General features: G+C 69.3%; 46 protein-coding genes. 21 read left to right on the forward strand and 25 right to left on the reverse strand.

Annotation, left to right across the window (positions count from 1 at the left end; genetic code table 11):
* Positions 1-222: 222 nt before the first annotated feature.
* Positions 223-945 (reverse strand): energy transducer TonB family protein, encoded by a 723-nt coding sequence (locus ASD21_RS07140; RefSeq protein WP_056438902.1) that lies wholly within the window; start codon positions 943-945, stop codon positions 223-225.
* Between the two features lie 197 nt (positions 946-1,142).
* Between ASD21_RS07140 and ASD21_RS07145 the strand changes: the two genes are divergently transcribed.
* Entirely contained in the window at positions 1,143-2,012 is an 870-nt protein-coding gene (locus ASD21_RS07145; protein WP_056438778.1) for a transglycosylase SLT domain-containing protein, read from the forward strand.
* 177 nt (positions 2,013-2,189) lie between these two features.
* Here ASD21_RS07145 and ASD21_RS07150 read toward each other — a convergent pair whose 3' ends face one another.
* Entirely contained in the window at positions 2,190-3,377 is a 1,188-nt protein-coding gene (locus tag ASD21_RS07150; RefSeq protein WP_056438781.1) for a CaiB/BaiF CoA transferase family protein, read from the reverse strand.
* A 65-nt stretch (positions 3,378-3,442) separates the two neighbouring features.
* On the reverse strand, positions 3,443-5,251 hold the full coding sequence (locus ASD21_RS07155) for an ATP-binding protein (RefSeq protein ID WP_056438784.1): 1,809 nt from the start codon (positions 5,249-5,251) through the stop codon (positions 3,443-3,445).
* 160 nt (positions 5,252-5,411) lie between these two features.
* Between ASD21_RS07155 and spbR the strand changes: the two genes are divergently transcribed.
* The 3 genes from spbR (at position 5,412) to ASD21_RS07170 (ending at position 10,285) form a co-directional block, all read left to right on the forward strand.
* On the forward strand, positions 5,412-6,548 hold the full coding sequence (gene spbR, locus ASD21_RS07160; RefSeq protein ID WP_056438788.1) for a pole-localized protein SpbR: 1,137 nt from the start codon (positions 5,412-5,414) through the stop codon (positions 6,546-6,548).
* A gap of 207 nt (positions 6,549-6,755) precedes the next feature.
* Positions 6,756-7,520, forward strand: a complete 765-nt coding sequence (locus ASD21_RS07165) for an NUDIX hydrolase (RefSeq protein ID WP_056438791.1) — start codon at positions 6,756-6,758, stop codon at positions 7,518-7,520.
* A 389-nt stretch (positions 7,521-7,909) separates the two neighbouring features.
* Positions 7,910-10,285: an arylsulfatase gene (locus ASD21_RS07170; protein WP_056438905.1), complete on the forward strand. Its 2,376-nt coding sequence runs from the start codon at positions 7,910-7,912 to the stop codon at positions 10,283-10,285.
* Positions 10,286-10,416: 131 nt separating this feature from the next.
* Here the strand turns inward: ASD21_RS07170 and ASD21_RS07175 are convergent, their stop codons facing one another.
* Positions 10,417-11,322, reverse strand: a complete 906-nt coding sequence (locus tag ASD21_RS07175) for a LysR substrate-binding domain-containing protein (protein WP_056438792.1) — start codon at positions 11,320-11,322, stop codon at positions 10,417-10,419.
* Positions 11,323-11,541: 219 nt separating this feature from the next.
* Between ASD21_RS07175 and ASD21_RS07180 the strand changes: the two genes are divergently transcribed.
* Positions 11,542-12,021: a transcriptional repressor gene (locus tag ASD21_RS07180; protein WP_056438795.1), complete on the forward strand. Its 480-nt coding sequence runs from the start codon at positions 11,542-11,544 to the stop codon at positions 12,019-12,021.
* A gap of 238 nt (positions 12,022-12,259) precedes the next feature.
* Here ASD21_RS07180 and ASD21_RS07185 read toward each other — a convergent pair whose 3' ends face one another.
* The 4 genes from ASD21_RS07185 to ASD21_RS07200 are packed head-to-tail and all read right to left on the reverse strand — an operon-like array spanning position 12,260 to position 15,895.
* Positions 12,260-12,943, reverse strand: a complete 684-nt coding sequence (locus ASD21_RS07185; protein ID WP_327019755.1) for an ABC-type transport auxiliary lipoprotein family protein — start codon at positions 12,941-12,943, stop codon at positions 12,260-12,262.
* Positions 12,940-13,878, reverse strand: a complete 939-nt coding sequence (locus tag ASD21_RS07190) for an MlaD family protein (RefSeq protein ID WP_056438801.1) — start codon at positions 13,876-13,878, stop codon at positions 12,940-12,942. Before ASD21_RS07190 ends, ASD21_RS07185 begins: the two co-directional genes overlap by 4 nt.
* Positions 13,878-14,750 (reverse strand): ABC transporter ATP-binding protein, encoded by an 873-nt coding sequence (locus ASD21_RS07195; RefSeq protein WP_056438908.1) that lies wholly within the window; start codon positions 14,748-14,750, stop codon positions 13,878-13,880. The genes ASD21_RS07190 and ASD21_RS07195 overlap by 1 nt, the downstream gene beginning before the upstream one ends.
* A 29-nt stretch (positions 14,751-14,779) precedes the next feature.
* Positions 14,780-15,895 (reverse strand): ABC transporter permease, encoded by a 1,116-nt coding sequence (locus ASD21_RS07200; RefSeq protein WP_056438805.1) that lies wholly within the window; start codon positions 15,893-15,895, stop codon positions 14,780-14,782.
* A 224-nt stretch (positions 15,896-16,119) separates the two neighbouring features.
* On the opposite strand from ASD21_RS07200, the gene ASD21_RS07205 reads away from it, so the two are divergent.
* Positions 16,120-17,649, forward strand: coding sequence for a glucan biosynthesis protein G (locus tag ASD21_RS07205; RefSeq protein ID WP_056438808.1), 1,530 nt, complete (start codon positions 16,120-16,122; stop codon positions 17,647-17,649).
* A 313-nt stretch (positions 17,650-17,962) separates the two neighbouring features.
* Positions 17,963-20,143 carry a catalase/peroxidase HPI gene (gene katG / locus ASD21_RS07210; RefSeq protein ID WP_056438810.1) on the forward strand — a complete coding sequence of 727 codons (2,181 nt, stop codon included), beginning with the start codon at positions 17,963-17,965 and terminating at the stop codon, positions 20,141-20,143.
* Positions 20,144-20,224: 81 nt separating this feature from the next.
* On the opposite strand, the gene ASD21_RS07215 is transcribed toward katG, so the two are convergent.
* Together ASD21_RS07215 and ASD21_RS07220 are read right to left on the reverse strand one after the other, a co-directional pair.
* Positions 20,225-20,551, reverse strand: a complete 327-nt coding sequence (locus ASD21_RS07215; protein WP_056438815.1) for an ArsR/SmtB family transcription factor — start codon at positions 20,549-20,551, stop codon at positions 20,225-20,227.
* On the reverse strand, positions 20,551-21,219 hold the full coding sequence (locus ASD21_RS07220) for an SRPBCC family protein (RefSeq protein ID WP_056438818.1): 669 nt from the start codon (positions 21,217-21,219) through the stop codon (positions 20,551-20,553). The genes ASD21_RS07215 and ASD21_RS07220 overlap by 1 nt, the downstream gene beginning before the upstream one ends.
* Positions 21,220-21,386: 167 nt before the next feature.
* On the opposite strand from ASD21_RS07220, the gene ASD21_RS07225 reads away from it, so the two are divergent.
* Both ASD21_RS07225 and ASD21_RS07230 read left to right on the forward strand, forming a co-directional pair.
* Entirely contained in the window at positions 21,387-22,904 is a 1,518-nt protein-coding gene (locus ASD21_RS07225; protein WP_056438821.1) for a globin-coupled sensor protein, read from the forward strand.
* Positions 22,905-23,001: 97 nt separating this feature from the next.
* Positions 23,002-24,561: a tryptophan halogenase family protein gene (locus ASD21_RS07230; protein WP_056438823.1), complete on the forward strand. Its 1,560-nt coding sequence runs from the start codon at positions 23,002-23,004 to the stop codon at positions 24,559-24,561.
* Between the two features lie 182 nt (positions 24,562-24,743).
* Here ASD21_RS07230 and ASD21_RS07235 read toward each other — a convergent pair whose 3' ends face one another.
* Complete coding sequence (locus tag ASD21_RS07235) at positions 24,744-26,117, reverse strand: cation:proton antiporter (RefSeq protein WP_056438825.1); 1,374 nt, start codon at positions 26,115-26,117, stop codon at positions 24,744-24,746.
* 205 nt (positions 26,118-26,322) lie between these two features.
* Between ASD21_RS07235 and ASD21_RS07240 the strand changes: the two genes are divergently transcribed.
* The gene (locus tag ASD21_RS07240; RefSeq protein WP_056438827.1) at positions 26,323-26,577 is read left to right on the forward strand and encodes a type II toxin-antitoxin system Phd/YefM family antitoxin; all 255 of its coding nucleotides are present in this window, start codon (positions 26,323-26,325) and stop codon (positions 26,575-26,577) included.
* Entirely contained in the window at positions 26,577-27,074 is a 498-nt protein-coding gene (locus tag ASD21_RS07245) for a type II toxin-antitoxin system VapC family toxin (protein WP_056438830.1), read from the forward strand. Before ASD21_RS07240 ends, ASD21_RS07245 begins: the two co-directional genes overlap by 1 nt.
* A gap of 56 nt (positions 27,075-27,130) precedes the next feature.
* Here ASD21_RS07245 and ASD21_RS07250 read toward each other — a convergent pair whose 3' ends face one another.
* Genes ASD21_RS07250 through ASD21_RS07265 form a run of 4 tightly spaced genes read right to left on the reverse strand, consistent with a single transcriptional unit; the run spans position 27,131 to position 33,119 of the window.
* On the reverse strand, positions 27,131-30,331 hold the full coding sequence (locus ASD21_RS07250; RefSeq protein ID WP_056438834.1) for an efflux RND transporter permease subunit: 3,201 nt from the start codon (positions 30,329-30,331) through the stop codon (positions 27,131-27,133).
* A gap of 2 nt (positions 30,332-30,333) precedes the next feature.
* Positions 30,334-31,500, reverse strand: coding sequence for an efflux RND transporter periplasmic adaptor subunit (locus tag ASD21_RS07255; RefSeq protein WP_156398309.1), 1,167 nt, complete (start codon positions 31,498-31,500; stop codon positions 30,334-30,336).
* Positions 31,497-32,741 carry a TolC family protein gene (locus ASD21_RS07260; protein WP_056438837.1) on the reverse strand — a complete coding sequence of 415 codons (1,245 nt, stop codon included), beginning with the start codon at positions 32,739-32,741 and terminating at the stop codon, positions 31,497-31,499. Before ASD21_RS07260 ends, ASD21_RS07255 begins: the two co-directional genes overlap by 4 nt.
* 51 nt (positions 32,742-32,792) lie before the next feature.
* Positions 32,793-33,119, reverse strand: a complete 327-nt coding sequence (locus ASD21_RS07265; RefSeq protein ID WP_056438840.1) for a hypothetical protein — start codon at positions 33,117-33,119, stop codon at positions 32,793-32,795.
* Between the two features lie 229 nt (positions 33,120-33,348).
* Between ASD21_RS07265 and ASD21_RS07270 the strand changes: the two genes are divergently transcribed.
* On the forward strand, positions 33,349-34,338 hold the full coding sequence (locus ASD21_RS07270) for a GlxA family transcriptional regulator (protein ID WP_056438842.1): 990 nt from the start codon (positions 33,349-33,351) through the stop codon (positions 34,336-34,338).
* Positions 34,339-34,383: 45 nt separating this feature from the next.
* Here ASD21_RS07270 and ASD21_RS07275 read toward each other — a convergent pair whose 3' ends face one another.
* Both ASD21_RS07275 and ASD21_RS07280 read right to left on the reverse strand, forming a co-directional pair.
* The gene (locus ASD21_RS07275; protein WP_056438913.1) at positions 34,384-35,595 is read right to left on the reverse strand and encodes a cytochrome-c peroxidase; all 1,212 of its coding nucleotides are present in this window, start codon (positions 35,593-35,595) and stop codon (positions 34,384-34,386) included.
* A 14-nt stretch (positions 35,596-35,609) separates the two neighbouring features.
* Positions 35,610-36,008, reverse strand: a complete 399-nt coding sequence (locus ASD21_RS07280) for a FixH family protein (protein ID WP_162250216.1) — start codon at positions 36,006-36,008, stop codon at positions 35,610-35,612.
* Between the two features lie 486 nt (positions 36,009-36,494).
* Between ASD21_RS07280 and ASD21_RS07285 the strand changes: the two genes are divergently transcribed.
* Both ASD21_RS07285 and ASD21_RS07290 read left to right on the forward strand, forming a co-directional pair.
* Complete coding sequence (locus tag ASD21_RS07285; protein ID WP_056438852.1) at positions 36,495-36,902, forward strand: hypothetical protein; 408 nt, start codon at positions 36,495-36,497, stop codon at positions 36,900-36,902.
* Between the two features lie 32 nt (positions 36,903-36,934).
* Entirely contained in the window at positions 36,935-38,149 is a 1,215-nt protein-coding gene (locus ASD21_RS07290) for a DJ-1/PfpI family protein (RefSeq protein ID WP_162250217.1), read from the forward strand.
* 129 nt (positions 38,150-38,278) lie between these two features.
* On the opposite strand, the gene ASD21_RS07295 is transcribed toward ASD21_RS07290, so the two are convergent.
* Positions 38,279-39,622: an MFS transporter gene (locus ASD21_RS07295; RefSeq protein ID WP_056438858.1), complete on the reverse strand. Its 1,344-nt coding sequence runs from the start codon at positions 39,620-39,622 to the stop codon at positions 38,279-38,281.
* Positions 39,619-40,164, reverse strand: coding sequence for a hypothetical protein (locus ASD21_RS07300; RefSeq protein WP_056438862.1), 546 nt, complete (start codon positions 40,162-40,164; stop codon positions 39,619-39,621). The genes ASD21_RS07295 and ASD21_RS07300 overlap by 4 nt, the downstream gene beginning before the upstream one ends.
* A gap of 131 nt (positions 40,165-40,295) precedes the next feature.
* Between ASD21_RS07300 and ASD21_RS07305 the strand changes: the two genes are divergently transcribed.
* The gene (locus ASD21_RS07305) at positions 40,296-41,195 is read left to right on the forward strand and encodes a LysR family transcriptional regulator (RefSeq protein ID WP_056438865.1); all 900 of its coding nucleotides are present in this window, start codon (positions 40,296-40,298) and stop codon (positions 41,193-41,195) included.
* Between the two features lie 71 nt (positions 41,196-41,266).
* On the opposite strand, the gene ASD21_RS07310 is transcribed toward ASD21_RS07305, so the two are convergent.
* On the reverse strand, positions 41,267-42,322 hold the full coding sequence (locus tag ASD21_RS07310; protein ID WP_056438868.1) for a LacI family DNA-binding transcriptional regulator: 1,056 nt from the start codon (positions 42,320-42,322) through the stop codon (positions 41,267-41,269).
* Positions 42,323-42,540: 218 nt separating this feature from the next.
* Here ASD21_RS07310 and ASD21_RS07315 point away from each other — a divergent pair, with 218 nt between their 5' ends.
* The 3 genes from ASD21_RS07315 to ASD21_RS07325 all read left to right on the forward strand — a co-directional run bounded on the left by ASD21_RS07315 (position 42,541) and on the right by ASD21_RS07325 (position 45,724).
* Positions 42,541-43,812 (forward strand): MFS transporter, encoded by a 1,272-nt coding sequence (locus ASD21_RS07315; RefSeq protein ID WP_056438871.1) that lies wholly within the window; start codon positions 42,541-42,543, stop codon positions 43,810-43,812.
* Positions 43,813-43,833: 21 nt separating this feature from the next.
* Positions 43,834-44,652, forward strand: coding sequence for a TrmH family RNA methyltransferase (locus tag ASD21_RS07320; protein WP_056438874.1), 819 nt, complete (start codon positions 43,834-43,836; stop codon positions 44,650-44,652).
* 79 nt (positions 44,653-44,731) lie between these two features.
* The gene (locus tag ASD21_RS07325) at positions 44,732-45,724 is read left to right on the forward strand and encodes an alpha/beta hydrolase (RefSeq protein WP_056438877.1); all 993 of its coding nucleotides are present in this window, start codon (positions 44,732-44,734) and stop codon (positions 45,722-45,724) included.
* 149 nt (positions 45,725-45,873) lie between these two features.
* On the opposite strand, the gene ASD21_RS07330 is transcribed toward ASD21_RS07325, so the two are convergent.
* Complete coding sequence (locus ASD21_RS07330) at positions 45,874-46,596, reverse strand: helix-turn-helix transcriptional regulator (RefSeq protein WP_056438880.1); 723 nt, start codon at positions 46,594-46,596, stop codon at positions 45,874-45,876.
* Between the two features lie 122 nt (positions 46,597-46,718).
* Between ASD21_RS07330 and ASD21_RS07335 the strand changes: the two genes are divergently transcribed.
* Positions 46,719-47,456, forward strand: a complete 738-nt coding sequence (locus ASD21_RS07335) for a glutathione S-transferase family protein (RefSeq protein ID WP_056438883.1) — start codon at positions 46,719-46,721, stop codon at positions 47,454-47,456.
* 56 nt (positions 47,457-47,512) lie between these two features.
* Here ASD21_RS07335 and ASD21_RS07340 read toward each other — a convergent pair whose 3' ends face one another.
* On the reverse strand, positions 47,513-47,743 hold the full coding sequence (locus tag ASD21_RS07340) for a hypothetical protein (RefSeq protein ID WP_056438886.1): 231 nt from the start codon (positions 47,741-47,743) through the stop codon (positions 47,513-47,515).
* A 1-nt stretch (position 47,744) separates the two neighbouring features.
* Complete coding sequence (locus ASD21_RS07345; RefSeq protein ID WP_056438889.1) at positions 47,745-47,939, reverse strand: hypothetical protein; 195 nt, start codon at positions 47,937-47,939, stop codon at positions 47,745-47,747.
* A gap of 150 nt (positions 47,940-48,089) precedes the next feature.
* Between ASD21_RS07345 and ASD21_RS07350 the strand changes: the two genes are divergently transcribed.
* Together ASD21_RS07350 and ASD21_RS07355 are read left to right on the forward strand one after the other, a co-directional pair.
* The gene (locus tag ASD21_RS07350) at positions 48,090-48,485 is read left to right on the forward strand and encodes a hypothetical protein (RefSeq protein ID WP_056438892.1); all 396 of its coding nucleotides are present in this window, start codon (positions 48,090-48,092) and stop codon (positions 48,483-48,485) included.
* A gap of 114 nt (positions 48,486-48,599) precedes the next feature.
* Entirely contained in the window at positions 48,600-49,388 is a 789-nt protein-coding gene (locus ASD21_RS07355) for an IclR family transcriptional regulator (RefSeq protein ID WP_056438896.1), read from the forward strand.
* On the opposite strand, the gene rhaT is transcribed toward ASD21_RS07355, so the two are convergent.
* The gene (gene rhaT, locus ASD21_RS07360; protein ID WP_056438899.1) at positions 49,385-50,479 is read right to left on the reverse strand and encodes an L-rhamnose/proton symporter RhaT; all 1,095 of its coding nucleotides are present in this window, start codon (positions 50,477-50,479) and stop codon (positions 49,385-49,387) included. The two genes, ASD21_RS07355 and rhaT, sit on opposite strands and share 4 nt — an antisense overlap.
* Positions 50,480-50,556: 77 nt before the next feature.
* Positions 50,557-50,685 (reverse strand): hypothetical protein (locus tag ASD21_RS24635; protein ID WP_235523786.1); only part of this gene is annotated, 129 nt, incomplete at its 5' end.

The following is a 50,685-nucleotide window of genomic DNA, read 5'->3' on the forward strand; positions in this document are numbered from 1 at the left end:
CAAGGAAAGCCACGCGTGAAACCGGACAGGGCGTCACCCCTCTCCCTCCCACGCCTGCGGCGCGGGTCCCTCCCTCTCCCCTCCGGGAGAGGGTGAAGAACGCGCCGCCTCCAAACAAAAACCCCGGGCCGCCGCGCTGGAAGGCGCGCGGCGACCCGGGGCTCCCCCGTGACCGAAGAGACATCGCCAGCCGTCATGTACGCCCGGCCGGCGTACGCGTTCCTAGCCTTCGGCCGCGTTGAAGCGGATCGGGATGCGGACGCTGGCCCCGTCGACGGCCTGGCCGTTCTCCATCTGCGGGCTCATCCTGAAGAACCGCGACAGCTTGATCGCCGCCTTGCCGAAGCCTTCCTCGGACGGGGTCTCGTCCAGCACGCTGCAGGCCTGGATCGAGCCGTTGGCGGCCACCGTGCAGTTCAGGGTCGCCATGCCGCCGACCCCGCGCCGCATGGCGCTTTCCGGATAGAAGCGGCTGAACTCCGAGGCCCCCGGTTTCTTCAGCCAGTTGGGGCGGGTGACCACCTTGGGCTGGGGCTCCGGCTGCGAGACCGGGCCGCGCGGCAAGTCGGTGCTCAGGTCGACAGGGCCAGGTCCCGGCTCGACCTTCGGGCCGTCGTACGGCTTGACGGGCAGCGGGTCGACCGGCGGATCAACGATCGGGACGGGTCTGTGGATCGGCGGCGGATTGGCTGTCCTCGGGACGGCCTTGTCCACCTTGGGTTCCGGAGGCGGGGGCACGGGCCTGTTGTCGATGATGGTCGGCGGCGGCTCGGGAAAATCCTTCGTGATCGGCGGGATGAACTTCTGATAGGCCAAATAGGCGAACAGGCCCGCATGAGCGCCGGCGACGATGACCAGGGCCGCGAACAGGGCCTTGGACGGCTTGCCGCGTGGGGCGTCCAAGCCAGGAATGTAGGAACCGACCGCGCCTTCGTACGCAACCATGACAACCTCCTTCAGCACCGACCGCTTGATGAAACCGGGGTCGATGGAGGAAGCCTGTCACGTCGAATTACGTTTGTAAATATTACGAGCGTAGAATTTTTACACGCGTAACTGCGGCGAGCCGCCACAGGCAAATTCTGCCGAGCCTTCCAGCTTGGTTAAGGCCCGATTAACCATGCGCGTTCACATCTTCGGGCATGGCCAACGTCACCTCCATCCGCAGCGTCGTCGAGTCGGCGATCCAGCGCGCGTCCAGCGCGACGGGCGTGGACTTCACGTTCCTGATGGGCACGGCCAAGCGCGAGAGCGGCTACAATCCCGCCGCCCGGGCGCGGACCTCGTCGGCCTCGGGCCTGTTCCAGTTCGTGGACCAGACCTGGCTGTCGACCCTGAAGAAGCACGGCGCCAAGTACGGCTACGCCCGCTACGCCGACCTGATCCAGCAGGGCGCGGACGGCAAGTACCGGGTCAGCGGCGACGAGGCCCGCAAGGCGGTGCTGGGCCTGAAGCTGGACCCGCACGCCGCCTCGCTGATGGCCGGCGAACTGGCCAGCGACCACGCCTCGTATCTGCGCGGCCGGGTGGGCCGCACGCCCACGTCCGGCGAACTCTACGCCGCCCATTTCCTGGGCCCCCAGGGCTCGGCCCGGCTGATCGAGGCCGTCGGCAATTCGCCCGGCGCCAGCGCCGCGGCCATGTTCCCGGACGCCGCGGCCGCCAACCGGTCGATCTTCTACCGTGAAGGCCGCCCGGCGACTGTCAGCGAGGTCTACGCCAACCTGACCCGGACGGGGGGCGGCGGCGAGGTTCCCTCCATGCCGGCGACCGCGTCGTCGGACACCGACCAGGGCTTCGTCCAGTACGCCACCGGCCGCCGGCTGGAGCGCATCCAGCAGCAGCAGGCGCTGGTCAGCCTGATCCTGCGCGGCTCGCAGGACGCCGACGACGGCTTCAGTCTCGTCTCGAGCGGCGGCTCGTCGGCCTCGCGAATGACCAGTTCGATGTTCTCGTCGGAAATGCTGCGCGTGTTGTCCGACGCGAGTGATGGATCGAAGAGCAAGCGGTAGGGGCTTTCCCTCCACCACCATTTCCCAAATAGCACCGTCATTCCGGGCCTTGTGCCCGGAACCCCTGGTTCAGCCGACGGTGAAGCGAAATGGCGCGCCAGCGCGCCACACCCCCGCACTTGCGGCGGACAGAGGGGTTCCGGGCACAAGGCCCGGAATGACGGCTGAAAAGGGGAGCTAGGAAGGGGCGCTCATGACGCGTTCAATCTCGTCCTCCGACCACCCGATCTCCGCCAGCACCGCCGCCGTGTGCTCGCCCAGGCCCGGCGCCGGGCCGCGCGGGCCGTCCTCCGCGCCCGGGAACCGCGCCGGTCCGGCCGGGGCGGGGAAGGTCGCGCCCTTGCCGTCCGGCGTCTCCACGAAACAGCCGGCCGCCGCCGCCTGCGGATCGGTGACCAGGTCGCGCGGCGTCTGCCAGGGGGCCCAGGTCAGGTCGCCGGCGTCGAGGGCCTTCGCCGCTTCGGCGTAATCCATGGCCCCGAACGCCGCGTCCAGGATGTCGACCAGGGCCCCGCCGTTCTCGCGGCGCAGGCGGGCGCTGGTGAAGCGAGGATCCTCGGTCAGCTCGGGGCGGCCGGCCGCCGTCGCGATCCGCGCCCAGTCGCTGGAGCCCTGGCGGGCCAGCAGGCAGATCCAGCGGCCGTCGCGGGTCTGGAAGAAGTTGGCCAGGGGCTGGATCGCCTCGCGCCGGGGCCGGGTGGAGGCCAGCTTCCCGAACCGCAGCTGGATGGCCATGTCCGAGCCGATCGCATAGACGCCGGCCCGCAGCAGCGAGGTCTCGACCAGGCGGCCGACACCCGTGCGGTGGCGTTCGTGGACGGCCGCCAGGATGGCGGACACCGTAGCCAGCGAGGTCACGTGGTCGCCCATGCCGGTGCGCAGCGGGAAGGGCTCGGCGCCCTTGGGGCCGGTGATCGCGCCCACGCCCGCCCGCGACCAGAAGGCCGCCACGTCCATGCCCGGCCGGTCGGCGTCGGGACCCTCCAGGCCATAGCCGGTCAGGCTGCAATAGATCAGGCGCGGATTGACCGCCCTGAGGGCGTCGTAGTCGAGGCCCGCCCGCGCCAGACCGGCGGGGCGGACATTGGTCAGGAAGATGTCGGCGTCCTTGACCAGGGCCTTGGCGGCGTCGCGGCCGGCCGGGGTGCGGATGTCGAGCACGACCGAGCGCTTGCCGCGGTTGTCCAGCTCGAAGATCGGGTTGGCGGCCTGGTCCGAGCCCAGGGTGTCGAAGAAGCCCCGCATCGGGTCGCCGTCGGGCGACTCGATCTTGATCACGTCGGCGCCCCAGTCGGCCATGATCCCGGCCGCGCCCGGGGCGGCGATGTAGGTGGCCAACTCGATGACCCGCAGACCGCGCAGCATCCCGTCCTCCCGCTTCTTATCGTTGAGCGGAGTGTGGACGAGTCAAACGGCTGTTGGGAAGCGGTTTAGGCGACGGCCGCCTGGCTGGAGACGCTCTTGCGCTCGAGCGTCGCCGCGTCGGCCACGGCGCGGGCCACGGCCGCGACGCTGACGGGCTTGCGCAGCACCGTGTCGGCGCCGGCGTCCAGGCACTCGCGAGCCTCGTCGGCGTCGCCGCCGATCACCGCCACGATGGCCACGTCGCGATTGGCGCCGTCCAGGGCGCGCAAGGCGGCGGCGGTTTGCGGACCGTCCAGGATCGGCATGCGGCCGTCCAGCATCACCAGGTCGAAGTCGCAGACCCGGGCCAGGTCCAGGGCGCGGCGGCCGTTCTGGGCGTGGACCACCTGGTGGCCCAACTGCTCGAGGATGGCGCGCAGCATGGCGGCGTTGAGGGCGTCGTCCTCGGCGATCAGGATCCGCAGGTTGCGGGGCGGGGCGCCGGCGGCCTCGACCGGCTGCGGGGGCTCGCCGGTGTCGGGTTCGACCGCGCTCGGGGCGTTCTCGTCGAAGGGCAGGGTCAGGGTGAAGCAACTGCCGACGCCGACGGCGCTGGTGGCCTCCAGCGCGCCGCCCATCAGCTTGGCCAGCTGGCGCGACAGCGACAGGCCCAGGCCCGCGCCGTTGACGCCCGCCCCGGTGCGCTCGACGCGCTGGAACGCCTGGAAGGCCTGGTCCATCTCTTCGCGCGACAGGCCAGGACCGGTGTCGGCCACCTCGATGGCGATCAGGTTGTCGCGGCGCTCGACCCGCACCTCGACCCGGCCGCGGACGGTGTACTTGACGGCGTTGCCGACGATGTTGGCGATGATCTGGCGGGTCCGCAGGGGATCGCCGATCGCCGCGCCCAGCTGGCGGTGCTCCAGGTCCGGCTCGACGTGGACGACCAGCTCCAGGCCCTTGGCCACGGCGTGCGGGCGGTCCAGCAGCACCAGGTCGCGGATCAGGCGCACGGGCTCGAAGGCCACGCTCTCGACGGCCAGGCGGCCGGACTCGGCGGTCTCGGAATCCAGGGTGGCGTTGAGCACCGCGACCAGGTCCTGGGCGGCGTCGAGGGCGGCGTTCAACTGTTCTCGCGAGGGGGCCGCGCGGCCGCCTTTGCCGGCGGCGGCGGCCAGCACATGGGTCACGCCGGTCAGGCCGTTGCGGATCTCGTGGCTGAGGGTGGCGACGATGTCGGACTTCGAACGGGCCGAGCGCTCGGCGGCCTCCAGCACGATCAGCCGGTCCTCCAGCAGGGCCTCGTGGGCCAGGGCTAGGGCGTGCTGGCGGCGCAGCATGCGGTTGAGGACCAGCGACAGGGCCATGGCCAGGGCGATCGCCCCGAACGCCATGACGCCGGCCCGCTCGCTCTGCGGCCGCGAGAACAGCAGGTACAGCGGCGCGACCGCCGCCAGCGGAGCGGTCAGCAGCAGGGCCAGCAGGCAGGGGGCGGCGAAGAAGATGCAGACCACGGCCGCGCCGGCCGACAGCAGCAGCAGGGTCTCGCGCACGCCGCCCGCCCCGTCGGCGAAGGCGGCCATCTGGCAGACGGCCAGCGCCCACAGCAGGCCCGACAGCACGTGCACCCGCGCGCGGCGCGTCAGGTCCCGGGCCGCGTCGGTGCGCAGCCAGGCGACCACGGCGTAGAAGACGCCCCAGTTGATCGCGAACACCGCGAAGCTGATCGCCATCCAGCCGGCGTTGCGCGCGAACGAGCAGGCCCAGACATAGATCGGCAGGCTGACGGCGAAGACGGCCAGCGCGTAGGGCAGCAGCGCGGTCTGGGCGTCGAGCGCCAGGCGGGCGTCGGCGCCGCCGTCCGCGGGGATGTTTTGTCGGCGCTCGGCGAACAAGGACTGATTCCTCGGCTGGTGAGCCGGAACCCTAGGGGATCACGGTTTGCGCCGAGTTACGGCTTATCGTTAATCTCCACACCTTTGAGGGCAAACAATCGTTAAGCATAACGGGAGATGATCCGATTCCCCGCCGTTCCGTGGGCCTTGGGGGAGATCGATGGCCACCACCCGCGCCGCCCTGACCGAACACGACATCCGCATGCTGGTGAAGGGCGCGACGCCCGACGAGCGGGCCCTGGCCGCCCACAAGCTGTGCCGCACCATCGACCGCGCCGAACTGGACGACGAGCAGCGTGTGCTGGCGGGCGAGATCCTGCGGGTGATGGCCGCCGACGCCGCCGAACTGGTCCGCCGCGCCATGGCCGTGACCCTGCGCAATTCGCCGACCCTGCCGCCCGACGTCGCCAACCGCCTGGCCCGCGACGTCGAGAGCGTATCGCTGCCGGTGATCAGCTTCTCGCCGGTGTTCAGCGACGCCGACCTGGCCGAGATCATCCGCCTGGGCGGTCCGGTGCGCCAGCTGGCCGTGGCCAAGCGCCCCAGGCTGTCGCGCAAGGTCGCGGCGCTGCTGGTCGAGGAGGGCGGCGAGGACGTCGTCGTCGCGCTCTGCGCCAACGACAGCGCGCGGATGTCCGAGAGCGCCCTGCAGCGGGTCCTGGAACGCTTCGCCAAGTCCGAGAAGGTGCTGACCGCCGTCGCCTACCGCTCGGTCCTGCCGCTGTCGGTGACCGAGCGCCTGATCGACATGGTCGGCGACCAGCTGCGCGACCACATCCTGGCCACCCACCCGCTGTCGGCCGAGCGCACGCTTGAACTGATCCTCGACACCAAGGAGCGGGCGACGATCGACCTGGTCGACCAGGCCGGCCGCGCCACCGACGTCAAGGCCTTCGCCGCCCACCTCCACGGCGTGGACCGGCTGTCGCCGTCCCTGCTGCTGCGGGCCCTGGCCCATGGCCACATGACCTTCTTCGAGTGGGGCGTAGCCGAGCTGTCCGGCGTGCCGCATCACCGCACCTGGCTGATGATCCACGACGCCGGGATCCTGGGCCTGAAGGCGATCTGCGAGCGGGCGGGCCTGCCGCCGCGCCTGTTCCCGGCCTTCCGGGCCGGCGTCGACGCCTTCCACGCCCTGGAATACGACGGCCGCCCCGGCGACCGCGAACGGTTCCAGGAGCACATGATCCAGCGCTTCCTGACCGCCTCGCCAGCCGTGTCGCGCGAGGATTCCGACTATCTGCTGGACCGCGCCGATCGCCTGGCCGAACGGGCCCGGACCGCGGTGGCGGGGTAGATCTCCCCATCATTCCGCTCATCCCGGCGAATGCCGGGACCCAGATGGAATGGCTTTGAGGCTGACGCCAAAGGCTCCGAGCTTCTCCAATCATCCACACCGCTATGGGATCTGGGTCCCGGCGTTCGCCGGGATGAGCGGGTTGAGAGCTAAACGCGCGTTCGAAATCATCTGGGCAACGCGGCGCATCGGCGCCAACCTCGTCCGATGTCAGAGCCCGTCGAAGATCCGATCCGCCCCGCCGCCACCATCCTGATGCTGCGCGACGAGCCGGCCTTCGAGGTGCTGATGGTCAAGCGGCACCATCAGATCGACTTCGCGGCCGGCGCCCTGGTCTTCCCGGGCGGCAAGAGCCACGCCGGCGACCATGACCCGGCCTGGACCGACCACGCCACGGGCTGGGAAAGCGTCGAGACCGACGGCGCGCCGCTGCGCATCGCCGCCATCCGCGAAGCCTATGAGGAGGCCGGCGTGCTGCTGGCCCGCGACGCGGCGGGCGAGATCTATGCCGGCGAGGCGGCGATCGACGTGCGGGCGGCGGTCGCCGAGGACCGCATGCCCTTCCTCGACGTGGTCCGCGAGCTGGGCCTGAAGCTGGACCTGGCGGCCCTGACCATCTTCGCCCGCTGGATCACCCCGCCGCTGATGGCCAAGCGCTTCGACACCTGGTTCTACGTCGCCCACGCGCCCCTGGCCCAATTGGCCATCTGCGACGGCCACGAGGCGGTCGACGCCGAATGGATCGCGCCGGGCGAGGCCCTGGCGCTGGCGGCCTCGGGCCAGCGCAAGGTGATCTTCCCCACGCGCATGAACCTGCAGCTGCTGGCCGAGAGCCCGCACGCGGCGGCGGCGATCGAAACGGCGCGGGCGCGGCCCCTGGTGACGGTGGAGCCGTGGGTCGACGGGCCGTCGCTGCGCATCCAGCCGGACGCGGGCTATGGGGCGGTGGCGGAGCCGCTGACGGCGCTGTAGGCGGGCGGTGAGGGGCGGCTGACCTAAGCGGCTGCCGAGCGCCAGAAGCGGACTCGAGCATCGCTCCAGAAACTCGACATTCAGCCACTCCCCGCCAAGGCACTGAACGACCCGAAGCGGGCTGTGCTCAGCCAACAAAGTTGGCATCGATAACTGGTGTCTTCCGCAAAAAGCGGAACTACGCGGTGGAAGCCGCTCCGAGAGCCGGCGGTTTCGCTCCAGAGGCAGGGTGTCTGGGCCCCGGACATAGGGTTCTCCCCGATTTCCAGCTCGGTCCGAAGCGGAGAAGGTCGTCCCGCGCAGCTTCCTTCGACAACCCTTATCGCGCCCGCTGTCGGCCGAGGCAGGATGGCTGAGCGTCGATGAGCGCCAACACGCGGAGCCCGACCATGACCGACGAAACCCATCCGCGCATGGCCGCGCAAGACGTTCTGCCGTTTCCGTCGCCGCTGTCGGGCAGCATAGCCGGGCGGACGATGCAGGAGTCCGTGTACAGCCCCAAGCCTGTTGCGTCCCGGCTGCCGGCGGACGCGCCGAACATCCTGTTCGTGCTGATCGACGATGCCGGCCCGGGGCTGCCCACACCGTTGGGCGGGGAAGTCGCCACGCCGAACCTGGCGCGGGTGATGAACGGCGGTGTGGCCTACAACCGCTTCCATTCGACTGCCATGTGTTCGCCAACGCGGGGCTCCCTGCTCACCGGTCGCAATCACCATCACATCGGCAACGGCCAGATCGCCGAGCTCGCCAATGACTGGGACGGCTACGCGGGCACCATCCCGATGAGCTGCGCCACGGTGGCGGAGGTGCTGAAGAACTACGGCTACGCCACCTCCGCCTTCGGCAAATGGCACAACACCCCCGCGCTGGAGACAACCGCCGCCGGCCCGTTCCACAACTGGCCCACGGGGCTCGGGTTCGAGTATTTCTACGGCTTCCTGGCCGGTGAGGCGTCGCAGTACGAGCCGCATCTGGTCCGCAACACAACCGTGGTCCCGCCGCCGAAAACGGCGGAAGAAGGCTATCACCTCAGCGAAGACCTGGCTGACGACTCCATCCACTGGCTGCGCCAGCACAAGGCCCTTCGGCCGGACAAGCCGTTCATGATGTACTGGGCCAGCGGCGCCATCCACGGCCCGCATCAGGTCATGAAGGAGTGGGCCGACAAGTACGCCGGTAAGTTCGATGATGGCTGGGACGCCTATCGTGAACGCGTCCATCAACGAGCCAAGGATAGCGGCTGGATTTCGGCCGACGCCGAACTGACCGCCCGGGCCGAAACCCTTCAGGGGTGGGACGAGATTCCCGAGGACGAGAAGCCTTTCCAGCGCCGGCTGATGGAAGTCGCGGCCGGCTTCGCCGAGCACGTCGACCATCAGGTCGGCCGTCTGCTCGATGAACTCGAAGCTTTGGGCTACGACGACAACACCCTGGTCTTCTACATGTGGGGTGACAACGGCTCGTCCGGCGAGGGGCAGCTGGGCACCATCAGCGAGCTGCTGGCCCAGAACATGATCCCGACCAAGGTGTCGGACCATATTCGGGCGCTCGACGAACTGGGCGGGCTCGATATGCTGGGGTCTCCCAAGACCGACAACCAGTATCATGCGGCCTGGGCCTGGGCGGGCAGCACGCCCTACAAGGGCATGAAGCTGGTGGCCTCGCATCTGGGCGGCACCCGCAACCCGCTGGCCGTCCGTTGGCCCAGCAAGATCAAGCCTGACGCTACGCCGCGCAGCCAGTTTCATCACGTCAACGACATCGTTCCGACGATCTACGAGGTGGTCGGCATCACACCGCCACGCGTCGTCAACGGCTTCCCCCAGGACCCAATTCACGGCGTGAGCCTGGCCTATTCGTTCAACGATGGTGCTGCGCCCGGTCGGCTCCTGACCCAGTATTTCGAGATCATGGGCAGCCGCTCGATTTATCACGACGGCTGGATGGCCTCGGCGTTCGGACCGCGTGAGCCCTGGGCCTCGGGCGCGCCCAAGGGCGGCCCCAACTGGAGCCCTGACGACGATGCCTGGGAGCTTTACGACCTGACCAAGGACTGGTCCCAGGCCAAGGACCTGGCCCAGGAGATGCCCGCCAAGCTGGCCCAAATGAAGGAGCTCTTCGCCATGGAGGCGGCGAGGAACAAGGTCTACCCGGTCGGCGGAGGACTGTGGGTGCCCTTCCTGCATCCCGAACTTCGGATCGCTTCGCCGTATCACGAATGGACGTTCACCGGCGACATCAACCGCATTCCGGAAGTCGCCGCGCCCACCTTGGGCAACAAGCCAAACATCGTGACCATTGACGCCGATCTGCCCGCTGATCCGAAGGGCGTTCTCTATGCCCTGGGCAGCGGTTCAGGTGGGCTCACCTGCTATATCGACAACGGTCAGATCACTTACGAGTACAACCTCTTCATCATCCAGCGGACCAAGATCAGGTCCATCGGCCCGCTTCCGACCGGGCGCACCAAGATCCAGATTGAGACGTCCTATGTGGAAGCCCGTCCCGCCGGGCCGCTGAACGTCACGATCAAGGTCAACGACGTGATTGTCGGCGAAGGCGTCGTGCCGATGAACGCGCCGCTGTTGTTCACAGCCAACGACTGCCTGGACGTTGGCCTGTGCCTAGGGTCGCCGGTATCGGAGGACTATTACGACCGCGCGCCGTTTGCGTTCAACGGCGCGATCCATACCATGAAGGTGCAGTACGTGCCGGCTGAGGCGAAGGCGTCGGAGGGTCCAAGCGAGGCGGTCGCCGCAGAGTAGTTCCGCTCCTCGCAAACACCCTTCTCCGCCGATCCGAGGGTCTGCATCAGGCCGAGTCGCGCCAGAGGCAGACATCCAACCCAGCGCGACGGATGTCCGCGTTGAAGCGAAAGGCCGACTTCGGACCCCCCCTAAACCGCCCCCGCCGCCGCGCCCTCGGCGAAGCCGCGCAGGCGTGTGGCGATGACCTCGCCCACCGCCTCGACCGCCGCGCGGCGCGGGAAGTGGGCGCGCCAGGCGATGCGCACGGTGCGGCCGGCCCGGGCCGCCAGGGGCCGCAGTACGATGCCGGCGTCCTGGGCCGCGCCGGCCGCCAGCCCGGGGATCAGCGTCGTCCCGTAACCGGCCGCCACCATGTTGAGCAGGGTCGGCAGGCTGGCCGCCCGCAGGGGGCCGCCCAGCGCCGCGTCGCCGCCGCAGGCCTCCACGGTCTGGTCGCGCAGGCAGTGGCCGTCGGCCAGCACCAGGATGTCGCGCGCCAGGTCGGTCTCCCGGATCACCGAGCGCCCCGCCAGCGGATGCTCGGGGGGCAGGGCGGCCAGGAAGGGTTCGGCGAACAGCGGCCGGCTAACCAGGTCGGGTCCGTCCACCTCGGTCGCCAGCAGGGCGGCGTCCAGCTCGTGGGCGCGCAGCCGCTCGAGCAGGGCGTCGGTCTGGTCTTCCCACGGCTCCAGCTCCAGCATCGGCAGCGCCTGGCGCAGCGGCGCGAAGATCAGCGGCAGCAGATAGGGCGCCAGGGTCGGAATGATGCCCAGCCGGAAGCGCCCCGACAGCGGGTCGCGCAGATTGCGCGCGGTGGCCAGGATGGCCTCGGCCGAGGTCACCGCGTCGCGGGCGTGGCCGACCAGCTGCAGGCAGGCGGCGGTCGGGGCGGCGGTCTTGCTGGTGCGCTCGAACAGCGCCACGCCCATCAGGTCCTCGAGCTTGCGGATCTGCACCGACAGGGTCGGCTGGCTGACGCCGCAGGCCCGGGCGGCCCGCCCGAAATGCTCATGCTCGACCACGGCCAACAGGTAGCTGAGATCTCGAAGGTTCATAGGCCTGGCCTATAGGATCGATTGAGATTTGTTGCTTCTCTTTATCACGATCATGGGCAAATTGGGAGCCAGGCCATCGTGGAAGCCCGTGTCGAGGTTTTCGCGGCGGCCCGATCCGGCGGCGGATCCGGATCGTTTCGACGGCGCCTGAGTTCCAGTCTGCAAGATCGCGGCGACGCGCGACCGCGATAATCCCCGGCGCCTTGGGAGGACGCTAGGATGCCCCATACGGTGGAAGCCGTGCTGCGGGAGGAGCTGCGCCGCGCCGGCCTGGCCGGGCACGGCGCCTTGCCGCGTCTGCTGGCCCTGTTGCGCGCCTCGCCGGAGGTGCATCTGACCCTGGCGGAGGCGGCCGACCTGGTCGCCGAGGCGGGTCTTGCGATCACCTCGGGCGAACTGGCCCGCCAGCTGGAGCTGCTCGCCGACCACGGGCTGGTCGGCCGGTTGCCCACGACGACGACGGAGCTGGTGTTCGACACCGTGCCCGAGCCGCATTCCCACCTCGTCTACGAAGAGTCGGGGCAGGTCGTGGACCTGCACGTCTCGGCCGACACCCTGCTGGCCATGGTCCGCGACGCCCTGGCCAAGCGGCCCGACAGCGTGGAGATCACGGTGCGCTTTCGCCGCGATCCGGCGACGGCGCCCGCGTCCGCGGCCAGGATCGCGGCTGACCGCGCCGGGCTGGATCCGGAGTCCTGAGCCTAGGGACATCTAGAGCGCATCGACATTCAGCGTTTCAGGCCGCTCGACCAACTTTGAACCATCCCTTCAACCGTCATTCCCGCCCTTGTGGCGGGAACCCCTCGTTCAGCTGACGGTGAAGCGCCTTGGCGCGCTGGCGCGCCACATCAACGCTCGTGCGGCGGAGAAAGGGGTTCCCGCCACAAGGGCGGGAATGACGAGCAAATTGGAGAACCAGCGTGAAGGTCGATCTTGCTCAGCCCGGCGGGAGCTTTCCGCCCGCGTCGCTGACCCAGGTCACGATCTCCGTCAGCACCTTGCTGACGGCCTGGTCGTAGGCCGGCACGATGGCGCCGAGGCGGTTGTCGGCGGCCTTGACCCGGGCCACGAACACCTGGTCGCCGACCAGGGCGCGGTCGTTGCTGCGGGTCATCACGGCGCGGATCTCGACCAGCACCTCGGGCGGGGCCTTGGGGCCGTCGACATAGACGGTCTCGAACGAGCGGACTTCCAGGCGCAGGGCCATGGCCGCCTTGAGGGCCTCGCCGCGCGTGACCAGCCGGGCGCGGCTGTTGTCGCCCTCGAAGGCCCGGGCCACGGCCTCGTCGAACAGCACGATGGCCGGCGAGACCCAGCGGGCGTCCGAGATATAGGCGGCCTCGCCGTCGGTCACCGACAGCAGGCGGTCGCTCATCGCCGCGCGGTTGAAGACGGTCGGGGTCTTGAAGACCCCGAAGCTCTTCTCGGTCGCGGGCCTGGAGCTCTCCGCCGCGACATGGCCGAAGCGGTAGAGACCGGCGGGCTTGGTCTTGGGGAACAGGCTGATGCAGCCGGTCAGCGCCACGGCGACGACGGCGACCGCCAGCGACCGCAGGACGGCGCGCCCGATGCTCGCGGGAGGGCGACCAACAGGAGGAAGGCTCATGGGAAGAGTGCTCACGGCTTGACCTCCAGTTCCTTGGCCGGCGCCTTGCCGACCAGGGCGCGCGGGTTCTGTTCGACTTCGCTGACCAGTCGGTCCAGGGACTCGGCGGCCGATTGCAGGGTGACGACGGCCGACGACAGCTGCGGCAGACCGGTGGTGGCGAAATCGCTGGTTGGGCCTTCCAGCTTGCCGACCATGCCGCGCACGTCCTTGGCCGTGGCCTTCAGCTCGTCGGCGGCTTCGGCCAGGTTGTTGAGCGTGCGCTTGGCGTCGCCGTTGGCCAGGCCGTTGACGGAGTCCGACAGTTCGCCGATCTTGGTCGAGGTGGTCTCGATGCTCTGCAGGGCCTTCTGCGCGTCGGCGATGATCGCCTTGCGCTCGCGCAGCTCGGCGGTGACCGACTGGATGTCGCTGAGCGAGGCGCTGAAGGTCTTGACGTTGTCGTCCGACAGCACCCGGTTGACGCGGTCCAGGGCCTCGATGGTGCGGGTCAGCACCGTGCCGCCGCCTTCCAGCAGGTCGGACAGGGCGCTGCGCTGGCTGCGGATCACCGGCACCTCGTCCTTCTTGACGGTGCTTTTCAGCAGCGGCTTGGCCGGCGCGCCGGCGGTGATCTGCACATAGTTCACGCCGGTGATGCCCTGGGGCTCCAGCGTGGCGAAGCTGTCGGTCTTGATCGGCACGTCCGAGGTGACGCGGACCCGGGCGATGACGCGGTTGGGGTCGGACTTGTCCAGGGCGATCTTGGTGACCTCGCCGACCTTGATGCCGTTGAAGTGCACCTCGCCGCCGTCCGACAGGCCGCGCACGGGCCCGACGAACAGGACGTCATACAGGTCGTATTCCTGGTTGAAGCTCAGCTTGGCCAGCCAGACGGCGAAGATCAGCAGCCCCATGAACAGGATCAGGGTGGCCGCGCCCACCAAGGCGTAGTTGGCGTTTCTTTCCATCAGCTCGTCCTCGGTGTCGCCTGGGGCGCCGGCTCGGTAGGGGCTCGGGGCGTCGAATGGCTGGCGGCCGCGCGACCGCGCGGCCCCATGAAGTATTCCTGAATCCAGGGGTGGTCGTTCTTCTCCAGCTCGTGGACGGAGCCGGTGGCGACGACCTTCTTGTCGGCGATGACCGCGATGCGGTCGGTGATCTCGTACAGGGTGTCCAGGTCGTGGGTGATCATGAACACCGTCAGGTCCAGGCTGTCGGACAGGTCCTTGATCAGGGTGTCGAAGGCCGCGGCGCTGATCGGGTCGAGGCCGGCGGTGGGCTCGTCCAGGAACAGCAGCTCGGGGTCCATGGCCAGGGCGCGGGCCAGGCCCGCGCGCTTGCGCATGCCGCCCGACAGCTCGGCGGGCTTGAGGTTGCCGGCCCGGGCGGGCAGGCCGACCAGGGCGATCTTCAGGTCGGCCAAGTGCTCGATCTCGCCCTTGGGCAGGCGGGTGTGCTCGTGCAGCGGCGCGGCCACGTTCTCGCGCACGGTCAGGTTCGAGAACAGCGCCCCCTGCTGGAACAGCACGCCCCAGCGGCGCTCGATGATGTTCCAGCGCTTGCGCGAGGCGTCGGCCATGTCCTGGCCGAACAGCTTGACCGAGCCGCCGTCGGGGATCTTCAGGCCGATGATGGTGTTGAGCAGCACCGACTTGCCCGAGCCCGAGCCGCCGACCACCCCGAGCACCTCGCCGCGATTGGCGGTCAGGTCCAGGCCGTCGTGGATGACGTTGTCGCCGAACCGCGACACCAGGCCCGTGACCCGGATCGGCGGCGCCTCGGCCGTCGACGCGGTCTCGTCCTCGCCCTGGGGGGCGGCCGTCGACTGGGCCTTGGCCAGAGCCTTGGATTGGGACGATTTGGCCGCGCTCACAGGTCCAGTTCCATGTAGATCAGGGCGAACACCGCATCGATGGCGATGATCGCGAAGATGGCGTGGACCACGGCGGCGGTGACCCGCCGGCCCAGCGACTCGACGTCGTTGCCGACCTCCATGCCCTGGCGGCAGCCGATGGCGGCGATGACCATGGCCATCACCGGCGCCTTCGACAGGCCGATCCAGTAGTGCTGCACGCCGACGGAGTCCTGCATGCGCTGCAGGAAGAAGGTCGGCGACAGGTCGAGCACGGCCCAGGTGACCAGCATGCCGCCGGCCAGGCCCGCCAGGGTGGCCACGAAGGTCAGCAGCGGAATGGTCAGCAGCAGGGCGGCGAAGCGCGGCAGGACCAGGGCCTCGTAGGGATCGACCCCCATCACCTGCATGGCGTCGATCTCCTGGTTCATCTTCATCGAGCCGATCTCGGCCGCGAAGCTGGAGGCCGAGCGGCCGGCCAGCAGGATGGCGGTGATCAGGATGTTGAACTCGCGCAGCACCGAGATGCCGATCAGCTCGACGGCGAACACCTGGGCCCCGAACTGGGTCAGCAGGTTGGCCCCCAGCAGGGCGACGACCGCGCCGATGAAGAAGGTGGTGGTGGCGACGATCGGGATGGCGTCCAGGCCGGCGCGCTCGGCCAGGGCCACGACCGGCGCCCAGCGGATCCGGCTTGGCTTGACGATGCAGCGGCCGATGGCGACCAGCAGGTGGCCCAGGAAGGCCAGGGTGCCGTAGAGATCGTCGCCCAGACCGTAGACGCCGCGCCCGATACGCTCCAGCAGGGCGGTGAAGCCCTTGCGCGCCGGCGCGGCCTCGGGCTCGACCTGGATGGCGTCGTCGACCAGCTGCAGCAGCCGCAGGACCCGGGGACCGGCCTTGATTCTGCCCGCGCTGATCCGGCCGTCGGCGGCGCGGATGATGGCGTAGGCGCCGGCGGTGTCGCAGCGGCTGATGTCGCTGAGGTCCAGGTCGACGGCCTTGGAGCCCTCCATGGCCTGGACCAGGCGCTCGCCGGCGTCGACCATGCCGCGGGCGGTCCAGTCCCCCGAGAGCACGGCCGTCTTGTGGCCGGCGGTCTCCTTGAGGGTGAAATCAGCCGGAGCGCCCATGAAGTCTTGTCGGTCCCTCTGTCCGCCGGCGAACCTTATCAAGTCGCCCGACCAAGCCCAAACGTGCCAAGGCCAGGCTTGTTGCAACGCTTGCAGCGTTAGAAATAGGCGGGCGCGCCGCGTCGCGCCAGCGGGCATGTCCAGATCGGGGCGAAACCGCGAACCCTTGTCGCTAAAGGTGCGTTCTATGGCGCGCAACGGGGGCGTTGCTCTAGAAGGCCCGCATGGTCTCAAGTTTGGTCAACCGCCGCGCGGCGCTGCGCGGTCTTTCGCTGTCGGCGGTCCTCGCCCTGGCGCCGCGCCTGGCCGCGGCGGCGCAGACGCCCGCCGTCGACGACGCCGTCAGCCAGCCGTTCTCGGTCGAGGGGCTGCGCGACCGGGCCCGGAGCCTGGCCGCCGCGCCCTACGCCAAGCCGCCCGCGCCGCCGACCATGACCGGCCTGTCCTACGACGACTACTTCCGCATCCGCTTCCGGCAGGAAGCCGACCTCTGGAAGGACCGTCGGCCGGCGTTCCGGGCCGAGTTCTTTCCGCCCGCGTGGCTGTATCCGCGTCCGCTGCCGATCTACGAGGTCGCCGCCGGCCTGGCGCGGCCGATCGTCTTCGACCCGGCGATGTTCGACATCCCCGGCGAGCACGCCGACGTCGCCAAGAGCTGGAGCGGCTTCTCCGGCTTTCGCCTGCTGTGGCCGCTGAACGAGGCCGACAAGATGGACGAGGTGGCGGTGTTCCAGGGCGCCAGCTATTTCCGCAGCCTGGGCCGGGGCCAGCGCTACGGCCTGTCGGCGCGCGGCCTGGCGATCGGGGCCGGCGAGCCGAACGAGGAATTCCCCGACTTCACCGCCTTCTGGCTGGAACGTCCTGCCATTGATGGCGATGCGGTGCTGGTCCACGCCCTGATGGACAGTCCCAGCTGCGCGGGCGTCTACAGCTTCACGATCCGCCCGGGCGAGGACGTGACGTTCGACGTCGCCGCCAGCGTCTTCCCGCGCACGGCCGTGACCAAGGCGGGCGTGGCGGCGATGAGCAGCATGTTCCTGTTCAACGTGGCGGATCCGTCGCCGCTCCAGGACTATCGCACCGCCGTGCATGACAGCGACGGCCTGGCGATCTGGACGGGGCGGGGCGAGCACATCTGGCGCGTGCTGCAGAACCCCAAGGCCCACCGCCTGAGCAACTTTCCGGACGAGAACCCCAAGGGCTTCGGCCTGGTGCAGCGCGCCCGGGCGCTGGAAGATTTCGGCGACCTGCAGGCCCGCTACGACCTGCGGCCCAGCCTGTGGGTCGAGCCCCTGGACGCCTGGGGCGAGGGCGCGGTGCACCTGGCCGAGCTGGCCACCACCAAGGAGAGCGACGACAACATCGCCATGTTCTGGCGGCCCAAGGCGCCGTGGACGGCCGGGACCCAGGTCGACCTGCGCTATCGGCTGCACTGGGGCCAGGAGCGCTTCGCCAGCCCCGACGCTCGGGTGTTCCGCACCCGCACCGGGGCCGACGCCCAGGCCGGCCTGCGGCTGTTCACCGTCGATCTGCAGGGCGGGGCCCTGGCCGAGGGGCTGGACGGGGTGGCGATGGACCTCCAGGCCCAGGGCGGCGAGATCGTCTGGCGCGACCTGTCGCCCTATCCGGACGAGGCCTCGGCCCGCGTCGCGTTCGGCGTGCGGCCCAAGGCGGCGAGCATGGACCTGTCCCTGCGCCTGACCCGCGGCGACCAGGCGATCTCGGAGACCTGGCGGTATCTCTGGACGGCCTAGGGCCTATCGATTTTCAAGTCTGGTGCGTGGTCCTCGTCCTTCGACAAGCTGCAGGATGAGAACCAAGTGCAGGCGGCGGCGCTAGAAAACCTCATCCCGGGCTTGTCGAAGGACGAGGTTTTCGTTCCCCCCGCCCAAGTCCAGTTTGCGCCGTGCGCTGACCTTAGCCGGCGACCCGATCGGCGCCTCGCCCCCGCCCTGAGTGGCAGCGCCTATCGTGATGATAGGAACAATCAATTTTACCTATCGGTGGATCGAGGTTGACTAGGCCGCGTCGGGTTCGAGCAGCCATAAGCCAACCGGAGGAACAGCGATGGATGGGAATGTCGAGGGCGGCGTTCAAGGTCAGTGCCCCGTGGGACACGGCCGCGGCAGAGGCAACCGCGATTGGTGGCCCCAGAACCTTAGTCTCGAAAGCCTCAACCAGCATTCGCCGCGATCCGACCCGATGGGCGAGGCGTTCAACTACGCCGAGGAATTCAAGAGCCTCGACCTCAAAGCCCTGATCGCCGACCTGAACGCCCTGATGACCGACTCTCAGGATTGGTGGCCCGCCGACTTCGGCCACTACGGCGGTCTTTTCATCCGTCTGGCCTGGCACAGCGCCGGCACCTACCGCATCAGCGACGGGCGCGGCGGCGCGGGCGGCGGGCAGCAGCGCTTCGCGCCGCTCAACAGCTGGCCCGACAACGCCAACCTCGACAAGGCGCGCCGGCTGCTCTGGCCGATCAAGCAGAAGTACGGCCGCAAGATCTCCTGGGCCGACCTCTACGTGCTGGTCGGCAACGTCGCCCTGGAGTCGATGGGCTTCAGGACCTTCGGCTTCGGCGGCGGCCGGGCCGACACCTGGGAGCCTGAGGAGCTGTATTGGGGGCCGGAGGGCAGCTGGCTCGGCGACGAGCGCTACAGCGGCGAGCGCCAGCTGCACCCGGCGCTGGGCGCCGTGCAGATGGGGCTGATCTACGTCAATCCCGAAGGCCCGAACGGCAATCCCGACCCGGTGGCCTCGGCGCGCGACATCCGCGAGACCTTTGCGCGCATGGCCATGAACGACGAGGAGACCGTCGCCCTGATCGCGGGCGGCCATAGCTTCGGCAAGACCCACGGCGCCGGCGATCCTTCGTTCGTCGGACCCGAACCCCAGGGCGGCGAGATCGAGGACCAGGGCCTGGGCTGGCGCAGCAAGCACGGGACCGGGATCGGTCCGGACGCCATCACCGGCGGCCCGGAAGTCATCTGGACCCAGACGCCGACCCGTTGGAGCAACCACTTCTTCGAGAACCTCTTCAAGTTCGAATGGGAGCTGCATGAGAGCCCGGCCGGCGCCAAGCAATGGCGGGCCAAGAACGCTCCGGCCGACATTCCCGACGCCTATGACGCCTCCAAGAAGCACGTGCCGCGGATGCTGACCACGGACCTGGCCCTGCGGTTCGACCCGGCGTACGAGAAGATCTCGCGCCGCTTCCTCGAGCATCCCGACCAGTTCGCCGACGCCTACGCCCGCGCCTGGTTCAAGCTCACCCACCGCGACATGGGGCCCAAGCCGCGTTACCTGGGTCCCCTGGTGCCGCGGGAAGACCTGATCTGGCAGGACCCGATCCCGGCCGTGGACCACCCGCTGGTCGACGCCCAGGACATCGCCGCGCTGAAGGCCAAGATCCTAGCCTCCGGCCTTTCGGTGTCCGAGCTGGTCAGGGCCGCCTGGGCCTCGGCCTCGACCTATCGCGGCTCGGACAAGCGCGGCGGCGCCAACGGGGCGCGGATCCGTCTCGCCCCGCAGAAGGACTGGGAGGTCAACGATCCGCCCGTCCTGGCCAAGGTGCTGAGCACGCTGGAGGGCGTCCAGAAGGACTTCAACGCCTCGGCCGCGGGCGGCAAGAAGATCTCCCTGGCCGACCTGATCGTGCTCGGCGGCGCCGCGGCGGTCGAGAAGGCCGCCAAGGACGCCGGCACGCCGGTGGATGTTCCCTTCACGCCGGGACGCATGGACGCCTCGGCCGAGCAGACCGACGCCGACTCCTTCGCGCCGCTCGAACCCCTGTCCGACGGCTTCCGCAACTATCGCCGCGACGTCACGCAGTTCATGGCGCCCGAGGAGGCCCTGGTCGATCGGGCGCAGCTGCTGCGTCTGTCCGGACCGGAGCTGACGGTGCTGGTCGGCGGCCTGCGGGTGCTGGGCGCCAACGCCGGCGGCTCCAAGGCCGGCGTGTTCACCGATCGCCCGGGAGTGCTCACCAACGACTTCTTCGTGAACCTGCTCAACATGGGCACCACGTGGAGCCCCACGGCCGTCAACGCCTTCGCGGGCCATGACCGCAAGAGCAGCGAGTCGCGCTGGACCGCCACGCGCGTCGACCTGATCTTCGGCTCGCACGCCGAACTGCGGGCCTTCGCCGAGGTCTATGCCTGCGCGGACTCGGGCGAGAAGTTCGTCAAGGATTTCGTGAAGGCCTGGAACAAGGTCATGAACGCCGATCGCCTGGATCTGAACTGACGATTGGTCCCGAAACCGCCATCGAGGCCAGCGCGGGGCGCCGTTGAAAAGCGGCGCCCCGACTTCGTCAGGCGAGCCTGTTTATTTCCGATCCCGCTTTCCGCGCGCGATCTCCGTGGCCAGGGCGTCCAGCTTGTGGTCCCAGAAGCGGCGGAACGGGTCCAGCCAGGCGTCGACCTCCTGCAGCGGCGCGGCGTCCATGGCGTAGATTCGTCGCTGGGCGTCGGCGCGCACGGTGGCGAAGCCGCTGTCGCGCAGCACCTTCAGATGCTGGGAGACGGCGGGCTGGCTGATCGCGAACTCCTTCTGGACGACCGCGACGATGTCGCCCGAGGCCAGCTCGCCCGCCGACAGCAGTTCCAGGATGCGGCGGCGGACCGGGTCGCCGAGGACGTCGAAGGCGTGCATCAGTCGCGCTTGCCCTGGCCCTCGCCGCCGCCGGTGTAGAAGGCGGTGGTGCGGTCGGCGGCGGCGCGGGCGGCCTCGGGGTCCGTGCCGAACGCGATCGCGGCCTCGGCCCAGGCGTTGCTGGCCGCCGCGCCGAGGGTCTTGCCGTCGCCCTGGGTCAGCCAGACGGCGGCGTCGCGGGCCGTCGCCGGGGCACCGCCGGTCTCCAGATGCTCGGCCAGGCCCAGCAGCGACAGGTCCCAGCCGACGCCCACCGCGCCAGGGCCGAACTGGTCCCAGAAGCCCAGGAACTGCTCGTCCTCGTGGGCGATGTGTTCGAGCCGCAGCCTGGTTTCGCCTTCGCCTTCGGCGGTCAGGACGACGATCACCCAGCTGGTCTGCCCGCGCATTTCCCAGGTCACCGCCAGGCGTCTGGGCGCGTCGCAGTCTTCGATGACGCCGCCGGCGTTGCCCTGCAGCTGGTAGCGGCCGCCCAGGCGCAGGTCGCCGCTGATCGGCATGAACCAGCGCGGGATCCGCTCGGGGTTGGTCAGGGCGTCCCAGACGTCGTCGACGTCGGTGGGATAGGTGCGGTCGGCGATCACCACGCGGGCGGTCTTGCCTTTCCATTCGCGGCTTTCGACCTTGCGCCGCACGGCGCCGACAAGACGGTGAGCGTCGAATGTCATGCGATGTCCTCCGGATCGGTTGGGTTTTTATATAAGTCTCATCTTATATAAGATTCGCCCTATGCGCAAATGCCGCGCGCCGGTCCGGGGCCGCGCTTCAATCTCGGTTAACAAATTCCCGTCACGGCTGTTGGCCTAATGGTTTTCTGTGACTCGGGGCCCGCCGCATGAGCGACAAACACCAGCTCGATCAACGTTTGAGCTTCATGCGGTTCGACCAGCGGTCGCGATCGGCGCTGCAGGCGGCCAAGCCGGCGCTGGACGAGGCCATCCCGGGCGCGCTGGACAGCTTCTACGAACAACTGCGCGGCTTCGCCGAAACGCGCGCCCTGTTCAAGGACGGACGAGGCGACGGCGCCCAGGCCCGGCAGGTGGCGCACTGGCGGCGGATGCTGTCGGGCGACCAGGGCGCGGACTACGTGGCGGCGGTGGAGCGCATCGGCCAGTCCAACGCGCGCGCCGGTCTCGAGCCGCGCTGGTCGATCGGCGGCTACGCCCTGGTGTTGGACAAGCTGATCCACGCGGTGCTGGGCAAGCGGGTCAAGAGCGGTCCGTTCGGCGGCGGCAAGGCCGACAGCGCGGCGGCCGATCAGGTCTCGGCCCTGGCCAAGGCGGTGTTCCTCGACATGGACCTGGCCGTCTCGGCCTATTTCTCGGTCCTGCTGGAAGAGCGCGACCGCCTGGAGGCCGGGCGTCAGGCGGCCGAGCAACAGCAGGCCGCCGCCGTCGCCGCCCTGGGCGTGGCCCTGTCGCGACTGGCGGCGGGCGATCTGTCGGTGCGCATCGAGGGCGCGCTGTCGCCCGAGTTCGAGCGCCTGAAGACCGATTTCGACAACGCCGCCGCGGCGCTCGACAAGACCATGAGCGCGGTGTCGCGCGGCGCCATGGGCATCCGGACCGGAACCGACGACATCGCCCGCGCCGCCGACGACATGGCCGAGCGCACCGAGCAGCAGGCCGCGACGCTGCAGCAGACCGCCGCCGCGGTCGAGCAGCTGACCGCCACGGTCGAGCAGACCGCCAAGAGCGCCAAGGCCGTCTCGGCCCAGGTCAGGGAGGCGGCCGACGACGCCCAGGCCTCGGGCGTGGTGGTGACCCGCGCCGCCGAGGCCATGACCCAGATCGAAGCCTCCTCGGCCAAGGTCTCGCAGATCCTCGGCGTGATCGACGAGATCGCCTTCCAGACCAATCTGCTGGCCCTGAACGCCGGGGTCGAGGCGGCCCGGGCCGGCGACGCCGGCCGCGGCTTCGCCGTGGTGGCTCAGGAAGTGCGGGCCCTGGCCCAGCGCTCGGCCGAGGCGGCCAAGGAGATCAAGACCCTGATCGTCGATTCCAGCCGCCAGGTGGGCGAGGGCGTCGATCTGGTCGGCAAGACCGGCGCGGCCCTGCGCGGCATCGTCGAGAAGGTCGGCGTGATCGACACGCTGGTCGACGAGATCGCCGCCTCGGCCAATGAGCAGGCCTCGGCCCTGGGCCAGGTCAATGTGGCGGTCAACCAGCTCGACCAGGTGACCCAGCGCAACAGCGCCATGGTCCAGCAATCGACCGAGGCCGCCCACGCCCTGCGCGCCGAGGCGGCGGACCTGTCCAACCACGTGGGCGGCTTCCGCACGGGTTCGATGCGCGAAAACCCGGCGCACCAGGTCCGCGAACGCGTGGCGGCTTCCGGGCGACCGGGTCGGTAGAGGCGCCGAACATCGATCGGGGGCGGGCGCACGCGCCTGTCCCCGTCCGCTGAACTTTGCTTTCCGCTTTTGCCGCTGAGGGCGCTATCAAGGCGGCATGGATCGTAGACGAAGACTCCTGATCGTCGGGGGCGGCACGGCCGGGTGGCTGACCGCGGCCTATCTGGCCAAGTCCCTGCGGGTGGCCGAGCAGGCGCACCTGGAGATCACCCTGCTGGAATCGCCCGACGTCGGCATCATCGGCGTCGGCGAGGCCACGTTCCCGACCATCCGCACCACCCTGCGGTTCCTCGGGATCGACGAGGCCCGGTTCATCCGCGAGACCTCGGCCACCTTCAAGCAGGGCATCCGCTTCAACGACTGGGCCTGGGCGCCGACCGACAGCGGCGAGCGCCACCAGTACTTCCACCCGTTCGAGGCCCCGTTCTCGACCGACGGCGCGAGCCTGGCGCCCTACTGGCTGCTGCAGAACGAGGCGACGCGCGCGCCGTTCGCCGAGGCCATGACCATCCAGGCCCGGGTCGCCGACGCCCAGCGCGCGCCCAAGCGGCCGCACGAGGGCAACTTCTCCGGGCCCCTGAACTACGCCTACCACTTCGACGCCGCCAAGCTCGCCCAGGTGCTGGCCGAGCGGGCCCGCGAGCTGGGGGTGCGCCACCTGCAGGGCCTGCTGACCGGCGTCGAGCTGGACGCGACCGGGGCCATCGACCACGTGATCTGCGCCGAGCACGGCCGCCTGGACGCCGACCTCTATATCGACTGCACCGGCTTCCACGCCGAGCTGATCGGCCAGGCCCTGAAGGCTCCGTTCAAGTCGGCGCGGCCGATCCTGTTCGCCGACCGGGCCCTGGCCTGCAAGATCCCCTACGACCGCCCCGACGCGCCGATCCAGAGCTTCACGATCGCCACCGCCCACGAGGCCGGCTGGACCTGGGACATCGGCCTGAACGGCGCGCGCGGCGTCGGCACGGTCTATTCCAGCGACCACATCGACGACGACCGGGCGCAGGCGATCCTGCGCGGCTATGTGGGGGAGGGCGTGGAGATCGCGCCCCGGGCCCTGTCGTTCGAGGCCGGCTATCGCACCAAGCAATGGGTCAAGAACTGCGTGGCCGTGGGCCTGTCGGCGGGGTTCCTGGAACCGCTGGAATCGACCGGCGTGGTGCTGATCGAGGCGGCGGTGGCGATCATCGCCGAGCTGTTCCCGCACAACGGTCCGATCAGCGCCCCGGCCTTCCGCTTCAACGAACTGATGACGGCCCGCTTTGACAACATCATCACCTTCCTGAAGCTGCACTACTGCCTGAGTCAGCGGACCGAGCCGTTCTGGCGGGAAAACGCCGACCCGGCCTCGATGCCGGAGCGGCTGGTCGACCTGCTGGAGCAGTGGCGGTGGCGTCCGCCCACCCGCTACGACTTCATCCTGGATCTGGAGACCTTCGCCTTCTTCAACTACCAGTACATCCTGTACGGCATGGGCTTCAAAACCGACCTGTCGCCGGGGCGCAGCGAATTTCCGGACGTGGCGGCGGCCGACAAGCTGTTCGCCAAGATCAAGAGCTTCGGCGAACGCGCCACCCACGACCTGCCCAGCCACCGCGACCTGATCGCCCAGATCAACCGCTTCGGCTTCGACCGTTCGCTGGAACCGGCCTGAAGGGGCGCGTTCACGGGTCCTGAAAGGCCGTCGTGGTGAGGAGCGGACATCAGAGGGAAGGTGCTCAGCGACTGCATGGCGCCAGAAAATGTCCGCACTCGGCCGGTAGCCTTCACGCCCCCCCAAAAAAAAGCCCTCGCTCCGGCAGGGGAGCGAGGGCCTAGGGAGGCGACTTCGGAGGTTTAGGCGGCGGCTTTCGCGATCACGCCGTCGACGGCGTCCAGCTCGCCGGATTCCCGGGCCTTCTTGCCGTAGACCATCTCGAACAGCGGGCTGGCCATGACCGTGGTGATGATGGCCATCAGCACCAGCATCGAGAACAGCGTCGGGCCGATGATGCCCTTCTGCAGGCCGATGTTGATGATGATCAGCTCCATCAGGCCGCGCGAGTTCATCAGGGCGCCGATGCCCATGGCGGTGGCGTGGTTCTCGCCGGTCAGGCGGGCGGCGGCGTAGCAGGCGCCCCACTTGGCCAGGATCGAGCAGGCCAGGATGCCCAGGGCGATCAGCAGCAGGGTGGGCGAGTTGACCATGTCCATCCGGGTGTTCAGGCCCGAATAAGTGAAGAACATCGGCAGCAGCAGGATCACCGCCAGCGGCTCGACCTTCTTCTTCAGTTCCTCGACCAGCTTGCCGCGGGGGATGACCACGCCGAGGATGAAGCCGCCGAAGATGGCGTGGATGCCCACGGCGTCCATCAGGAAGGCCGAGACGCAGAAGGCCAGCATGACCAGGGCCAGCACCGTGGTGCTCATCTCGCCTTCGCGTTCGACCATGCGGCCCAGAGGCGCCAGGATCCTCGGGCCGAAGGTCGTGACGAACGCGACCCAGGCGAGGCCGCCGCCGATCGCGAGGAAGGCCACGCCGGGGCCGCCGCCGAAGGTGGCCAGCACCACGGCCAGCACGCACCAGGACACCGCGTCGTCGAAGGCGCCGGCGGTCAGAGACAGCGTGCCCAGCGAGGTCTTGGCCAGGCCGCGCTCATTGATGATCCGGGCCAGCATCGGGAAGGCCGTCAGGGCGATGCAGGCGCCCATGAACAGCGTCGCCGCGCCCTGACCGATGGTCGGGGCGAACAAGCCTGGAACCTTCAGCAGGAACGGCGTGATCAGGGCGGCGATCAGGAACGGCGCGGCGATGCCGGCGAACGACACGCTCATCGCGCTCTTGGCCTTGGCCTTGAAGTGGTCGGCCTGGAAGCTGGTGCCGACCATGAACATGTAGAGGCCCACGCCCAGCTGGGCGCCGACATACAGGATGTTCTTGGTTTCCTTGGGGAACAGCATCGTCTGGAAGTCGGGGAACAGCAGGCCCAGCAGGGACGGGCCCAGCACCACGCCGGCGATCATCTCGCCCACGACTTGCGGCTGCTTAAGGACCTTCTGGCCCAGCCAGCCGACCACGCGGCAGGCCAGTATGATGACGGCCAGTTGCAGGAAGAAGTGCACGCTGAAGTCGCCGGGCGTGTAGCTGTGCGCGGCGACCTTGGTGGCCGGGCCATGCGGCGAGAGAATGCCCCCCGCCGTGGCGATGAGGCTCGAAATGATGTCGGACACGCGTGTCCCCCCTGTTGAATCCCTTCGGCGTTGACCGCCGTTGAGCTCAAGCCGCGCAGAGTTGGGTTTTCGAGACAAGGCCAAAAAGCGTTTTTGACACCGGCGCGCAGAAGATTGTTTTTGCTAGCTAATTTCCTGTTGCCCGAACGCCACAATGTAGTAACGTGCCTACAAGACAGCCTTGTCAATGTAGGTACGTAGGCACATGAAAGTCATCTCGAGCCGTGACTTCAATCAGGATGTCAGCCAGGCCAAGCGGGCGGCGCGGATCGAGCCGGTGTTCGTCACCGACCGCGGCAAGACCACCCACGTGCTGATGAGCATCGAGACCTATCGCAAGCTGTCGGGCCAGAGCGAGACGATCGTCGACCTGCTGGCCATGGCCGCGCCGGTCGCCCTGGACGTCGCCGAGGTCCGGTCGGACGAAGCCTGGGATCGGCCCATGGGTCGGCGAAGCTGATGTACCTGCTCGACACCGATATCGTCTTCGAGCTGCGCAACGCCAAGACCGGCGGGACCGACGCGGGCCTGGCCGGCTGGGCCGCCGGCGTGGCCCGGTCCAGCCTGTTCATTTCGGCGATCACCCTGCTGGAGCTGGAGACCGGCGCGGCGCGGGTCGAGCGCAAGGACAAGACCGCGGGCCTGGCCCTGCGGACCTGGCTGAACGATCAGGTCGCCGGCGCCTTCGAAGGGCGGGTCCTGCCGGTCGACGCGGCCGTGGTGCGCGGGCGCGCCCGGCTGCACCTGACCGACACCCGCGACGCCCTGCTGGCGGCCACCGCCCTGGAGCACGGCCTGACCCTGGTCACCCGCGACCTTTCGGCCTTCAAGGTCAACCGGCTGAAGCTGTTCAATCCCTGGGGCTACAAGCCCGAGGCCGTGGACGACAGCGAAGACTGGGGCCTGGCGGCGAAGGCGGGGTCGCAGTGGCTGCGGAACATCTTCGTGCGGGGGTGAGGGGGAGTCGACTTGGCGCTGATGAAGTCAATCGACTGGGTTTGGCGCGTTTTCGCTTATGGCTGAGGTGATCGGCTACACTGTGCGACGTGGTCGCCCCGCATCCACCCTCGCGCCGCCAGCCACACCGCGAAGACCGGCAGGGCAAGCAAGGTCAGCGCGGTCGAGGTCAGCAGGCCGCCGATGACGACGGTGGCCAGCGGTTTCTGCACCTCGGCCCCTGAACCGATCGCGACCGCCATGGGCAGGAAGCCGAGCATGGCGACGAGAGCGGTCGTCAGAACCGCCCGAAGGCGGCTGACAGTGCCGGTGACCACCGCCTCGACCGGCTCCAACCCGATCGCCAGCCGTTGCTTGATGCTCTGCATCAGCACCAGGCCGTTCAGCGTCGCCACGCCCGACACCGCGATGAAGCCGACAGCGGCGGAGATCGAGAACGGCGTGCCGCGCAGGGCTAGGGCCACCGCACCGCCGACCAGGGCCAGGGGAACGCAGGCGAAGACCAGGGCCGCCTCCGCCGCCGAGCCGAGGGCGAAGTAGAGCAGGATCACGATCACCAGGAAGACGACCGGCACGATCACCGCCAGGCGCGCGGAGGCCCGCTCCAGGTTCTCGAACTGGCCGCCCCAGTCGAGCCATGAGCCGGCGGGAAGCGGAACCTCCTCGCGCACGGCGGTCTTGGCGTCGGCGATGAAGCCGCCCAGGTCACGGCCTCGGACATTGGCCTGGACGACGATGCGGCGCTTGCCGTTCTCGCGACTGATCTGGTTGGGGCCTTCGGTGGCGTCAAATCGGGCCAGGCTCGAGAGCGGGATCGCCGCCGTGCCGGGCGGCGCGCCCTCGGGCATGACCGGCAGCTGGCCCATGACAGCCGGATCGTTGCGCCGCTGCTCGTCCAGGCGGACGACGACATCGAACCGCCGGTCACCTTCAAGGATATGCCCGGCCTCACGTCCGCCAAGGCCGATGGCCAGGGCGTCGGCGGCGTCGCTGGCGTGAACGCCGAGGGCGGCGGCGGCGGTGCGGTCCACCGTGGCCGTGATGGTCGGCTGACCGGAGACCTGCTCGACCTTCACGTCGGCCGCGCCCCGCACGCCGCGCAGCGTCTTGGCGATCTTCTGGGCGGTCTGATCCATGACGGCGAAGTCGTCGCCATAGACGCTGACGGCCACGTCCGAACGGACTCCCGCGATCAACTCGTTGAACCGCATCTGGATGGGCTGGGTGAACTCGTAGGCGTTGCCCAGGTGCTGGCCCAGCGCGCTCTCCATGCGCTCGACCAGCTCGGCCTTGGGCAGGCGCGGATCGGGCCAGTCCTTGCGTGGCTTGAGGATGACGAAGGTGTCCGAGGCGCTGGGCGGCATCGGGTCCGAGGCGATCTCGGCGGTGCCCGTGCGGGTGAACACCAGGGCGACCTCCGGCATGGCCGCCAGGGTCTTCTCGACCCGGAACTGCATGGCCTGGCTCTGCTCCAGCGAGATCGACGGCACGCGCGAGGCCTGAACCATCAGGTCGCCTTCGTCGAGCGTGGGAATGAACTCGCGGCCTAGGCTCAGAAAGGCGACGACGCCGATCAGAAGCGCCACGCCCGCGCCCGCCGCCACCGCGACGGGCCGTGCGACAAGGCGGCGCAACGCAGGTTCGAACCGTGCGCGGGCGGCTGTCATGAGGCGGGTCTCGCTATGCCCCTTCGGGTCGCCGATCAGCAAGGCCGCCATCGCCGGCACGAAAGTCAGGGATAGCAGGAAGGCTCCGGCCAGGGCGAACATCACCGTCGCGGCCATGGGGCCGAACATCTTGCCCTCGACCCCCTCGAAGGCCAGCAACGGGGCGTAGACCATCAGGATGATGGCCTGGCCGAAGGCGGCGGGCCGCGCCATCTCGCGAGCCGAGGACGCGGCTATCTCGATCCGCTCGCGGGCGTCCAGAGACCGCCCCAGTTCGCTCCGCCGGAGCGTCAGGCGGCCCAAGGTGTTCTCGATCACCACCACCGCGCCATCGACGATCAGGCCGAAGTCCAAGGCTCCCAGGCTCATCAGGTTTCCGCTGATCCCGAACCGCCGCATGGCGATGGCTGCGAACAGGAACGACAGCGGGATGATCAGGGCGGTGATGATCGCCGCCCGGATGTCGCCCAGGGCCACGAACAGCACGGCGATGACCAGCAGCGCGCCGAAGGCCAGGTTGTGCTCGACCGTGCGGATGGTGGCGTCCACCAGGTCGGTGCGGTCCAGCACCGGCTTGACGACCACGCCCGCTGGGAGGCTGGCGTGGATGTCCTTCAGGCGCTCGCCCACCCGCGCGGCGACGGTGCGGCTGTTCTCGCCGGCCAACATCAAGGCCGTGCCGATGACGACCTCGCGGCCCGCCTCGCTGGCCGAACCCAGGCGCGGGGCCTGGCCGACGACGACGGTGGCGACGTCGGAGACGCGGACCACCGCCGAGCCGCGCCGCCCGACGGGGGTCTCGGCCAGTTCGCCCAGGGTCTTCACTCGGGCATCGGCGCGAACGATATAGGCCTCGCCGCCGCGTTGGACGTAGCCCGCGCCTTCGACGCGGTTGGCGTGCTCCAGGGCGTCGATCAGTTGGGGCAGGCTGATGCCCAAGGCCGACAGCTTGGCCGGATCGGGTTGGACGACATACTGCTTCACGTAGCCGCCAAGCACATCGACGCCGGCCACACCCTTCAGCGTCTTCAGCTGCGGTGCGACGATCCAGTCCTGCACCGTGCGCAGATAGGTGGCCTTCTCGATGTCGGAGGTCAGGCGGTCGCCCTCCGGGGTGACATAGACCGCGCCAGGGCGCGCCGCTGGACCCGACAGTTCGACCGTCCAGATATAGACCTCGCCGAGCCCCGTGACCGGCGGCCCCATGCTGGGCTCCAGTCCGTCAGGCAGGGTGGCGCGGGCGGCCTGGAGGCGCTCGTTGATCAGGTTGCGCGCGAAATAGAGGTCGGTGGCGTCGGTGAAGACGGCGGTGATCTGCGAGAAGCCGTGACGCGACAGCGAGCGGGTCTCGACGAGGCCAGGGATGCCGGCCAGCGCGGTCTCGACCGGGAAGGTGACCTGGCGTTCGACCTCCTCCGGGCCGAGGGCGGGCGCGATGGTGTTGATCTGCACCTGACGGTTGGTGATGTCGGGAACAGCGTCGATGGGCAGACCGGAGAGTTGCGCGCCGCCATAGGCCAGCAAGGCCGCGGCCAGCAGGGCCACGATCCAGCGGAAACGGACGGAGAGGTCGATCAGGCGTGCGAGCATGGTCAGTCCTCGTGTCCCGCTTCGCCCTTGCCGAGTTCGGCCTTGAGCAGGAAAGCGCCTTTGCCGGCGATGCGCTCGGCGCCGGTCAGGCCGCGCAGGATCTCGGTGGAACCGGCGGCGACGCGGCCGGGGGTCACGGGCTTGGCGCGGAAGCCGCCGGCCTCGACCACGAAGACGACTGGGCGGCCCTCGACCGTCTGGACGGCCTCGCTGGGCACGATGATCGCGCCGCCTCCCTCCGAACTAGCGCTTGCCCCCGTCATCACCCGCGCGGAAACGACCGACCCGGCGGGTGCGGTCCTGCTCGACGGCGTCGCCCGGACGGTGGCGGTGTTGCCCCCGGACGCACCGGGAGCCACGGCGCTGATGGTCGCCGGGGCTTCCTGGCCGTCAGGGGTCTGGACGTGGATCATCTGGCCGAGCCGGATAGAGCGGGCGGCGGCGGCGGGGGCGTCGAAGACGTATTCGGCACGGCTCTGGTCGGCGACCTCGGCGACAAGCGCGCCCTGGGTGAGGAAGCCGCCGACCTGGGCCTCGATCCGCGTCACGACCCCGGCGATGGGGCTGCGCAGGACAGTGACGCCGTCGGCTCCCGGCTGGCCCATGGCGCGAACCTGGGCCTGGGCGGCGCGATAGTCGGCCCGCGCCTTGTCGGCGGCGGCTTGGCTGGCTTCCCAATCCTGGCGGGCGACGACACCGGCGTCGAACAGGCGGTGATCGCGGCTGGCGGCGGCCTGGGCGGCCCTTACCCCGGCTCCGGCGGCGTCGAGGCTCGCGCGGCCAGAGGCGGCGTCGGCGCTGCGCAAGGTGGCGATGGGCGATCCGGCGGCGACGTTGGAGCCGGCCGAGACGTGAACCCGCTCCACCGTGCCCGACACCGGCGCGCCCAGGGCGGCCAGGGCGTTGGCGGCCAGGGTCACGCGCCCGGGCAACAGGATATCCGCGCCGCCGCCGCGTCCTGGCGTGACAACGGAGACCCCGGCCGCGGCCGCGTCGGCGAGCTTCAGCGGCACCAGGTCCGTTGCGCCGTGCTCCTCGTGCTCCGCGCCCTCCTCTTCATGGGCGGGCGCGGCCGAACGGCTCTCGACGAATTGGGAGGCGCCGTAGCCGAGGCCGGCGGCGGCGATAAGGGCGACCGCCGAGGCGATGACGGAGCGACGAGCGATCACGGTTGATCTCCGAAGGGAATAGCGCCCTGGGTGCGGGCGAGGTCGGCGAGCGCCTTGACGCGCGCCAGCTTGGTGTCGATGACCCGGCCGCGCGCGGCGATCAGGTCGCGGCGGGCGGCGAGCAGTTCGGATAGCGGAAGGCGGCCGGCGTCGTAGCCGATGCGGTCCAGGCGATAGGCCTCGGACGCCGCGTTCTCCGCCTGCCGGGAGGCTTCCAAAGTCTGACCCGCGGCGGCGACCTGGGCGGTCGAGGCGCGGCGGTCGCCATCTTGCTCAGCCTGCGCCACGGCCAGCCGAGCCTGGGCGGCCTGCGCGTTGGCGGTGGCGGCCGCGACCGCCCCTCGGTTGCGGTCGAACAATGGCAACGGGGCGGAGATGCCGAAGACGGCCGCCGTGGAATCGTCGCCCTGGAACTGGCGTACCCCGAAGCTGACGGCCAGATCGGGAACGCGACGGGCGCGCTCCATGGCGATACGACGCTCGGCGGCGTCGCGCTCGGCGCGGGCGGCCGCGATGGCCGGGCTGAAAGCCGCCCCCGTTGGCGGTGTCGCTGGTGCGGCGTCCAGCAGACCGCCGGTGACGGCGGTGTAGGTCTCGGGGGAGCCGGTCAGCGCGCTCAGGCGGGCCAGGGTCGTCTCGGCTTCAGCCTGGGCGGTGGCCAGATCGGCGCGCGCCGTGGCCAGCCCGGCGTCGGCCTGGACGGCCCGAACCTGGGCCTCCTTTCCATTGTCCACGAGGAGGCGGGCGGCCCTGGCATCGGCCTGGGCCAGATCAACGCTGTCCCTGGCGATGGCGAGGCGTTGCTGAGCCGCCTCGGCGTTGGCGTAGGCGAGCGCCAGATCACGAGCAAAATCGACCTGCCCCAAGGCGGCGCGCGCCTGGGCGACGGCGAGATCAGCCTGAGCCGCCGAGATCCGCGCCGCGCGCTTGCCACCCAGTTCCAGCGGCTGCTCGATCGACAGGGTGGTCTCGGCGCTGTCGAAGTCCTTGTAGGGACCGGACCCGGCGGCGTTCTCGACCATCAGGCCAAGGGTCGGGTTGGGGCGAGCGGCGGCCTGCGCGGCCTGGCCCTCGGCCACCCGCGTCTCGGCGGCCCCTAGCGCCAGGCGCGGCGCGGAGGCCTGGGTCTGTTTCAACAGGGCGTGGAACGTCGGTGCTGTCTGAGCCGCGACGGACGCGCAAAACAGGCTGGAAGCGACGCAGGCCAAGGCCGCGCGCAGCGACCATCGGTTCGATGACATGAGGATTCCTCGCGAAGGATGGACGACAGCGCGCGAAATGCGCGCAGGCCGTCAGGCGCGAGGCGGTCGGTCGGGGCCGGAAATGGTTCGCGAGGCGAGCGCGTGGGCAGATGTCATCGCGTGCTGGGGGGCGACGGGAGCCAGGGCGGGAACCGCCGCGACCGGTGCGTCGAGCATGGCCCCGCCGTGGTGGCAGTGGCCGCTCACGCAGCAGGCCGCCTCACAAGGCGCGCCGTGATCCTGAGGAGCGCCCTGGACGGCCTGGACGATGACCGCGCCCGTCTCGACACTGACGATGGCGGCGTCATTCGCGCACAGGCAAGTCGCCATGCTGACCGTGGGGGCGACGACGAGCAGCGCGAGGACGCAGGCGGCCATAAGGCCACCCAGGTTCCGCCACCATGTCATCGTTCGACGCATGGTCGTTCTATAGCTTCGGGCGGCGAACTTGAGAACGCGTTACATGATCACACCGCGGGAAGGGGCTGGGCCCCCGCGGCGCGGTCTCGGCTGAACGTCCGGATGCCGGAGCGGCCTCAGAGTCCGCTCCTGGCGCCGAGGAGCCCAACGAGCTTGCGCAAACGTCGCATGAGCCGCACTTTCCGCCATGCCTGCCTTCCCAACCCCTCCACGCAAGATCGCCATCGTCGGCTATCGCGGCGCGCAATCGCTCGATCTCAACGGACCTTTCGAGGTCTTCGCCATGGCCAACCGGTTCGGCGATGTCACCGCTTACGAGCCGATCCTAGCCTCGCCTCACGGCGGCGAGATCGTCTGCAATTCCGGACTCAGCATCACCGGTTCGGTAGCCTTCGCCGATCTTCCCGCCGACCTCGACACGATCCTGGTCGCGGGCGGGGACGAGGACGGTCTGCTGGGGATGCGCGACGCCGGCGTGCTCGAATGGCTGACGGACCGGGCACGATTCACGCGACGCATAGGCAGTGTCTGCTCCGGCGCGTTCGTTCTGGCCGCGGCGGGGATGCTGGACGGTCGGCGCGCGACCACCCACTGGGAAGTCTGCGACGAGATGCGCGCTTTTCGACCGGCCGTTAGGCTGGAGCCGGATGCGATCTTCGTGGCCGATCCGCCGTACTACACGTCCGCCGGCGTGACCGCCGGCATCGATCTTTGTCTGTCTTTCGTGGAGGAGGACTGCGGACCCGAGCTGGCGCTGGCGATCGCCCGCAATCTCGTCCTCTTCATGCGCCGGCCGGGCGGGCAGACCCAGTATAGCACCGGCCTCAATGTGCAGGTCGCGGCCACGCCGAAACTGCGCACCCTGATCGCCGAGATCAGCGCCGATCCGAGCGGGGACCGGACACTGCCAAGCCTCGCCGACAAGGCCGGCATGACCGAGCGGACCTTCAGCCGCGTCTTCCACAAGGAGACCGGAACAACGCCGGCGGCGTTCGTGGAAATGGCCCGGGTCAACCGCGCCAAGGCCTTGCTGGAAACCTCCGATTGGCCGCTGGCGCGTGTGGCGGATCGCTCGGGCTTTGGCAGCCTCGACGCCCTGCACCGGGCCTTTCACAAGCGGGTCGGCGCGACCCCGGGCGACTATCGCGCCAGGTTCGGCCGCCATCAGCGTCAGTAGGGCGCGGACGGGATTTGGGGCTCGCTCGAAAGGTCGGCGCCATGATCAACCGTGCGGGGAGGGGGCGGGCTGTTCGTCCAGCGTGCGAAGGAATGCGACGATCTGCCGGCGTTCATCGGCGCTGAGCCGGAGCGGTTTGATCTCCGACGCGCCGTCGGGCGCGCGCGGCGCGCGGCTATAGTGGTCGACAACCTGCTCCAGGGAGGAGAACTGCCCGGCATGCATGTAGGGCGCGCGCTGTCCCACCCCGCGCAACGAAGGGACCTTGTAGGCTCGAACCTGGCCGGGATTGTCGATGACCGCGAACTCCAGTTCCTCGCAACCCGCGGGGGCGTCGCTGTAGACGCCCTTGCAGTTGAAGGGATCGGCGACCGCCGCGCGCACGCCGGCGGCGCGCCCCAGATCGCGAGGCAGATCCGGATGGGCCGGGACGCCGGTGTTGGCGAAGCCGTGGTTGGAGAGCAGGGGACCGTTGTGGCAGTTCGCGCATTGGCCCTTTCCGATGAAGAGCCGCAGGCCGGCCAACTCGTCGGGTGACAGCCGCGCATGCGGATCGGGCGCGCCGAAGACACCGGCCAGATAGGCGTCGAACCGGCTGGGGCGAATCTTCAAGGTCCTCTCATAGGCGGCGACGGCCTTGCCAAAATTGGCGTAGACGCGGTTGATCAGGATCTGGTCGGCGTCCGACATTCCCTCCCAGGCCGCCTTGGCCGCTGGATCGCCGCCCGGAGCGGCCCGGAGAGGAAATCGGTTGCGATCCGCCAAGTCCGGCAGCGGCCCAAAGAGGCGCTCGTAGGCGTCGGAATAGCGCGCGGCGAGAACCCGCGCGACCTCGGTGCGGGAAAAGCCATGCTCAGCCGGGTTCTCCACCGGCCCCAGGGCCTGGGCCCACAGGCTGTCGGCGCGCCCATCCCAGAATTGCCAGGGCGAATAGACGGCCGGAGCGATCGGCATGGTGCGGCGGTTTCCCGTTCCGACGCCATGTCCGGTGGGCAGGGCGTCGGTGAAGGCGTGGCCGGGCTGATGGCAGCTGGCGCACGAGACCTGGCCATTGGCGCTCAGGCCCGTATCGGAAAAGAGCGCACGGCCCAGGTCAGCGGCCTTGGCATTGTCGGCGACCTTGTTCGAGGGATCGGGGGGAGGCGGCTTCAATGCGCCGATCCAGAGGCCCCGCAGCGTCTTGAGGTCCGCCGCGGACCAGGTCGGCTCGGCCGCCGCGACGAGCGCCAGCGCCGTCGCCAGGGTCGCGCCCATCATGATCCAGGGGCGGCTCACAGGACCATATTGAAGGTGATGCGGTCCGTCCGCCCATCCGGCGCCTTGATCGACAGATTCAGCACCCACCAACCCGTCATCGAGAACTTCATGCCGCTGATCAGGTAGTCGCCGGGCGTGGCGGCGGACGCGGCGCGCGGCGCGGTCGGCAGGCCGTGGTGATGCTCGGGCATGCCGCCGTCGATGGCGATGACCGCGCCGCTGACGGGAAGGCCGGCCTGATCGGTCAGGTGAACCGTCCACGGATGCACGCGCGACAACGGGATCGGCGCGACCTGGCTTTGGATCCGAACGCGGAAGACGCCCCGGTCACTGGGGCGATCCAACGATATGTTCAGATCCCTGGGTTTCGCCGCCGCCACACCACCCGCGAGCACGACGGCCAGCAGAGCCACGCCTCCAAGGACGCGATAGGCGAGAGATCGACGGTTTATGCGAGCGAATTGGGGCATCTGGGTCTCCCGACATCGAGTGTGGGATGCAGCGGATCACGGAGCGTTCCTGTCCTAAATGACAAGATTGTCGCGATTTTCGCCAAACAGCAGGCCCTCGGCTTGGTCGGAAATGGCGTGGCGGAAAATGCGGCTCATCTGACATTTAAGCCAAGCGGGGCGCGGGCTAGGGTGATGGCGTCCACAACCGAACAAGGAGTATTCAAGATGCCTGCCCAATGCCCCTGCGAGCCCTGCGGCTGCGAAAATTGCGCCTGCGGATGCGGTTCCAACTGCAAGTGCGGCGAAAGCTGCGCCTGCGGTGCGCCCGCGACCGCTGACCAGTCCGCCTAGCCGAAGCGCGAGGTTCGAAGTTCCCGAGCTTCGAACCTCCGTCCCGGGGCTCATTCGCGGGCTCCGCCGCTTTCGGCAAGGGTCGAGGGAACGCTCATGGAATATCTCTTCGGAGCAGGCCTGGCCCTGGGCGTGGGCGTCTTCGCCACCGTTGTCGGTTTCGATCGCGGTCGGGCGTTCTATCCGGTCGTCCTGATGGTGATCGCGTCTTACTACGACCTCTTCGCCGTGATGGGCGGCGCTCAGGCGCTTCCCGCCGAGACCGCGATCCTGGCCGTGTTCGTCGCCCTGGCCGTGGTCGGTTTCAAGTCGAACCTGTGGCTGGTCGTGGCCGCGCTGCTTGGCCACGGGATGTTCGATCTCGTGCATCCCACGCTCGTCGAAAATCCGGGCGCGCCGGCTTGGTGGCCGATGTTCTGTCTCGCCTACGACGTCGCGGCCGGCGGCTATCTCGCCGCGCGGCTGCTATCGCCGTCGCCGTCGCGTCTGGAGGCTCGTCCCTAGCCGGAACGGATGTGTCCGCGTCGATGCGGAGCATGATTGAGATGGCCGAATTCGCGACGGAAATGACATTTCCGCCATTTGTCGCCAGCCTATGGTTCGCGCCTCATAGCCCCCCGGAGTCTTCGATGCGCAAACCTGTCCTCTCCGTCGCCTTCGCGGCCCTTCTTGCTTCAGCCTCCTCCGGCATGCCCACAGCGCCCGCCGCGGCCGCCCCGCTCGCCGTCCAGGCCGATGCGGTTCGATCCGTGATCGTGTTGCCCGCGCCCAAGGCCGGGCGGACACGGCCTCTGGTGGCCGTGGTCGCGGACTCGGCCGGGGCGGAGACCACTGACTTCCTGATCCCCTACGGCGTCTTGAAGGACTCCGGCGTCGCCGATGTGGTGGGCCTCTCCACCGCCGATGGGCCGCTGCAGTTGAAGATGGCCGTGAAGATTCGACCCGATCAGACGACGGCGCGGTTCGACGTCGCGCAGCCGGCGGGCGCCGACATTGTCATCGTGCCCGCTCAACTTCATCCCAAGAGCCCGGCGCTGGTCGACTGGATCCGAAAGCAGGCCGCCCAGGGCGCGGTCATCGTCTCGATCTGCGAGGGCGCCCGGGTCGTGGCGGCGGCGGGCCTCCTCGACGGCAAGCGGGCGACGACCCACTTCGCTGCGCTTGAACAGCTCGAGAAGGCCTATCCAAAGACCACCTGGGTGCGCGACCGCCGCTGGGTGCAGGACGGCCGCGTCATCAGCACCACCGGCGTCTCGGCGTCCATCCCCGCTTCGTTGGCCTTGATCGAGGCGATCGCTGGCCGCCAGGCGGCCGAGGCGACGGCGGCGCGACTGGGAGCCGGTGACTGGAGCCCGCGCCATCGCACCGCCGAGTTCAAGGTCGAGCGATCCGACTATTTCGTGGGCGTGGCCAATCTCGCCGCCGTCTGGAAACACGAAACGGTCGAAGCTCCGCTCCAGGCCGGCGTCGACGAGATCGCGCTGGCGCTCCAGGCTGATGCATGGCGTCGCGGCCTGCGCACGAAGGTCGTCGTCGCCGGCTCTGGCCCGGTCCGGTCTCGCCACGGCCTGACGATCCTGCCGGACGCGCCGCACAAGGCCGATGCCATCGTGCTCACAACCCCCGCCGGCGGCTCCGCCGCGGTGTTGGATTGGACCTTGGCCGAAATGACCCACCGTTATGGCCCCGAAACGGCGCGCTTGGCTTGGCTGGGGATGGAGTACGGCCGCGAAGACGGCGCGCGGCGCTAGAGATCGCCAAACGACGGCGCGAGCGGAAAGTCAGCTTTCCGCTCCGACCCAAACGTCCGCTCCTGGCGTTGCGACGGCCCCCTGAAGGAAGCTTTATGGCCTTCACGCCTTTTCCAGCAGCGCATCGCTTCAGGCCGGGTGCGCCTCGCGCTCTGTTTTATGAAGTGTGCTGAGCAGGCCGGCCGCCAGGGTCAGGAGGGCGCCAATGGCTAGCCCGATGCGCGGGGCGGCGTCGAGCGTGAGCCGGCTGAACAGCAGCGTCATGACGACAACCCCCGCTGTCTGGCCGGTCAGACGCGCCATGGATTGCAGACCACCCGCCGCACCGCTGCGCTCCATCGGCGCCGAAAGGAACATGTTGCGGTTGTTGGTTACCTGGAAAAGTCCAAAGCCGAGCCCGCAGAGCATGACGATGGGCACGATCGTGACAGGCGCCTCGGCCAGCGGCCAGGCGGACGCCGCGAGGAGGCCGGCGGATAGCAAGGCGCAGCCGGTGGCGCACAGCAGAGCCGTCGTGGAGGGCTTTGCCATGCGCCCGGCCAGCGTCGCGGACACAGCGGCCATCAGCGGCCACGGCGTGATGTAGAGGCCAGCCTCCAGGGGGCTGAGACCAAGGCCGTGCTGGAGGTAGAAGGGAAGGGCGATGAGCCCCGCGCCCTGGCCGATGAAGCAGCAGGCCGACGCGATGACGGATCGGCGGAACGATGGCGCGCGAAGGAGATCGAGCGGCAGGAGCGGAGCGGCGTGGGACGCTTCGCGCCGGATCAGCGTCGTCAGGCCCAGTACGCCCCCGGCGAAAGCGACCACGGCTATGGCCGGCGCCTTCACGATCATTTCCGCGCCGACGATCAGCAGGCCGAACGCGCTCATGCTCAGGGCCAGGCTCACCCGCTCCAGGCGACGCGCCGAGCCGGGCGCGAGCGGGAGGGCGTTGGCCGCTGCAAGCACCAAGAAACCCAGCGGCAGATTGATGGCGAAGAGCCAGGGCCAACTCGCCAGGGACAGGACGAGCGCGCCGACCGTCGGACCCGCCGCGGATGTCAGGGCGACCACCAAGGCGTTCCAGCCGATCGCCACGCCCAGCCTGTGCGCTGGGACGACGGTCCGCAGCAGCGCCACGCCGAGCGACATGACCGCCGCGGCGCCCAGGCCTTGGGCCAGGCGGGCCACCACCAACCACGCCAGGTTCGGCGCGATCGCGCAGAGGCCGGAAGCCACGGTGAACAGCGCCACGCCGCCGATGAAAACCCGGCGGTGGCCCAGGCTTTCGCCGAGCGCCGCGCAGGGCAGGAGCGCCATGACGAGGCCAGTCTGGTAGGCCGTGACGACCAACACCGCCGCGGCGGGCGAGACGCGCAGGTCGCGAGCCAGGGTCGGCAGCGCCACGTTGACGATCGAGGCGTCCAGCACCACGAGCATCAGCGCCGTCAACACCGAGGCGATCGCCAGCGTCGAGCGACCGCGCCCTGTCATGGACGGGCGATCCGGAACACGCCGTCCTGATCGGCGTAGCGGGTGATCCGGCCCTCTTGCTTGTCTTCGACCTGCAGGTCGCGCTCGGTGAAGCGGAAGAGCAGGGCGGGGCCGGTCCTGCAGTGCGTGTCGTGGATATCGCTCGGCAGGTAGGTCATGGCCGTTCCAGGCCGAACCAGGGTCGTGTCCCGTTTGACAAGGCGTACCTGTCCGTCCGGATCCGCGGTCCGGCCGTAGCTGCCCATCTCGACGTCGCCGCTTTGGACGCCGTACAGCACCCAACTACGCCCATGGTCATGAGGCCGGCGATAGAGGCCCTCCTGCTCGGTATGAGCCAGGAGCACAAAGCCATGGTCGGGATCGCGATAAAGCTCCTGACTGGCCGGCTTTTCGTTGAGCAGCGCGGCAAGCCAGTCCTCGGTCGGGGCGGCGTGCAGCAGGGCCCGCAGATGGCCCCGGCAATCGGCGATCAGGTCGCTCGAAAGCGGACCCCAGCTGGCCCGGACATCGGCGATAAAAGTTTGAAGCGAGTTCCTGTGCATCGGCTTTCCTCTCGCGCCGAGAGCGGCGTTCGATGAAAGCTAGCGCTGGCCAAGGTGTGGCGGAACGCGCACGAATTTCACTGATTCATTGCGTTTGACGCCATGTCATGGGCGGGTGTTACTGTGCGCGAATGCAGATTCCGGACCTCAACCTTCTGGTGGCGCTGGACGTGCTGCTGGCCGAGGGCAGCGTCACGCGAGCGGCCTCGCGCCTGCGACTCAGTCCCTCGGCCATGAGCCGCGCCTTGGCGCGCTTGCGAGAGGTGACGGGCGATCCCCTGTTGGTGCGGGCTGGGCGGGAGCTGGTCCCCACGCCCAGGGCGATTGAGCTTCGTGACCGCGTCGCCCAACTTGTCCAGGACGCGCAGGCCGTGCTTCGACCGGTCGAAGCGCTGGACCTCCGGCAGATGCGGCGCGCCTTCACCCTGCGCACCAGCGAAGGCTTCGTGGAAACCTTCGGCCCGGCGCTGATCGGGCGCCTGGCTGTCGAGGCGCCGGGCGTCCAGCTGCGTTTCGTTCAGAAGCCCGACAAGGACAGCAAGCCGCTGCGCGACGGTCTTATCGACCTCGAGACGGGCGTGGTGGAAGGCGATACGGGGCCCGAACTTCGCACCCAGGTCCTGTTTCGCGATCGTTACGTCGGGATGGTGCGCCAGGGGCATGAGATAACGACGGGCGCGATGACGCCGGCGCGCTATGCGGCCGCGCCCCATGTGGCCGTATCGCGAGATGCGCTCGCCAAGGGCCTCATCGACGACGCTCTGGCGCGTATCGGCGTCGTCCGCGAAGTGGCCACGGTCGTGGGCGGCTTCGCCACCGCGATCTCACTGGCGAGGTCGGCGGGCTTGGTCGCCACCGTGCCTGAGCGTCATACGCAGGGACTGAGAGACGGTCTCGTCAGCTTTGAACTGCCCATGCCTGTCCCCGAGTTTTCGGTGTCGATGCTCTGGCACCCACGCATGGACGCCGATCCAGCTCATCGCTGGTTGCGCGGGCGCGTGCGGGAAGTCTGCGCAGATCCGGCTGGCTAGGTCCCTGGGGGTCGAACTCGCTCGTACCTCTAGCGGTCTGGCGCAGGACGGTCATGAAACCGCGATCCACCTCACCCCCTCGGCGGCGCCGTCGAAGCCCGGTGGATCAGGGTGAAGGGCAGGAGTTCGTCGCGGGGCCGCTGTCCGGGTTCCGAATTGCGGGCCCCGCCGTTGATCAGCATCTTGGTCGCCAGGGTCGACATCTCCACCAGCGGCTGGCGGACGGTGGTCAGTTGCGGACGGCTGAGGCGCGAGACAGGGCTGTCATCGAAGCCGGCCACCGACAGATCGCCGGGGCACGAGAGGTCGGCCTCGGCCGCCGCCGCCAGGGCCCCCAGGGCCATGTCGTCATTGGAGGCGAAGATCGCCGTCGGCCGCTCGGGCAGGGCGATCAGGGCGGTCGCGGCCTTGTGCCCGGACTCGAACGTGAAGTCGCCCTCGCGGACCCACGCCTTGTCGACCTTCAGCCCGCGCGCCTTCATGGCGGCGAGGTAGCCCTCGCGGCGGGCCTGGCTGGCGCCGTAGCGCTGGTCGCCGGCCATGAAGCCGATCCGGGTGTGGCCCAGGTCGATCAGGTGCTCGGTCATCTCGCGCGCGGCGGCGACGTCGTCCATGTGCACGCGGGGGCCCGCGCCCTCGGGCTTTTCCGGACCCAGGCGCACATAGGGCGTGCCGGCCTTGTCGAGCAGCTCCAGCACGACCTCGTTGTCGCAGGACGGCGGGGTCAGGATCACGCCGTCGGGCTTGAGGGCGGCCAGCAGGGCGCCGACCTCCTGGCGCACGCGCGGGCCGTCGTGGTCGATCAGCTCGACCAGCAGGTGATAGCCGGCCGCGCGGGTCTCGACGGTCGCGCCCAGCTGGATGCGCTGCAGGTAGTCCGAACCGCGCTCGCTGCGCCAGTGGTCCAGGGTCAGGGAGGCGTCGACGAAGACGGCGATCACGAACGAGCGCGAGCCGGCCAGGCTGCGGGCCGACAGGTTCGGCGCATAGCCCAGGGCTCCGGCCGCCTCGAGCACGCGCTCGCGCATCTGCGGCCGCACGTTGGGCTCGTTGTTCATCACGCGAGAGACGGTCTTGATCGACACGTCGGCCCGCGCCGCAACGTCATAGATCGTCACCGACGCCATGGGCCCGCCCGGTTGCTTCGGTCCTGGTTGCTTGGACTCATCTTCATCCCGCCAACCTAGAGCAACTGCGCGGCATAAGGCGACGCTCCCGATTCAAAAAAGCGCGTTCCCAAGCCGTGACGCCTGCTTTGTCGTCGCTGGCGGCTTGTGTCCCCTGGCGCGGGGGGCCAGTGTCCGAGCCAATCGCGGCGCAGACCGCGTCTTGTTGGGGAGGCGTGATGACGACGGCGGAGGCGGTGGGAATCGACACGGCAAGACCGACAATTCCCGTGAAGCCCAGCTTCATCGCCGCCTTCACCCTGGCCCAGATCGGGGCCTATGTCAGTTTCATGCCCCTGTTCCAGGTGCTGTTGCCGCTGAAGGCCGAGGCCATCGATTCGGCGAACAAGGCCGTGGTGCTGAGCCAGGTCGCCGTCCTCGGCGCGGTCACCGCCAGCATCGCCAACCTGGTGGCGGGCGCCATCAGCGATCGGACGACGTCGCGTTTCGGTCGCCGGCGTCCCTGGATGGTGATCGGCGCGCTGGGCACGGTGGCCTCGTACTTCCTGATCATGATGGCCAAGAGCACGGTCCACCTGATGGCGGGAATCGTCTGCTTCCAGCTGGCCTTCAACGTGCTGTTCTCGGCCCTGCTGGCGGTGCTGCCCGACCGGGTGCCCGACGACCAGAAGGGCAGGGTGGCGGCCTTTCTCAGCCTGGGCCACCCGATCGGCGCCATGGCCGGGGTGATCCTGGTCGGCGGGCTGCTGGTCGGCGAGGCCTCGCGCTATTTCGCCATCGGTGTGGTGCTTCTGGTGGCCATCGCCCCGTTCGCCCTGGGCCTGAACGACACGCCGCTGCCCGCCGGCGAGCGGCCGCCGTTCAAGTGGCGCGACTTCCTGTCGGGGTTCTGGATCAATCCGCGGGCCCATCCCGACTTCGCCCTGGCCTGGGTCAGCCGCTTCATGGTGCTGGTCGCGATCACCCTGACCCAGTGCTACATGCTGTTCTACCTGCAGGACGCGCTGCACTATTCGGATCTGTTTCCCGGTCGTCGCGCCGAGCAGGGCATGGCGCTGCTGACCACGGTGGCCACCTGCACCAACGTCGCCTGCGGCATGCTGGGCGGGATGCTGTCCGACCGCCTCAAGCGCCGCAAGCTGTTCGCGGCCGGCGCGGCCCTGGTGCTGGCTGGAGCGATGGTCGTCTTCTCGCTGGTGCCCAGCTGGCCGGTGGTGGTGGCCGGCTTCGTGATCTTCGGCTGCGCGGTGGGCTGCTACTACGCCGTCGACATCGCCCTGGTCAGCCAGGTGCTGCCCTCGCAGAAGGACGCGGGCAAGGACCTGGGGGTGATCAACCTGGCCAACACCTTGCCCCAGGCCATGGCGCCGATCCTGGCGATGTGGGTGCTGGGTCCGGCCCACGTCAACTATCACGCCCTCTATCTGGTGGCCGCGGGACTGGCGGCGGCTGGCGGTCTGGCCATCCTTCCGATACGGGGCGTGCGCTAAACCCGTTTCCCCGAGGGACCCGTGCCCGACCTGATCCCCATCGACGATCCGAACGACCCGCGCGTCGCGGCCTACCGGGACATCAAGGAGCGCGACCTGGTCGGCCGCCAGGGGCTGTTCATCGCCGAGGGCGAGACGGTGCTGCGGGCCTTCGTCCGCGACGCGCCCGAACGGGTCCGGTCGCTGCTGATCGACGGCAAGCGCGCCGACAAGCTGGGCGAGGTGTTCGAGGGCCTGCCGCGCGGCGTTCCGGTCTATGTCGTCGGCCAGGCCGTGCTGGACGCGATCGCCGGCTTCCACCTCCATCGCGGCGTGCTGGCCGTGGGCGCCAAGCCCGAGCCGTTGTCCGCCGAGGCGCTGCTGGCCCAGGTCCCGGAAAAGGCGGCGCGGCGCGCGGTGGTGCTGGTGCTGATGGGCATCGCCAATCACGACAATCTGGGCGGCGTCTTCCGCAACGCCGCGGCGTTCGGGGTCGACGGGGTGATCCTGGACGGCGACTGCTGCGACCCCTTCTATCGCAAGGCCATCCGGGTCTCGATCGGCGCGACGCTCAGCGTGCCGACCGCCTGGCTGACGCCGGGCGAGGACGTGGTCGGCCTGCTGGAGCGCCACGGCTTCCAGGGCCTGGCCCTGAGCCCGGCGGCCGGCGAGACCCTGGCGCGGCTCGACCCGCCGGCCCGCGCGGCGGTGCTGCTGGGGGCGGAGGGACCGGGGCTGTCCCAGGCCGTCATGGACCGGGCGCGGACCATCGGCATCCCGATGGCGGGCGGTTTCGACTCGCTGAACGTGGCCACCACCAGCGGGATCGTGCTGCATCACCTGAGGTTCGCGACGCCCTGATCCGCGAGGATTGACACCGGTGACTTGTCGGGACCGGAAGCCCGCCCTAGGGTCCGTTCGCGTCGCTTAGGGAGGTCGCATGTTCAATCGCCGGGGAACCCTGGGCGCCTTGACGGGCGGCCTGCTGACATCGCTGCTGGCGGGCGCCGCTCAAGCCAAGCCGGACCAGCTCGCTCAAGCCGCGAAGGCCCCGATGGATCCGACCGAAGTCCTTCCCCTGTGGCCCGGCGACCCGCCCGGCTCGGCCGGCGTCACGGTCGTCGAGACCGTCGTCGATCGCACCGTCGCCGGCGGTCTGCGCGACCGCGCCACGACCCACACCCGCAAGCCGACCCTGACCGTCTTCCGCCCGGCCCAGGCCAACGGCGCGGCGGTGGTGCTGATGCCCGGCGGCGGTTACGAGCGCGTGGTCAGCGACAAGGAGGGCTTCGAGACCGCCCGCTGGCTGGCCGACCGCGGCTACACCTGTTTCGTCCTGCTCTACCGCCTGCCGGGCGACCACTGGGGCGCGGGTCCCGACGCCCCGCTGCAGGACGCCCAGCGCGCCGTGCGGCTGGTCCGCGCGAAGGCGGCGGCGATGAAGTTCGATCCCGCGCGGGTCTCGATCATGGGTTTCTCGGCCGGGGGACATCTGGCCGCCAGCCTGACCACCCGCTTCGACGCCAAGGTCTATGACCGGGTCGACGCCGCCGACGACTTGTCGGCCCGGCCCGACCTGTCGTGCCTGATGTATCCGGTGGTGACCATGGTCGACGGGCCGGCCCACGGCGGTTCACGCAAGCAACTGCTGGGCCCGTCGCCCACCCCGGAGCAGATCGCCCTCTATTCGCCCGAGCAGAACGTCACCGACCGCGTCCCGCCCGTGTTCCTGGTCCACGCCGCCGACGACAAGACCGTGCCGGTGGCCAACAGCCTGATGATGTTCACGGCCCTGAAGGCCAAGGCGATCCCGACCGAGATGCACATCTTCGAGGAGGGCGGCCACGGTTTCGGCCTGCGCGGGATCGTCGACAAGCCGGTCGCCGCCTGGCCCTCCCTGTTCGAGACGTTCGCCAAGCGGCACGGGGTCTAGGGGCTATCGACCTCCAATCGCCGTGCGTGGCCCTCGTCCTTCGACAAGCTCAGGATGAGGACCATTGCAGGCCCGGGCATTCGAAAACCTCATCCTGAGCTTGTCGAAGGACGGGGTTTTCGTATCCCGAAGCGGAGCATCCACCCTCGCTAGGGCGCGCAGCCCTCGCCCTTGGCCGCCCACCGCTTGCGCTCCTCCTCCAGGGCCCGCTGCCAGCGCGTCCGAAGGACGCCGGGCCGCTGGCCGTGGCGCTCGTCGAGGAACTCGGCGCCCTCGATCCGGTCGGTGCGGAAGTTGCGGAAGTCGTTGCGCAGCTCGCACCAGGCGATCAGCATCCGGACGGTCTCGCGATAGCCGACCGTCACCGGCCAGACGACGCGCTGGCTGACCGCGCCCTTCTCGTCGCGATAGTCCAGGCGGATCTTGCGGCCGGCGTGGATCCAGGCCCGGGTCTGGGCGATGTCGATCCCGTCCGGCAGCTGGTTCCAGGCCGGCGAGGCGCCGGTGGCTGGGGTCAGCACATAGGGGCGCAGCTGTTCGGGGACGGCGGCGGCGATCTTGGCGATCAGGTCGTTGGCGGCGGTGGCCAGAACCGGGTCGCCGCGTCCGGCGACCCACTGGGCCCCCAGCACGGCGGCCTCGATCTCGTCGGGTGTCAGCATCAGGGGCGGCATGTCGTATCCGGCCTCCAGCACGTAGCCGACGCCCGCCTCGCCGCGGATGGGCGCCCTCTGGCCGATCAAGGCGGCGATGTCGCGATAAACGCTGCGTTTGGAGGTCTCCAGTTCGCACGCCATGGCGTCGGCCGTGACCGGCTGCCGGTTGCGGCGAAGGATCTGGATGATCTGGAAAAGGCGTTCGGCGCGTCTCATGGGATCACTCTGCGCGGTCGATGCTGACAGCATGCTGGCAGCAGGATGGCGGTAGCGTCCGATTGTCGCAATACGGGTTCTGGGACGGACACCGGAAGGCGGCTCAGCAGGGAGAGACCATCATGATCACGCTCTACGCCGCCGGACCCGCCTATGGCCTCCCCGAGGGCAGCCCCTATGTCACCAAGACCGAGATCCATCTGAAGATGGCGGGCCTCTGGTACGAGAAGGTCCCGGCCCATCCGGAGACCTCGCCCAAGGGCCAGCTGCCGTGGATCGACGACGACGGGATCAAGGTCGCCGACTCCACCTTCATCCGCGCCTATATCGAGCGCAGCTACGGCGTCGATCTGGACGCCGGCCTCAGCAAGGCCCAGCGCGGCCAGGCCTGGGCGATCGAGCGGATGGTCGAGAACCATCTGGGCTGGGCCAGCTGCCATTTCCGGTTCTTCGACGACGACAACTTCGCCAAGGGCCCGGCCCGCTGGTTCGACGGCCTGCCGGGCGAGGCGCGGGCCGACGCCATCGACGGCCTGCTGGGCGCGGTCCAGACCAACCTCAAGGCCGTCGGCATCGGCCGCCATTCGCCCGACGAGATCGTCGAATTGGGCGCCTGGTCGCTGACGGCCCTGTCGGAGATGCTGGGGAGCACCTCGTTCATGATGGGCCACCGGCCCACCAGCGTCGACGCCATCGTCTTCGCCATGCTGGCCCAGATCCTGACGCCGTTCTTCGACTCCCCGCTGCGCCGCCGGGCCGAAAGCCTGCCCAATCTTGTGGCCTACGCCGAGCGGATGATGGCCGGCTACTATCCCGACTTCGCGCCCCAGGCCCTCGACGCCATGTGCCGCGCGGCGTGACCCTCAGATGAGGCCGCGCGTCCTGGTGGTCGCCGGGACGCGCGGCTTTCGGGCGTTCAGGACTTCCGTTTCTGCGCGTCGTTCGCCTGGAAGTCCGCCTTGCGGTCCGGGTCGTGGGCGTGGTGGACGTCGGACTCGCCGCCGCCGCCCGAGATCTTGCTGTGGCGGCTGTAGCGATCGGGATCGTCCGGATCCTTGACCGTGGGGTCGGGACGCGGCCGCTTGGCGTTCTCATGGCTGGCGCCGGGGCCTCCCCAGCGGTCGGCGGCGGGGTTCTTGTCGGGCATGTCAGCGGTCCTGCACGTTGCCGGAGCGGGAGGTGTTCTGGCGCAGGTTGCCGTGACGGCCCTGCTCCTTGAGATTCACATCGGCGTTGCCGGGATCGGGCGACTGCAGGTCGTCCTGGCCGGACTGGCCCTCGATCTCCGGCTTCTGGCCCTTGAAGGCGCGTTGTTCCGGCGGAATGGGCGGGGCTTTGGACATTGGTTTCCTCCATGTCTGCCCCGTTCAAACCGATCGGCGGGACGGGCGTTCCTAGCGCGCAGCTTCCCGGCCGCCCGCCAAGCGGAACCGGAACGGTCGCGCCGCGCTCCTTCAGCTTCGGGGCTTTCGAAGCTTTGGGAGGACAAGTTCATGACCCATTCCAAGATGTCGGCGCTCGTCGCCGCCTCGATCTGCGCCGCGTCCCTGGGCGCCTGCTCGGCGATGGGCGGCGGCGAGACCGGCTATTCGCCGCGCCTGGAGTCCAAGGCGTCCGACGAGAAGGCCTTCGCCACCACCTTCGCCGCGTGCCGCGACCAGGTTCGGGCCGGCAAGACCGACAAGTTCGACGTCTCGTCGTCCAGCGCCACGGCGCGCAACCTCGATCCGGGCGCCACGGGCCTGGTTCTCAAGGTCCCCTACGACAAGGCCAAGGGCGGATCGCGCGCCGCGCGCACAGCCCAGGACGAGGCCCACAAGGCGGCCATGAATCGCTGCCTGGACGCCAACGGCTATCGCGTCGCGGCCTGGGACGCGGCGTCGCGCTGACCTGACGCCTCCGGACCGAAGTTCAGACGATTTCGGTCCGGGATCGGCCAGGAGGCATCGTTGGAATCGGCATTCCAATGCTATCTAGAGGCGTGATCGGGATAGGATGCCGCCTTGTCGGATACAGCCGCGCCTCAAGCGTCCGCCGCCGCGGATCGCGCCAGTCAGACCCTGCACCGAGCCCTGGACATTCTCGAGGCCGTCGCCGAGGGCGCCCATAGCCTCAAGGCGTTCGAGGAACGGGTCGGGCTGACCCGCAGCACCACCCATCGCCTGGCCTCGGCCCTTGTCGATCGCGGCCTGCTGTCGGCGGTGGGGCGCGACTACCGGCTGGGCGGCCGGCTGGTGCAACTGGGTCATCAGGCGAGCGAGCGCCTGGGCCTGGGCGACGTGGCGCGGCCGGTGCTGGCGGCGCTGTCGGCCGAGACCCAGGATGCGACCAATCTGGGAACCGCGGCCGGCGACGACGTGCTCTATGTCGCCCAGGCCCCCGGGCGGCGCCGCCTGGAGATCCGCCACCGGGTCGGCGACCGCAACCGCATCCGCGACACCGCCCTGGGTCGCGCCCTGCTGATCGACACGCCGGCGCGGTGGGCCGCGCTGTTTTCCGACGATCCGAACGCGCCCGAGGCGGCCGCCTTCCGGCGCGACATGGAGGCGGCCCGGCGGCGGGGCCACGCCCTGCACCTGGAGGACGGCGGCGACAGCATCCGCTGCATCGCCGCTCCGATCCGCGACGCCAGCGGCGCGATCGTCGCCGCCATCAGCCTGTCCAGCGTCCCGCAATACATGGACGAGGCGCGGATGGCCGAGCTGGCGCCCCAGGTGGTCGAGGCCGCCCTGGAGATCGGCATGGCCCTGGGCTTCAACCCCGCGAGGCTTAGCCTGGAGGCCGGGGGTTAGGCCCCCAGCCGGTTGCCGTAGCCGATGATCACCGTCGCCCCGACCAGCAGGGCGACGCCGGTCCAGACCATGGCCTTGACCCCAGGGCGGGCGTCCTTCCATTCGCGGAAGGCGAAGCCCCACAGCGTGCCGAAGATGATGATCGAGGCCATGTGCAGGGTCCAGCTGGAGAACCCGAACCGGCCCATCTGGCTTTCGCCCATCGTGTAGAAGAAGAACTGGAAGTACCAAGCGGTGCCGGCCACCGCGCACAGCAGATAGTTGGCCAGCAGGGGAGAGCGCTTCAACGCCGCCGTATCAGGCTTGTCCGCCGCCTCGGCCGGGCTGACCGCGCCCAGCCACTGGCCGGCGCTGCGGTTCTTGACGATCAGCCAGGCGCACCACAGGCCGTTGGTGATCAGGCCGCCGAACATCACCAGGCACAGGGTCGGCAGGCCAGTCCACAGCGGGCCGGTGCCGGCGGCGGCCGACAGCGCTTTGATCGGCTCGCCGGCCGACAGCCCGAAGGCGAAGCAGGCCGACATGATCCCGGAGAACACCGCCACGGCGACGCCCTTCCTGAAGTCGAACTCGGCGACCGCGGCCTTCTTCTGCTCGGCCGACAGATCGGCGTCCTTCTTTGCCCCCGCCCAGGCGACGACCACGATGCCCGCCAGGGTGACCAGCAGGCCGGCCAGGATGATCCGCCCCGACAGCGTGCCCAGCAGGGTCTCGCCGAACTGACCCCGGAAGATCGGCGGGATCAGGGTGCCGAACACCGTGCACAGGCCCAGCACCACGGCCATGCCCAGCGACAGGCCCAGATAGCGCATGGTCAGGCCGTAGGTCAGTCCGCCGAAGCCCCAGAGCACGCCGAACAGGATGCACAGGCCCGCGACCTTGGGTGGGACCTGGGCCATCACGCCCAGCAGGTCGTTGGTCTGCAGGCCGGCGAACAGCCAGGGGGCCAGCAGCCACGAGAACAGACCGCCGGTCAGCCAGAAGATCTCCCACGACCAGCGGCGCACGCCGCGATAGGGCACGTAGAAGCTGGCGGACGACAGGCCGCCCAGCCAGTGGAAGAGCACGCCGAGCAGCGGGTTGGGTGTCATGGCGTCGTCCCCTCCGGCGAGATCTTAAGTCTCACATTGTGGAATAATATCTTATAGTTTGAATATTGAGCGTCAAGCTAAGGTGAAGTCTTGGCGACAACCGGCCTTGCCCAGGCGGGCCGTTGATCGAGTTTGTAGGCGCGTTTGGGCAGGGTGTAGGTGAGGTCGACGATCAGTTCGGCGGCCTCGACCTCGTCCATGCGGTG

Source organism: Caulobacter sp. Root1455 (assembly GCF_001426905.1).
Classification (GTDB): domain Bacteria; phylum Pseudomonadota; class Alphaproteobacteria; order Caulobacterales; family Caulobacteraceae; genus Caulobacter.

Excerpts from the sequence above, each read along its gene's own strand:
- ASD21_RS07295 (WP_056438858.1), bottom strand. The coding sequence starts at position 39,622 with ATGACAGGGCGCGGTCGCTCGACGCTGGCGATCGCCTCGGTGTTGACG.
- ASD21_RS07285 (WP_056438852.1), top strand. The coding sequence starts at position 36,495 with ATGGAATATCTCTTCGGAGCAGGCCTGGCCCTGGGCGTGGGCGTCTTC.
- ASD21_RS07350 (WP_056438892.1), top strand. The coding sequence starts at position 48,090 with ATGACCCATTCCAAGATGTCGGCGCTCGTCGCCGCCTCGATCTGCGCC.
- ASD21_RS07145 (WP_056438778.1), top strand. The coding sequence starts at position 1,143 with ATGGCCAACGTCACCTCCATCCGCAGCGTCGTCGAGTCGGCGATCCAG.
- ASD21_RS07305 (WP_056438865.1), top strand. The coding sequence starts at position 40,296 with ATGCAGATTCCGGACCTCAACCTTCTGGTGGCGCTGGACGTGCTGCTG.
- ASD21_RS07230 (WP_056438823.1), top strand. The coding sequence starts at position 23,002 with ATGGATCGTAGACGAAGACTCCTGATCGTCGGGGGCGGCACGGCCGGG.
- ASD21_RS07325 (WP_056438877.1), top strand. The coding sequence starts at position 44,732 with ATGTTCAATCGCCGGGGAACCCTGGGCGCCTTGACGGGCGGCCTGCTG.
- katG (WP_056438810.1), top strand. The coding sequence starts at position 17,963 with ATGGATGGGAATGTCGAGGGCGGCGTTCAAGGTCAGTGCCCCGTGGGA.
- rhaT (WP_056438899.1), bottom strand. The coding sequence starts at position 50,479 with ATGACACCCAACCCGCTGCTCGGCGTGCTCTTCCACTGGCTGGGCGGC.
- ASD21_RS07150 (WP_056438781.1), bottom strand. The coding sequence starts at position 3,377 with ATGCTGCGCGGTCTGCGGGTCATCGAGTTGGCCACCTACATCGCCGCC.
- ASD21_RS07240 (WP_056438827.1), top strand. The coding sequence starts at position 26,323 with ATGAAAGTCATCTCGAGCCGTGACTTCAATCAGGATGTCAGCCAGGCC.
- ASD21_RS07330 (WP_056438880.1), bottom strand. The coding sequence starts at position 46,596 with ATGAGACGCGCCGAACGCCTTTTCCAGATCATCCAGATCCTTCGCCGC.
- ASD21_RS07215 (WP_056438815.1), bottom strand. The coding sequence starts at position 20,551 with ATGCACGCCTTCGACGTCCTCGGCGACCCGGTCCGCCGCCGCATCCTG.
- ASD21_RS07165 (WP_056438791.1), top strand. The coding sequence starts at position 6,756 with ATGTCAGAGCCCGTCGAAGATCCGATCCGCCCCGCCGCCACCATCCTG.
- ASD21_RS07220 (WP_056438818.1), bottom strand. The coding sequence starts at position 21,219 with ATGACATTCGACGCTCACCGTCTTGTCGGCGCCGTGCGGCGCAAGGTC.
- ASD21_RS07315 (WP_056438871.1), top strand. The coding sequence starts at position 42,541 with ATGACGACGGCGGAGGCGGTGGGAATCGACACGGCAAGACCGACAATT.
- ASD21_RS07170 (WP_056438905.1), top strand. The coding sequence starts at position 7,910 with ATGACCGACGAAACCCATCCGCGCATGGCCGCGCAAGACGTTCTGCCG.
- ASD21_RS07265 (WP_056438840.1), bottom strand. The coding sequence starts at position 33,119 with ATGGCCGCCTGCGTCCTCGCGCTGCTCGTCGTCGCCCCCACGGTCAGC.
- ASD21_RS07245 (WP_056438830.1), top strand. The coding sequence starts at position 26,577 with ATGTACCTGCTCGACACCGATATCGTCTTCGAGCTGCGCAACGCCAAG.
- ASD21_RS07175 (WP_056438792.1), bottom strand. The coding sequence starts at position 11,322 with ATGAACCTTCGAGATCTCAGCTACCTGTTGGCCGTGGTCGAGCATGAG.
- spbR (WP_056438788.1), top strand. The coding sequence starts at position 5,412 with ATGGCCACCACCCGCGCCGCCCTGACCGAACACGACATCCGCATGCTG.
- ASD21_RS07275 (WP_056438913.1), bottom strand. The coding sequence starts at position 35,595 with ATGATGGGCGCGACCCTGGCGACGGCGCTGGCGCTCGTCGCGGCGGCC.
- ASD21_RS07260 (WP_056438837.1), bottom strand. The coding sequence starts at position 32,741 with ATGTCATCGAACCGATGGTCGCTGCGCGCGGCCTTGGCCTGCGTCGCT.
- ASD21_RS07225 (WP_056438821.1), top strand. The coding sequence starts at position 21,387 with ATGAGCGACAAACACCAGCTCGATCAACGTTTGAGCTTCATGCGGTTC.
- ASD21_RS07300 (WP_056438862.1), bottom strand. The coding sequence starts at position 40,164 with ATGCACAGGAACTCGCTTCAAACTTTTATCGCCGATGTCCGGGCCAGC.
- ASD21_RS07180 (WP_056438795.1), top strand. The coding sequence starts at position 11,542 with ATGCCCCATACGGTGGAAGCCGTGCTGCGGGAGGAGCTGCGCCGCGCC.
- ASD21_RS07345 (WP_056438889.1), bottom strand. The coding sequence starts at position 47,939 with ATGTCCAAAGCCCCGCCCATTCCGCCGGAACAACGCGCCTTCAAGGGC.
- ASD21_RS07205 (WP_056438808.1), top strand. The coding sequence starts at position 16,120 with ATGGTCTCAAGTTTGGTCAACCGCCGCGCGGCGCTGCGCGGTCTTTCG.
- ASD21_RS07270 (WP_056438842.1), top strand. The coding sequence starts at position 33,349 with ATGCCTGCCTTCCCAACCCCTCCACGCAAGATCGCCATCGTCGGCTAT.
- ASD21_RS07340 (WP_056438886.1), bottom strand. The coding sequence starts at position 47,743 with ATGCCCGACAAGAACCCCGCCGCCGACCGCTGGGGAGGCCCCGGCGCC.
- ASD21_RS07200 (WP_056438805.1), bottom strand. The coding sequence starts at position 15,895 with ATGGGCGCTCCGGCTGATTTCACCCTCAAGGAGACCGCCGGCCACAAG.
- ASD21_RS07310 (WP_056438868.1), bottom strand. The coding sequence starts at position 42,322 with ATGGCGTCGGTGACGATCTATGACGTTGCGGCGCGGGCCGACGTGTCG.
- ASD21_RS07290 (WP_162250217.1), top strand. The coding sequence starts at position 36,935 with ATGATTGAGATGGCCGAATTCGCGACGGAAATGACATTTCCGCCATTT.
- ASD21_RS07250 (WP_056438834.1), bottom strand. The coding sequence starts at position 30,331 with ATGCTCGCACGCCTGATCGACCTCTCCGTCCGTTTCCGCTGGATCGTG.
- ASD21_RS07140 (WP_056438902.1), bottom strand. The coding sequence starts at position 945 with ATGGTTGCGTACGAAGGCGCGGTCGGTTCCTACATTCCTGGCTTGGAC.
- ASD21_RS07335 (WP_056438883.1), top strand. The coding sequence starts at position 46,719 with ATGATCACGCTCTACGCCGCCGGACCCGCCTATGGCCTCCCCGAGGGC.
- ASD21_RS07190 (WP_056438801.1), bottom strand. The coding sequence starts at position 13,878 with ATGGAAAGAAACGCCAACTACGCCTTGGTGGGCGCGGCCACCCTGATC.